The sequence below is a fragment of the Fictibacillus barbaricus genome (genome assembly GCF_014635025.1).
GTDB classification, from domain to species: Bacteria; Bacillota; Bacilli; order Bacillales; family Fictibacillaceae; genus Fictibacillus; species Fictibacillus barbaricus.
The window spans coordinates 230687-288357 of record NZ_BMCE01000001.1; the positions used below are offsets into that span (position 1 = coordinate 230687).

The window sequence follows — 57671 nt, forward strand, 5'->3', positions numbered from 1 at the left end:
ACAATCTTTGGAGCATGTACTCGAAGATTGAACGGATGGGACAAGCAGTTATTCAGCAGAAAAGAGTGAAAACGCTCGGTTCACTTTCTAGACTCCTCTTTGCAGGGTTAGCGGTGCTCATCGCAATGAAATACCCGGAATATTTTCATTTATTAAGTGTGGTAGTGGGATTGATGTCAGTCTACATTATCATGTTAATAGATTCACTAACTAAAAGCTTTAGTACTCCAAAGGAAAAGAGGTGAACATAGGTGGAACATGGTGCAGTTACAGCTGATTTTCTAGGTTTGACTTTTAATCTGTCAAACGTACTAATGATCACAGTTTCATCCGTTATTGTTTTCCTTATTGCGGTACTCGCTACTCGATCCCTGTCAATGCGACCAGGAGGAATGCAAAACTTCCTTGAATGGGTAGTCGATTTCGTAAAAGGAATCATCAACAGCACAATGGACTGGCATACGGGCGGACGTTTTCTTGCTTTAGGTCTTACGCTTATTATGTATATTTTCGTTTCCAACATGCTGGGATTACCTTTTGCAGTAGCAGTCGACCATAATCTATGGTGGAAGTCCCCTACTGCAGACCCAACCATTACATTGACACTTGCTGTTATGGTAGTCGCGCTTTCACACTATTACGGTGTGAGAATGAAAGGGGTCAAAGAATATGGAGCTGAGTTCTTCAAGCCAATGAAGTTCTTGTTCCCGCTAAAGATTATTGAAGAGTTTGCGAACACATTAACGCTTGGTCTTCGTCTTTACGGTAACATCTTTGCAGGTGAGATGCTCTTAGCACTTCTAGTAAGTTTGTCACATTCAGGTATCTTTGCTGGGGTTTTAGGAATCTTCCCGATGATTATATGGCAAGGGTTCTCAGTATTCGTTGGTGCAATCCAAGCGTTTATCTTCACAATGCTGACAATGGTTTACTTGGCACATAAAGTAAGCCACGATCACTAATTTTTGGGAAAAACCAAGCTTCTATTATAGAAGCCCATTTTCATAAAAACTTTAAGGGAATTCAGAAGGGAGAAATTTTATCATGAATCTTATTGCAGCTGCAATCGCGGTAGGTCTAGCGGCACTTGGTGCTGGTATTGGTAACGGTTTAATCGTAGGACGTACAGTTGAGGGGATCGCTCGTCAACCAGAACTACGTGGTACTCTTCAAACAACAATGTTCATCGGGGTTGCGTTAGTTGAGGCACTTCCAATCATCGGTGTTGTTATCGCGTTCATCGCACTTGGCGCTGAATAATCTAACAACCATTGTTTATTACGATTTCTATAATGGCGAAGCAAGTTTCCTTATGGGACTACCCTTCGCCATTCCTTATGTATGATTGATTGAAGGGAGGAAATGGTGTGCAATACTTAATTCTAGGTGCTGCTGCAGGTGGAGGACTGAACACAGGTGATATCTTATACCAGCTGGTTGCATTTTTAATCCTACTAGTATTATTGCGTAAGTTCGCATGGGGCCCATTGATGGGAATCATGAAAGAGCGCCAATCACATATCAACAGCGAAATTGATGCGGCTGAAAAATCCCGTCAAGAAGCTAAAAGCTATCTTGAGACTCAGATTGAAGAGTTGAAGAAAGCGAAAGAAGAAGCAAAAGCTATCATTGATAATGCGAAAAAGCAAGGTGAAGCACAAGGAGAAGCTATCATTAAAGCATCTCGTGACGAAGCTGAGCGTGTGAAAGAAGCTGCATTAGCTGAGATCGCTTCTGAAAAAGAAAAAGCAGTTGCTACACTTCGTCAAGAAGTTGCTGCTCTATCCGTTAAGATCGCTTCTAAAGTTATTGCAAAAGAACTTGACGAAAGCTCTCAGGAGAAGCTCATTAACGAATACCTTCAAGAGGTAGGCGAGTCTCGATGAGCAAAGATCAAGCAATCGTAGCAAAACGTTATGCATTAGCACTATTTGAAGTAGTTGGTGTTACGAAACTTGAAGATACAGTTTCTGAATTGCGTCTTGTGAAGAACGTACTGGAGATCAATAAGGATCTTCAAAAAGTTCTTTCACATCCAAAAGTATCAAAAGATCAAAAGAAAGAACTGATCAAAGAAAGCGTTGGAGCTGACCTTTCTACAGCTGTAATGAACACGATCTATCTTATGGTAGACCGCAACCGTTACACATACATCACAGAGATGGCAGCGCAGTTCATTGAATTAGCAAATGAGGCACAAGGCATTGCCGACGCAAATGTATATTCTGTACGTCCTTTATCAGACTCAGAGATACAGAAGTTGGAGCAAACGTTTGCTGCCCGTGTCGGCAAAAAAGCGTTGCGCATTAATAATATTGTAGATTCTTCTCTCGTTGGAGGAATTAAGATCCGCATCGGCAACCGTATTTTTGACGGAAGCATCAGCGGAAAGTTGAATCGAATGGAACGTCAATTAGCTTCTAACGGAAGCTAGAAGGATAGGGGTGAAATTCATGAGCATTAAAGCTGAAGAAATCAGTGCTTTAATAAAAAAGCAGATTGAAAACTATCAATCTGAGATCGAAGTTAATGATGTGGGTACAGTTATCCAGGTCGGTGACGGTATTGCCCGTGCCCATGGATTAGATAACGTAATGGCTGGTGAGCTTGTAGAATTTTCTAACGGTGTAATGGGTATGGCCCAAAACCTTGAGGAAAACAACGTAGGTATCATCATTCTTGGGCCTTACCAAGAAATTCGTGAAGGTGACGAAGTAAAACGTACAGGCCGCATCATGGAAGTTCCTGTAGGTGAAGAACTTCTTGGCCGTGTAGTTAACCCTCTTGGACAGCCGATCGACGGCAAAGGTCCAGTTGCGACTACAAAAACTCGTCCTATCGAGCAAAAAGCTCCAGGCGTAATGGCTCGTAAATCCGTACATGAGCCGCTTCAAACAGGTATCAAAGCGATTGACGCACTAGTGCCAATCGGACGCGGACAGCGTGAGCTTATCATCGGTGACCGTCAAACAGGTAAAACAGCTGTAGCGATCGATACGATCCTTAACCAAAAAGACCAAGATATGATCTGTATCTATGTAGCGATCGGACAAAAAGAATCAACAGTTGCGGGCGTAGTAGAAACACTTCGTTCACACGGAGCGCTTGATTACACAATCGTTGTATCAGCATCTGCTTCTCAGCCTGCACCAATGTTGTTCCTTGCTCCATATGCTGGGGTATCAATGGCTGAAGAGTTCATGTGGGCTGGCAAGCATGTATTGATCATTTATGATGATCTTTCTAAGCAAGCTGCTGCATACCGTGAACTTTCCTTGCTCCTTCGCCGTCCTCCAGGCCGTGAAGCATATCCAGGGGACGTTTTCTACCTTCACTCTCGCTTGTTAGAGCGTGCAGCGAAGTTGAATGACGATTTAGGTGGCGGATCGATCACAGCGCTTCCGTTCATTGAAACGCAAGCATCTGACGTATCTGCTTATATTCCAACAAACGTTATCTCTATCACAGACGGACAGATCTTCTTACAATCTGACTTGTTCTTCTCCGGTGTTCGTCCGGCGATCAACGCAGGTATCTCCGTATCCCGTGTAGGGGGAGCAGCTCAGATCAAAGCGATGAGTAAAGTATCCGGTACACTTCGTCTGGACCTTGCTTCATACCGTGAACTAGAAGCATTCGCTCAGTTCGGATCTGACCTTGATAAAGCAACTCAAGCGAAACTTAACCGTGGTGCACGTACAGTTGAAGTACTTAAACAAGGACTGCACAAGCCGCTTAAGGTTGAGCATCAAGTTGCGATCCTTTATGCATTGACTCGCGGTTACATCGATGATGTAGCTGTAGAAGATGTAAACCGCTTTGAAGAAGCACTTTACGCACACATGGAAGCTAACTCTAAAGACGTTCTTGATCAAATCAAGACGACTGGAAAACTTCCTGAAGGCGACAGCTTAGACGAAGCGATTAAAGCATTCAAAAAGACATTCGCGTAAGATTTTAAATAGACTTTAAAAGCAGAGGTGCGGCGGTTAGCCGTGCCCTGCAACCAGCTTACTATGTTTAAAATGAGGGTTACCGATTTTTAAACTACCAATAAAGGTGGTGAAAATGAATGGCATTAAGAGATATAAAAGCTAGAATTGATTCTACTAAGAAGACCATGCAGATCACAAAAGCGATGGAGATGGTTTCAGCGGCAAAGCTAAACCGTGCTGAGCAGAATGCAAAATCTTTCGGCCCTTACGTGGAGAAAATCCAAGAAGTGGTAGGAAGCATTGCATCTGGTAGCAGCAACGCGAAACACTCTATGCTTTTAACACGACCAGTGAAGAAGACGGGTTACTTCGTCGTAACCGCTGACCGTGGATTGGCAGGAGCATATAACTCAAATATTTTACGCCACGTTTATCGTACGATTCAAGAGCGTCACAAATCAGCTGATGAGTATGCGCTGATCGTAATCGGTAAAGTGGGTGTGAACTTTTTCAAAAGCCGTAAGATGTCTATCCTAGACAGCATCACAGGTGTGGCAGACCAGCCATCCTTTGCTGAGATTAAGGCGATCGCATCAAAGGCAGTAGGTCTTTATGCGGACGGGACGTTTGATGAGCTTTACATGTATTACAACCATTTTGTAAGTGCCATTCAGAGCGATCTGACGGAGAAGAAGCTTCTTCCTCTAACAGATATCGCTGCAACAAAATCAAACGCTTCTTATGAGTATGAACCTTCAGAGGATGAGATCCTTGAAGTGCTTCTTCCTCAATATGCAGAGAGCTTGATTTATGGTGCTTTACTTGATGCGAAAGCAGCCGAGCACGCTTCTCGTATGACTGCGATGAAGAATGCTACTGATAACGCTAATGAACTGATCGGTCAATTGACACTTTCCTTCAACCGTGAGCGTCAAGCAGCTATCACTCAGGAAATTACGGAAATCGTCGGCGGTGTAGCAGCACTTGAATAGGCTTTTTTAAAAAGCTAGAAAGTGCATCATGTGCAAAGTAAGATAGGAGGGAAACCGATGAATAAAGGCTATATTACTCAGATTCTTGGACCGGTCGTTGACGTAAAGTTTGAAAGCCAGCTTCCAGAATTGCTTAACGCTTTAACTGTTAACGCTGAGGGTGTTGACTTAACACTAGAAGTCGCACTTCACCTTGGTGATAACATGGTTCGTACAATTGCAATGGATTCAACGGATGGTCTTGTTCGTGGAATGGAAATCGTGGACAGCGGAAAACCGATCTCTGTACCAGTAGGTGAAGCAACACTTGGACGTGTATTTAACGTAACAGGTGACCACATCGACCTTGGTGAGGCAGTACCGGCAGATGTTCGCCGTGACCCGATCCACCGTTCAGCACCTTCTTTTGAAGAATTAACAACAAAAACTGAGATTCTTGAAACAGGAATCAAGGTTGTTGACCTTATCGCTCCATACGTAAAAGGTGGAAAAATCGGTCTTTTCGGTGGTGCGGGTGTAGGTAAAACAGTTCTTATCCAGGAGCTGATCAACAACATCGCACAAGAGCACGGTGGTATCTCCGTATTCGCAGGTGTTGGTGAGCGTACTCGTGAAGGAAACGACCTTTACCACGAGATGAGCGACTCTGGTGTTATCAAGAAAACGGCAATGGTATTCGGACAAATGAACGAGCCGCCTGGAGCACGTGCACGTATCGCTCTTTCTGGTTTGACAATGGCTGAATTCTTCCGTGATGAACAAGGACAAGACGTTCTTTTCTTCGTAGATAACATCTTCCGTTTCACGCAAGCAGGTTCTGAAGTATCTGCCCTTCTTGGCCGTATGCCATCAGCGGTAGGTTACCAGCCAACTCTTGCAACTGAGATGGGTCAATTACAAGAGCGTATCACATCTACGAAAAAAGGTTCTGTAACATCTATCCAAGCGATCTATGTACCTGCCGATGACTATACGGATCCGGCTCCAGCTACAGCGTTCGCTCACTTAGATGCAACAACGAACCTTGAGCGTAAACTAACAGCTATGGGTATCTATCCAGCGGTAGATCCACTAGCTTCAACATCACGTGCACTTTCTCCTGAGATCGTTGGAGAAGAACACTACGAAGTAGCTCGTAACGTACAGGCGACGTTACAGCGTTACAAAGAACTTCAAGATATCATCGCGATCCTAGGTATGGACGAGCTTTCTGAAGAAGATAAGCTTGTTGTACACCGTGCGCGTCGTATCCAGTTCTTCTTGTCCCAAAACTTCCACGTTGCAGAACAATTTACAGGACAAAAAGGTTCATACGTTCCTGTTAAAGAAACAGTTCGTGGATTCAAAGAAATCCTTGAAGGAAAATACGACGATCTTCCGGAATCAGCGTTCCATCTCGTAGGCTCTATTGAGGATGCTATTGAAAAAGCAAAAACTTTGGCCTAATGCCTGAAAGGGGTAAGATTGGATGAAAACCATTCAAGTCAGCGTAGTAACCCCTGATGGTCCTGTGTTTGAAGGAAATGCGAAAATGGTCAGCGCGAAAGCAAAAAGCGGGGAGCTTGGAGTTCTTCCAGGCCATATCCCTCTTGTAGCTCCTTTAACGATCAGCGCCGTGCGTGTTCACGACGTTGATGGGAAAACACAATACGTGGCCGTTAGCGGTGGATTTATTGAAGTGCGACCTGAAAAAGTCACAATTTTAGCAGAAGCTGCTGAAGTTGCTGGCGACATCGAAGTGGATCGTGCACGTGCAGCAAAAGAACGTGCCGAGAAGCGTCTTGCAGGCAACAAACAAGACAACCTGGATGCCACTCGTGCGGAGTATGCGCTTAAACGTGCGATCAACCGTATCGATGTAGCAGCGAAGCGTTAATTTTAGAAGAAAGTCCTTCAGCTCTATTTGGGAGTTGAGGGGCTTTTTTGTTTGCTTATTAGTCAGGGGTGCACAACTACACAAGTCGAATTTGGGCATAATTTGTCGATTCGCCAATATATTACCTAAACTCGCCGGATTATAGTTAAAACTCGCCGTATTAACTACCAAATTTGCCGGATTAATATCCAAATTTCTTTAATTACCCGCTTCAGCACCCCAAAGGAATAGGTTATGGGTAGTTTCGGACCCGAAACTGCACCTATTTGTACTCTTAAAGACTAAAATCAACTTCCAAAATTGAAAAAAGCGGCAATTAAGTCGCTTTTTTTCAAATATACGAGCTCATAGAAACGAAACATCCCCTCTGCTCGTCCTAAAACAAGTCCAGAGGGGGATATAACATCATCATCATTCTCGTTTTGGAGGTTGAAAGACATGATGATTGATCTTATCTAGCTTCTTCCAAATACCGACGGAGACCCTGATACCCTTCTTAACCAGTGCTGATCTCCATTTTCATCAGTAATTGCGTTGGTTTCCGTTACTTCCACAGCCTGAGCCACTTCATCACCAAACGGGTTTCGAAAACTGCCGACAGGTGAAAGAACGTGTTTCTTTCTTTTCTTTAACATCCTTAACACAGCCTTTAATATGGGTGTATCGCGCATTATTCTCTTACAAAATCAATCAAATTGGCGATATACATAGTGGAAATTTTCAGGTGTGAAAAATTCTGATCTCGTTCCTAACAATCGTTCTATTGCTTCACGAATTGCTTGCACTTCTGGGATGTCTGCAGCTTCAGCAATTTCATTTCTGATCGGATTTTGAGGACAGCTGATCGGTTTTTTTCGTTTCTTAATTCTAAATCACCTCCTTAAAAAGGAAGGCTTGCTGCTTTAAGAGCATTTTACAAAATGCTATACCTTATTAAATGCTCGTCCATATGTGGAGGTATGTGTTATTATCACTAAATATGTAAAAAAGGCGATGCCCTAAAGTTTTATCAATAAAAAAGGGTTGATGGTTCATGATATGGAAAGATGAGGAGTGTGCAAGATGAGCTTTCACGGTCAAAAAGTTTTACCAGCAGCTCGAAAAATGAAGGACTTTGAGAAGCTGCTGAACAGCAAATATACATATATCGTATGTCTAGATACGCACATCAGTCAGTTGAAGTTCATGATTAATATGGCAAACGAAAGAAATAAAAAGGTTTTAGTTCACCTTGATCTGATCAATGGGTTGAAAGCGAATGAATATGCCGTAGATTTTTTAGCACAAGAAATGAAGCCTGCAGGCATTATATCAACTCGATCTAACTGTATCATCCGAGCAAAAAAGAAGAACATGATTGCCGTTCAGCGGTTATTCTTACTAGATTCATTAGCACTGGAAACAAGTTATAAGGTGATCGAACGCGCACAGCCAGACTATTTAGAGGTCTTACCAGGCATCATGCCGGAGATCATTAAAGAAGTGAGGCAGCAAGCCGGCATACCGATTATTGCTGGCGGCCTGATTCGTACAAAAGTCAACGTGACTGAAGCTCTTCAAGCAGGTGCAGAAGCGGTAACAACTTCAAATCCGGAATTGTGGATATAAAGTTCTATTGAAATATGTTTGACACCGCTTTCATCCTTGTTATAATAGAGACAAGTTCATAACGTGACGGAGAACATGGAGATCCACAAGAGTTTACTTATAGTACAAACTATAAGTATCTTTTGATGGGTCTTTTTTGTTTTTTTCAGTACTTAAAACAGTGCTTGTCACCTTTGTAAAAAAAGGAGGAATTATAATGTCGACATTCATGGCAGAACTAATCGGTACTATGATTTTAATTATTTTTGGAGGTGGAGTTGTTGCGAACGTTTCCTTAAATAAATCGAAAGCTCAAGGCGGCGGATGGATCGTTGTAGCTCTCGCTTGGGGACTAGCTGTTGCAATGGCTGTTTACGCTGTTGGGAGTTTTAGCGGGGCACACCTTAACCCGGCAGTAACGCTTGGACTCGCATCAATCGGGGAATTTGCCTGGGGAGATGTACCAGCTTATATCCTTGCTCAAATGATCGGCGGGATGCTCGGAGGGATGGTTGTCTATTTTCACTTTCTTCCCCACTGGAAAGCTACAGATGATCCTGCGGTAAAACTAGGCGTCTTCTCTACAGACCCAGCTATTCCGCATACATTTTCAAACCTTTTATCAGAATTTATTGGAACAGCCGTTTTACTAGTAGGATTATTGTCAATCGGAGCGAATAAATTTTCTGATGGCTTGAATCCTTTAATCGTCGGATTCTTGATCGTGGCGATCGGGTTGTCACTCGGAGGGCCAACAGGATATGCGATTAACCCTGCGCGTGATCTAGGTCCGAGAATCGCACACTTTATCTTGCCGATCCCCGGGAAAGGAAGCTCCAACTGGACGTATTCATGGATTCCGGTAGCAGGCCCAGTACTAGGCGGTGTGTTCGGCGCATTATTTTATCAAGCAGTCTTTACAGGGAAAGTTACAACCCTATTCTGGATATGGACAGCTTTTTCATTCGGAATATTGGCATTAACGTTTTTCTCAGGAAGCAAAGGGACACATGCATTGCCATATGGAGCAGAGATAGAAAACTAAAGAAGAAAACTATGGGAGGTTTTACGGATGGAAAAAAAATATATCATTGCACTCGACCAAGGAACAACGAGTTCCAGAGCGATTCTTTTTAACAAAGCGGGAGAAGTCGTTGAAATCTCCCAAAAAGAGTTTAAGCAGCATTTTCCTAAGCCAGGATGGGTAGAACATAACGCTCTAGAAATCTGGGGAACGATTCTTGCTGTAGTCGCTGAGGTGCTTTCTAAAACAGATACAGACCCTGGTGAAATTGCTTCGATCGGAATCACAAACCAGCGTGAAACGACCGTTGTCTGGGATAAGAACACAGGGAAGCCTGTTTATAACGCAATCGTATGGCAATCCCGGCAAACGGCAGTAATCTGTGATGAGTTGAAGAATCAAGGACTGAACGACAAGTTCCGTGATAAAACTGGACTCTTGATCGATGCTTATTTCTCCGGGACAAAAGTAAAATGGATTCTTGATAATGTAGAGGGTGCACGAGAAAAAGCAGAAAATGGAGACCTGCTTTTTGGAACGATCGATACATGGCTCGTATGGAAGCTGACTGGCGGCAAGGCACACGTGACTGACTACTCCAACGCCTCACGAACACTTATGTACAACATTTATGACCTAAAGTGGGACGAAGAATTGATCGAGATCCTAGGTGTTCCGAAATCGATGCTTCCTGAAGTGAAATCTTCTTCAGAAGTTTATGGCGAAACGATCGATTATCACTTTTTCGGCAAGAACATTCCGATCGCAGGAATCGCGGGTGACCAGCAAGCGGCACTCTTCGGACAAGCATGCTATGAAAAAGGAATGGCAAAAAATACATACGGTACAGGCTGCTTCATGCTCATGAACACAGGTGAAAAAGCAGTTAAGTCAGAGCATGGCCTCCTAACAACGATCGCTTGGGGCATAGATGGAAAAGTGGAATACGCACTTGAAGGAAGTATTTTTGTAGCTGGTTCAGCTGTTCAGTGGCTGCGTGACGGACTTCGAATGCTAAAGAATGCAGCAGACAGCGAGGAATATGCAGAACGCGTTTCTTCAACAGATGGCGTTTATGTGGTACCTGCCTTCGTCGGACTCGGAACACCATACTGGGATTCAGAAGCACGAGGTGCGATCTTTGGCTTAACACGTGGTACGGAAAAAGAACACTTTATCCGAGCAACGTTAGAATCGCTTGCATATCAAACGAAAGACGTGCTGACAGCGATGGAAGCAGATTCAGGGATCGAACTGAAGAAACTGCGTGTGGATGGCGGAGCGGTTAAGAATAACTTCCTCATGCAGTTCCAGAGCGATATTCTAAATGTTCCGGTCGAGCGGCCTGAGATCAACGAAACAACAGCACTTGGAGCTGCTTATCTAGCAGGGCTTGCAGTAGGTTTCTGGAGCGATCGGAACGAAATTGCAGAAAAGTGGAAAGTGGACAAAGACTTCGGCGTAAACATGAAGGAAGAAGAGCGTAAGAACCTATATGATGGTTGGAAGCAAGCTGTTGAGGCAACAATTGCTTATAAACCGAAAGCATAACCCTTTAAAAGTAAATAAAAGTGCGTTATACTAAAAACAAGTTGATATTGAACCGGTTGGAGATCAGGAGAGACCACAAAACCTCGTACAAACGATGCGGGGTTCTTGTGGTCTTTTTTGCGTGGCTTTAAACACCTTACGATAAAAACCGTGTGTTGCAGTAGCGAATTGCGGGAAAACTACCCGTATCCTAAAATACCAACGGTTCTGTACACAAAAGGAGTGAAAAGAAAATGAAAGCATCATTTTCAACCTATAACAGAGAGGCCATTATTGAAGCGATGAAAAAGCAAAAGTTAGATCTGCTCGTAATCGGAGGCGGTGTAACAGGAGCAGGTATTTTACTAGATGCCCAGACGCGCGGAATGAAAGTTGGCCTATTGGAGATGCAAGACTTTGCAGCGGGGACTTCAAGTCGTTCCACAAAGCTTGTTCACGGTGGTCTTCGTTATTTAAAGCAGTTTGAAGTGAAGCTGGTCGCTGAAGTGGGGAAAGAGAGAGCCATTGTTTATGAGAATGCGCCGCATGTCACCACGCCAGAATGGATGCTTCTGCCTTTTTATAAAGGAGGAACGTTCGGTAAGTTCTCTACTTCGATCGGTTTAAAAGTGTATGATTTCTTAGCAGGTGTTAAGCGAAAAGAACGCAGAAAGATGCTCTCTGCTACAGAAACATTAAGACATGAACCTCTTTTGAAAAAGAATGGACTTCTTGGCGGAGGCTATTATGTTGAGTACAAAACAGATGATGCTCGACTAACCTTAGAAATCATGAAAGAAGCTGTTGACCGTGGTGCATCAGCTGTCAACTATGCGAAGGTTACTAGATTTATCTATAACGGCAAGAGAGCGGTTGGTGTAAAAGTAGAGGATCAGTTGACTGGTGAGGTACACGAGATCTATGCAAAGAAAATCGTGAATGCAACAGGTCCATGGGTAGATGAGCTTCGTGAAGTAGACCGCTCAAAAACAGGTAAAGAAATTCATCATACAAAGGGAATCCACCTTGTTATAGATGGTTCAAAGTTTCCTCTTAAACAAGCAGTGTACTACGACACAAAAGATGGCAGAATGGTGTTTGCGATCCCGAGAGCAGGTAAAACATATGTGGGTACAACAGATACCGATTATAAGGGGGATTTAGCGAATCCAGGCATGACGGAGGAAGATCTTCAGTACGTTCTGAATACTATCCACTTCATGTTCCCAGATGTGAAGATCACTCGTGATGATGTGGAGTCTTCTTGGTCAGGATTGCGTCCATTGATCCACGAGCCGAAAAAAGGGCCTTCTGAAATCTCGCGTAAGGATGAGGTTTTTCGTTCTCCATCTGGCTTGCTGACGATTGCAGGCGGTAAGTTAACAGGTTACCGGAAGATGGCGGAAAAAGTAGTCGATCTTGTCCGCGATCAGCTTAGAGAGGAAGAAGGCTCAAAGTTTCCGGATTGCAGAACACAGCACCTGGAACTATCAGGCGGAAAGATGGGCGGCAGCGAAAACTTCGGTGACTTCCTGCGAACAAAAGTACAGGAAGGCTTGGCATTAGGGCTTGATGAAGAAAAGGCGAAAGAACTCGTTCAGCGTTATGGTACGAACATCGATGTGTTGTATAGCTTTATGAAGGAACGCGGTGGAGAAGCGAAGAGCTACAATTTACCGAAAAGTTTATATGCTTCACTTCTTTATGGCCTGGAGTATGAGATGACATCAACGCCATCCGACTTTTTAATCCGCCGTATCTCTGCTCTGTACTTTGATATTGATACGGTGTACAAGTGGAAAGACAGTGTGATTAACTGCATGGCAGATAAGTTAGGCTGGGATGCTGAGCAAAAACGCGATCATGCGGAAGAGTTTGAAGAGCAATTAAGGTTGTCGGTAGAGGCGATTTAATAGGGTGGATGTCCCTGGGTTACTGGGGATGTCCTTTTTTTCGGAACTTGTCGTGATCAGTCGACTTGCCGATATATGGGTAAAACTCGCTGAATTAAGCCATAAACTCGCCGGAATAACTGTGTTTTTTGCTGGATTAATGTAATTTTTTCTTGAATAAATGTTATGTACCCGACCGAGGTATCATTAAAGATGAGTTTCGTTCACCGAAACTACCCTAATATAACTAAAACAAAAAGGATACTCCCTATGAACTCCGGGAACATCCTCAATTTTTTATAAAAGTGGAACGTGATAAGTAATCTGAAGGGTATTTTTGAAGCAAAAATTGCAAAAATAGACCAATTTCATAGGGAACGTCATTAAAGTACTTTTCATTTGAATCTCTTAACGTTGCTAACAACGAAAAAAAGTGCTGTTTATCTGATTCATCTGCAGACTCTTTAAAGTATCCCCAAACGTGTTCGAGTGTATTGCCAAGTGCTCGACGCTCAAACGGCTTCTCACTAAAATCGGCGATCATCATCATAATCTCTTTGTAATCAGCTTCAAACGCGGCTTCTCTCATTTTTCCCTGAATCTCTTTATAAAAATTATAGCCTTTTGCCATAATCGAATACTTTTCACTTGCCCAAAGTATTTCTGTCTCTTTTTTCAAGTGAAATCCCATCCTTTATATACTGACATTCGATCAAATGTAAATGTACAGAGCAAGGGCAACGAGTGAGATAAGGATAACCACAGCATAAATGCCTGTTAAACGTACAAGATTTTGCTTTGTTGAGCTTTCATATTTTTCATCTTGAGTTCTAGAGATCATGATAGTACCAACTAAGCCAGCAATTGAGATCACAACGATCAAGAAATAAGCAATCCACCAGAAATCCATTCAGCATCTCTCCTTTAACTCTATCATACTGCTAACTTTCTATGACTCTCATGCAAAAAATTTACAGGATTATGAACATTTCTATAGAAAAATAAGAATAGAACAATACTATAGTGCTTAAGGGATATGTGAAGAATCACATCGACACAAAATATGGAATTTGCTATAATTAAAGCGGTTACATAATTTAAAAAATTCTGAAGATTAGGAGGTAGTCAGAATGGATTTTTATCACCTATATCAAAACAATTACCTCATTGTGGCAGTATTTTTATTTTTAGGGATCCTGTTGCCGGTAGTCGCTTTAACTGCAGGCCGTGTGCTGCGTCCTTATAAGCCTTCAGCTGAAAAATACACCACTTACGAAAGCGGAATCGAGCCATTTCATCAAAGCTGGGTTCAATATAATGTCCGCTATTATTTGTTTGCGCTTATGTTTGTTATTTTTGATGTTGAAACTGTATTTCTATATCCTTGGGCCGTTGCCTATGAAGAGTTAGGTGTGTTTGCCCTTATTGAGATGGGAATTTTCGTTGTTCTTTTAACGTTAGGTCTTGTATACGCTTGGAAAAAGAAGGTGCTTAAATGGACATAAAGTGGGAGCTTACGGCTGAAGAACGCGCCGAATTAGATCGTAACGTATTCATGGTGACACTTGAGCAAGTGAAAGCCTGGGCCCGCAGCAATTCCTTATGGCCTTTAACGTTTGGCCTTGCTTGCTGTGCGATTGAAATGATGGGTACAGGGTCTTCTCATTACGACCTAGACCGTTTTGGAAGTATCTTTCGAACGTCACCGCGTCAATCCGATGTGATGATCGTTTCAGGGACGGTAACAAAAAAGATGGCTCCTGTTTTAAAACGCTTGTATGAGCAAATGCCTGAACCAAAATGGGTAATTGCTATGGGCTCATGTGCAACAGCGGGTGGACCATACATCAAGTCGTATGCGGTTGTAAAAGGGGTTGATCAAATCGTGCCCGTGGATGTCTATATACCAGGATGTCCACCAAACCCGGCTGCACTCATATATGGCATCAACAAGCTTCAAGAAAAGATCCGTTTTGAAGCGAAGACCGGCAAGAAGGTGATGAGCGAATGACAAAAGAGCATGATGGACAAAATCCTGAGTCAAACGAAGGATTATCGATAGAAGAACAAAAGAAGAAAGCTGCTGCAGAAGCGAAGGCTAAAGCACTAGAACTTGCCAAACAGCGTCAGGCTGAGAAAGCGAAGGCAGTGGAAACGCCAGAACCAGCTCCAGAGCCAGAATTAACAAAAGAAGAACTAAAAAAGAAAGCTGCTGCAGAAGCAAAGGCTAAAGCACTAGAACTTGCCAAACAGCGTCAGGCTGAGAAAGCGAAGGCAGTGGAAACGCCAGAACCAGCTCCAGAGCCAGAATTAACAAAAGAAGAACTAAAAAAGAAAGCTGCTGCAGAAGCGAAGGACAAAGCGCTTGAACTTGCGAAACAGCGTCAGGCTGAGAAAGCGAAGGCAGTGGAAACGCCAGAATCAGCTTCAGAACCAGAGTTAACAAAAGAAGAACTAAAAAAGAAAGCTGCTGCAGAAGCGAAGGCTAAAGCACTAGAACTTGCCAAACAGCGTCAGGCTGAAAGAGAGAAAACTACTGAAACGCTAGAGTCGACCGACGAAACTTCAGATGATCTTGCTAAACAAAAAGCATTAGCAGCTGCTAAAGCAAAGGCCGCTGCAGCAGCCAAGGCAAAAGCTGCCGCTGCCGCTAAAGCAAAATTGGCAAGAGAGTCGGGCGGCGATGCACCAGCCGAAAAAGCTTCAGATGACGAGAAAGCAAAAGCAGCTGCCAAAGCGAAAGCCGCAGCCGCAGCCAAGGCAAAGGCAGCCGCTGCTGCTAAAGCAAAAGCGCTCCGAGAAGCAGGCAGCGACACACCACCATCCCAAACAGGTGGTGATGACGAGAAAGCAAAGGCGATAGCAGCCGCAAAGGCAAAGGCCGCAGCCGCTGCAAAAGCACGTGCTGCTGCAAACGCAAAAGGTGCCGCAGCAGAACCGGTGGTAGAAGAAAAACCATCACAGAACCAACCTATCCTCGATACCTACATAAAAGTCATCAAAGAACATCTAGGAGAAGATGTGCTAGAAGATTCCTATATCAACAGATTGTCCAAAGACGTGCCTACCTTAGTTGCTAAACCCAATGCCTATTATAAAATCGCTGAGTTTTTAAAGCATAATGACCAGCTTCGTTTTGACTATCTGTCCGAAATGCATGGTACAGACTTTGAAACGCATTTTGAAGTGTATAACCACCTTTATTCGTACGTAAATCGCCAGTCTGTTGCTCTCAAAGTAAAAATAGACAGGGAAAGTGCTGTTACCCACTCTATTACCCCGTTATGGGAGGGCGCAAACTGGCCTGAGCGTGAAACATATGATCTTTTAGGGATACAGTTTGAAGGTCATCCGAACTTAACACGCATCATGCTTCCGGATGATTGGGTGGGGCATCCGCTTAGAAAAGATTACGAACCGCATGACGTGGAGGTGTAGATATTGATCAGAACAGAAGAGATGCTCCTCAACGTTGGACCACAGCATCCGAGTACACACGGCGTTTTTCGGATCGTGCTAAAAATCGACGGAGAAACCATCATTGAAGCGACGCCTGTTATCGGCTACCTGCATAGAGGGACTGAAAAGCTCGCAGAAAACCTTCAGTACACACAGATCATCCCGTATACAGATCGAATGGATTATCTTGCGGCCATGACAAATAATTATGTGATCTGCCATGCGGTTGAAACGATGATGAGTCTTGAGATTCCAGAACGTGCGGAGTATTTGCGCGTAATCGTGATGGAGTTAGGCCGAATCGCGAGTCACCTCGTTTGGTTCGGTACGTATCTGCTTGATATCGGGGCGATGAGCCCGTTTTTATACGCGTTTCGTGAACGAGAAGCTATTATAAATATGCTGAACGAAATTTGCGGTGCTCGCCTCACGTTCAACTATATGCGTGTTGGAGGTGTGAAGTGGGATGCACCAGAAGGCTGGATCGAGAAGGTCCGAGAATTTGTACCGTATATGAGAGAAGAGCTTGCGGGCTATCACGATCTTGTTACAGGAAACGAAATATTCCTAAATCGAGTAAAAGGAATCGGCTATTACACGAAAGAAGAAGCGCTGAATTTTAGTTTAAGCGGTGCTAACCTAAGATGTACGGGTACGAATTGGGATCTGAGAAAAGATGAGCCGTATTCGATCTATGAACGCTTTGATTTTGATGTACCGGTCTTTCATACCGGTGATGCATGGGCGCGTTATCAGTGCCGCATGCAGGAGATCGAAGAATCACTGAAAATACTGGAGCAAGCGGTGGAACAGTTCCCGGAAGATGGTCCAGTCATGGCGAAAGTGCCAAGGATCATCAAGCCTCCAAAAGGTGAAGCGTTCGTTCGCATCGAGTCACCACGCGGTGAAATCGGATGTTACATAGCTTCAGAAGGAAAGAAAGAACCGTACCGTCTGAAGTTCCGCAGACCATCGTTTTATAATCTTCAGATCCTGCCGAAACTTTTAGTCGGTGAAAACATCTCCAACTTGATTACGATTTTAGGCGGAATCGATATCGTTCTAGGGGAGGTTGATGGCTGATGATGGAGGATCTTTTATACGCAGAGCCTGGCTGGACGCACGTAGCGATTTTCTTTGCTCTAGGAGCTGCGTTACTCGCAACTGTATTGGGCTTCGTAACGTATGCGATCTTAGCGGAACGAAAAGTGCTTGGATTCATGCAGATGCGTACTGGACCGAACCGTGTTGGTGGACGTTTTGGTCTCCTTCAGACCGTAGCAGACGTTTTTAAACTATTACTAAAAGAAGACACCATACCAAAACTTGCTGATCGTCCGCTTTTTATATTGGCTCCTGTTATCGCGTTTGCACCAGCGTTCATGGTGCTTGCTACCATTCCATTTTCGGAGAACATGCAGTTTGCGAACCTTGGTGTCGGTTTACTATACTATGTGGCCGTTTCCGGAATCTCAACGATCGGTATCTTAATGGGAGGCTGGGCATCTAACAATAAATACTCCCTGTTGGGCGGTATGCGTGCTGCGGCGCAGATGATTTCCTATGAGATTCCGCTTGTAATCTCCGTAATCGGAGTGATCCTTTTCGCTGGAAGCATGAATTTAAACGAGATCGTAAGAGGACAAGAGAACATCGCTTACATCTTTTTAACACCGATCGGTTTCATCGTATTCTTGGTTTCCTCGATCGCAGAGCTGAACCGTACGCCGTTCGACTTGCCTGAAGCTGAGTCTGAGCTGGTTGCCGGTTATCACGTCGAGTATTCAGGATTCCGCTGGGCGTTCTTCATGCTGACAGAGTACGTCTATCTGTTTGCCATGGCGTCACTGACAACGGTTTTGTTCCTCGGCGGCTGGAACCCGATTCCATTTTTAGATTTCATACCGGGTGTAATATGGTTTGGGATTAAATTTAGCTTAGTTGTATTCTTCATGATCTGGATTCGCGGTACACTTCCTCGTCTCCGTGCTGATCAGCTTATGGGCTTTGCGTGGAAAGTTCTTCTGCCGCTTGCGCTGCTTAACATTTTTGTAAGTGCGGCAGTAAAGGAACTATTTTTATAAAAGGCTGTTTTCGGATAAACATCAGATGTATTAGAGGGGTTGATTTCCGTTCCAGGATGCTCGCTTTCCGCGGGGCGGGCGGTGAGCATCCAAGGCGCTTTGCGCTTGCGGAGTCTCACCTGTCCCGCTGCTCCCGCAGGAGTCTCGCACCTTGCGCTCCAATCAACTTGTCAACGAAGGGACTTTACGAAAGCGATCCAAAAACAACAATCTTTTAAAAGAGCCCTTTAAAATCAGCTCAAGACCATCGTTGTTGGTTGTAAGGAAACTGCGACACTCAGGCTAGAAAAACGGACTGCCGAGACCCTGCAGAGAGGTACGAGGCTTGGTGGTTCGTCCGCGGAAAGCGAGTGGATTTCCTGTCTTCTATGGAAAATCAACACCATAAGCCCAACAGAGCTAATTGAAAATTGATTTCCAACAAAACAAAGCTCAGACAGACCAAAGCATAAGGAGCGTGATCTCAGGATGAAAGGTCTTGTGAAAGGTTTAAGCTATACGGTCAAAAACTTGACGAAGCAAAACGTAACGACAAGTTATCCGGACGTGCCGATCCAGATGCCTGACCGATTTCGCGGTATTCAAAAGTTTTATCCGGAAAAATGCATCGTCTGTAATCAATGCGCGCAGATCTGCCCGACAGACTGTATACAGTTAACGGGTAAGCCGCATCCGGATCCTGCGAAAAAAGGAAAGATTATTGATACGTACGATATAAATTTTGAAATCTGTATTCTGTGTGATCTATGTACAGAAGTTTGTCCGACTGAAGCCATCGTCATGACGAATCAGTTTGAACTTGCGGAATACAGCCGTGATGAACTGTTTAAAAACTTAGAGTGGCTTGATGAAAACGATGAGAATGTCAGAAAGGAGAACAAAGCATGACCGGTGAAATGATCGCTTTTTTCTTTCTCGCACTAACAGCCATTGCCGGCGGTGTTCTTCTGATCAACCTGACAAATGTTGTACACATGGTTGTCGCTTTAATCTTTACTTTTATTGCGATTGCCGGGATCTATATTACGCTCTCAGCTGAATTCGTAGCTGTTGTTCAAGTGCTGATCTATTCTGGTGCAATTACCATTATCATGCTGTTTGGAATCATGCTTACACGGCATCAGGAAAAAGATAGACGTGCACCGCGGCTGAAGGTGATTCTTACAGGACTAGCTATCGGTCTATTCTTTCTCATTATGTACGGGAAGATCAAGGACCTTGATTTTGGACAGCAGAACGCCGAACTTCATATCGATAACACGAAAAAGATTGGGATCGAACTGTATTCCCATTATTTGATTCCGTTTGAGTTAACATCTGTTCTGCTGCTCGTCGCACTGATCGGCTCCATTATCCTTGCAAAACGGGATGATGATGAAAAGGAGGCAAAAAAATGAGCTCTGTTCCTTTAGCCGCTTACTTGTTGCTTGCCTTAATTCTATTCTGCATCGGTTTGTTTGGTGCTCTAACGAAACGTAACGCCGTCATTGTTTTAATTTCTATAGAGTTGATGCTCAATGCTGTAAATATTAATCTAGTTGCATTTGCTAAATACTCGATCAACCCAGGATTGACTGGGCAGATCTTCTCTCTGTTTACCATAACGGTTGCAGCGGCAGAAGCGGCAGTTGGACTTGCGATTCTCATTGCACTATACCGCAACAGACAAACGGTAAACGTGGATGAGATGGACATGATGAAGCGATAAGGAAGGAGATGGACGATCTATGTTGCAGATAAGTTGGCTTATACCGTTGTTCCCCCTATTATCCTTCATTTTGTTGCTGATTTTCAGAAAATCCCGCAGTGAGGGCACCGCTTGGATCGGGGTGCTCTTAACAGGAATATCTCTCGTTCTATCCGTTGGGATTTGGCTGGCCGTATGGCAAGGTGATGAGATTAAAACAGAGGGCACATGGTTTCACATCGGAGAGCGCGCGATCACGATGGGCTTTGAAGTGAATCCGCTTAATGCACTCATGCTCGTAATCGTATCTTTAGTAAGTTTTTTGGTACATCTTTATTCAAAAGGTTACATGCACGGTGATGAACGTTTCCCGGTATTTTTTGCGTATTTAGGATTATTCTCTTTTGCGATGCTAGGACTCGTGCTTTCTCCAAATCTATTACAGCTCTATATGTTTTGGGAGCTTGTAGGGCTAGGCTCTTTTCTATTAATCGGGTTTTACTATTATAAACCAGAAGCGAAAAAAGCCGCGAAAAAAGCCTTCATTATGACCCGTATCGGAGACGTTGGTCTTTTTATCGGTATGGTTTTGTTGTTTTGGCAGGTTGGAAGTTTTGAATATGATGATATTTTTGCATCTGTTCAAAATGGTGAAATATCGTCCGGGATGCTGACTCTCACAGCGTTATGTATCTTTGTAGGAGCGATCGGAAAGTCTGGCCAGCTGCCTCTTCATACGTGGCTGCCGGATGCGATGGAAGGTCCTACACCTGTTTCAGCACTCATCCACGCTGCAACGATGGTAGCGGCAGGAGTGTATTTAGTTGCAGCCATGTATCCGCTCTTCCAGGCTTCTGAAACTGCCTTAACGGTAGTTGCTGTTGTAGGTGGCGTGACAGCCATCTTTGCCGCTTCAATCGGATTAATGCAAAAAGATATTAAACGTGTTTTAGCGTATTCAACGGTCAGTCAGCTTGGGTATATGATGCTTGCTCTTGGTGCATCCGGTTATGTGGCAGGGATCTTCCACTTAACAACACATGCTTTCTTTAAAGCTTTATTGTTCTTGGCTGCAGGAAGTGTTATTCATGCTGTACATACACAAAACATCGAAGAAATGGGCGGGCTTTGGAAAAAGCTTCGATTGACGGGACTGCTCTTTTTGATCGGTGCACTAGCAATTTCAGGTTTCCCACTTTTATCAGGATTTTTCTCAAAAGATGAAATCTTGGCAAGTACCTATGCAGATGGTCGATATGGACTGTTCTGGCTAGCTGTTGTGGCCGCTTTCATGACCGCTTTTTATATGTTCCGTTTGTTTTTCCTCGTGTTTACAGGAAAACCACGCGGTAATCAGAGTAAAGTGCATGAGTCGCCAAGCGTGATGACACTCCCGATGATCGTTCTAGGCGTGCTGGCAGTTGTAGCGGGTTACTTGAACACAACATGGTTTGGTACGTTCCTTTCAGATTATCTGGCAAAAGGTCCGGTTGAACTGCCGCATGGCGACCATCACGGGCCAGGATGGATTCCGATCGTTGCAACCGCCGCTTCACTTTTAGGAATAGGTCTAGCTTATCTGATCTATCAAAAAGAAACACTTTCTAGAAGCTGGCTGTCACGAATGTTTCCTGGACTTAGCCATATCATCTACAACAAGTGGTACGTTGATGAAGGATATGACGCAACGTTTGTAAAAGGAACGAAGGGGTTAAGCAAATTAGGTGTTTTATTCGATAGATATGTAGTAGATGGTCTGGTTGCAAGTGTTACCGCAGGAGTTCAAGGGCTGGCAAAGGCCGGATCGCGATTGCAAAACGGCCAGGTCCAATCGTATGGAACAGCTGCAATCTTTGGCCTCGTTATTTTATTGCTCATTGTCGCATTAACAGGGGGGTACTTCTCATGAATACGTGGCTTCTATCCATCTTGATCTTTTCCCCGCTGCTAGGTGTACTTGTCCTTATTTTCACCCCTTCTCATGATGAGAGATCCATTAAGTGGATTGGGATCTTAGGAACACTTTTCCCGCTAGGTACAGCGATTGTTACCCTGTCAGCTTTTAATATGTCAGGTGGAGGCCTTCAGTTAACGGAAAGATTTCAGTGGGTCTCCTACGAAGTGTTTCAGTCAAAAGGTGAAGTAAGCTATCCGATCCTTTATGAAGTGGGTGTGAACGGCTTATCGATGGTTTTGATCCTCTTAACGGCAGTTGTAAGTGTGCTCGCTGCGATTGCTTCATTTTCAATTAAGCAGAACTGGAAAAGTTATTTTATTCTTTTCTTTTTGCTTGAGATGGGAATGCTCGGTGTGTTCGCTGCACAAAATTTGTTTCTGTTCTTCATTTTCTTTGAGATCACACTGATTCCTATGTTCTTCCTGATCGGTCGGTGGGGCTACTTGGAAAAAGAAAAAGCAGCTTACAGTTTTTTGATCTATAACGGTGTCGGTTCAGCGATACTGCTCATCGCATTTGTAGCGATGTTTATGAAGACGGGGACGATGAACTTCGAGCAGTTAGCTTACACGTTCGCGCTTCCTCAGTCTGAGTTGAACCAGATGTTAATTACTAAGAATTTTAAAATGGGTATGCTGATTGCACTCTTAGTGGCATTTGCCGTTAAGCTGCCGGTAGCCCCGCTGCATTCGTGGATGGTTCGCGTGCACGTTCAAGCACCGCCGCCGGTTGTTATGATCCACTCCGGCATTCTATTGAAAATTGGAGCGTACGGTTTAATCGTTTTTGGTGCAGGATTGTTTCCCGATCAGTTTCGTTCGCTTGCTTTCATCGTCGGATTGTTTGGTGTCATCAACTTGCTTTATGGAGCATTTTTAGCGATTACTCAGACAGATGTTAAGCGTGTCCTTGCATACTCATCCGTTTCACACATGGGAATCGTATTGATAGGACTTGCGGCAGTGAACGAAGCCGGGATGACAGGGGCTGTTTTTCAAGTAGTGTCTCATGGATTGATTTCAGCTCTGCTGTTTTTCTTAGTGGGCGTTCTCTATGAACGAGCAGGTTCTTCTGAGTTAAGAACATTTGGTGGAGTGGCAAAAAGAATGCCTATCTTTGCGGGTGTAATGCTGGCTGGAGGTCTCGCATCACTAGGGCTTCCGGGAATGTCAGGCTTTATCAGCGAATTCATGGCGTTTTTAGGATTGTTCGAGGAGATGCCGATTCTAGCGGCAGTTGGAACGTTAGGTCTCATTCTAACAGCGGTCTATGTATTGAGGGCTGTACTCTCTATCACGTTTGGAGCTGAAAAAGAACTGCCGAATGCATATGATCTGTCTCCAACAGAACGGATTCCGGCGTTTGCTTTGCTTGCCGCCATCCTGTTTATCGGAATCTATCCTGCTTGGTTAAGTGATATGCTCCGTCCAACATTAGATGCCATTCTGCTAGGGTTAGGGGGCTAAATCATGGATCTAGATACATTATTATCTTTTGAATGGGGCGTAATGGCTCCAGAGTTTATCATACTTGGTGTAGCGACACTGCTTTCTATCATCGATCTTTTTATGAAGAGGGAATCGAGCAGAAAACCGCTGGCATGGATGGCTGGAGCAGGTGTGCTGGCTGCGCTGGTTTCAATCTTTTTGCAGCTGGATCATGAAGTCACGTCTATATTATACGATACGTATAGACTGGACTCGTTTTCAAAAGCCTTTAAGATCTTGCTTTTATTAGGAACGTTGCTTGTCCTTGTTCTAGCATCAAATTATAAAAAAGAAGACCTGGAAGAAAATCGGGGGGAATTCTATTATTTACTGCTCGCTGCCTTGTTAGGTGCCATGATGATGGCTTCAAGCGCTGACCTTATCACATTGTTCGTTGGACTCGAACTTCTTTCGCTCGCTTCTTATATTATGGCCGGACTGGAGAGAAAGAATAAACGAAGCAATGAATCAGCTTTTAAGTATGTGGTGTCAGGCGGGATCGCAACAGCGATCACATTATTTGGTATGAGCTATGTATTCGGCTTGACTGGGGAAACGAATCTGTTTAAGATCGCTGAAAACATGGGGGAAGTAGAGCTGCTGAAGCACGGCTTTTTGTTAGTATTTGCGTTCATTATCACGTTTGCTGGTCTTACGTTTAAGATCGCTGCGGCCCCGCTTCATATGTGGGCACCAGATGTGTACGAAGGGGCGCCTGTCCCGGTTACAGCTTTCCTGAGCGTTGTATCCAAAATAGCAGGCTTTGTGATCATGCTTCGTTTTATTATCATAACGTTCATCGCAGCAGCTGGAATTGATGGAGATCCACTTTTGTTGCAGGTGCAGCCTTACATCATGGCACTTGCTGCAGCTACGATGATTATCGGCAACGTTACGGCGCTCCGGCAGAGAAACATCAAGCGGATGTTTGCATACTCTTCTATCGCGCAAGCGGGTTACATTTTAGTCCCGTTCGTTTCAAACTCGTCATTATTGTTTGAACTGATCTGGTTCTATCTGTTGGCTTATTTATTTATGAATATTGGTGCATTTACCGTGATTCAGCTGTTAACGAGTCAGGAAAGATCCAATGACGTCAGCGTGTTCCGTGGTCTGTATCGCCGTTCACCATGGCTCGCAGTTCCGATGACGTTCTTCCTTTTATCTCTCGCCGGAATCCCAGTTACGGCTGGTTTTATAGGGAAGTTCGGAATCTTTATGGGGGCCCTTGGCCTACAACCTGCACATTACTGGCTAGCAGCTGTGATGATGGCAACAACGCTTGTTTCCTATGTATACTACTTTAATATTATTGCGATCATGTTTTTCCGAGATGAAGAGGAAGCGAAGGTTTCCGTTCCGCCTGGTATGGCAGCCGTGTTAGCATTTTGTACAGCTTCCATTCTGATTCTGGGTGTGATGCCAGATCTGGCACTTGATTTCTTTTACGGAAATTTTGATGTGAACGAATTTTTTATGCGGATAGAAGATGAAGTTCATACACATACGCATTGATCTGTATATATTTTTTAGCTGGCTCATTAGGGTTTCCGTTCGCAGGGAATTTTAATGGGCTTTTTTAGGGTGAAATGCTAATAGGCTTTGTCGAAACTTCGATAAACTCTAAAATTGCGTGGATATAGTAGTGTTTTCCGTGGATATATTTATATGTTCCGTGGATAATCGATAGGGTACCGTGGATTTAATCCTGAACTTATACATATGGCAGCCGCCATGTCCATTTCAGCCGTAACATGTAGCGATTTTCTACCTGAAAAGGACACCATCCCCCCATTTAAATTTTCAGCAAAAATTCTTCCTGAAAAATGAGCCTAAATTACCGTAACTTCTTCCATTTTCATACGTCTAAATAAGTTGAAACGACAGTTTAAATACTTTTACATTTTCTAGTCGTTACAACTTTTTGAACACTTTGAAAGAAAGGGCTTTCAAAACACATAACTAGGGATAAAGTATCTTTATAAAATAACATGAAAGATTTATGCTTAAGATGTCGAAATATGTAATGAGGAGGTCAGACTTTTAATGATTCCAATCGGACAACAAGCTTTGTTACATATAATCGTACATTTATTGTTTCTAGTTATTTCGTGGTGGGCATTACAAGCGGTCCATTTTGACAAATGGATCAAAAAAGGAAAAGTCATGCAGGCGAGAGTGCTATACATATTGTTAGTCATCAGCCTTGCAAGTTTAGCAAGTGATTTTTTTCTAAAGTATCTGCAGTATTCCACCAATCTCAGTCAGTTATTTGGATAATTCCAAACAGTACTTTCAATTACGGAATTGTCGGAATATGACTACAAGTTCCACGGATATCCTCTGTCTCTTTGGCAACAATGAGAAATAGAGAGGATGTGCTGGGGAATGAAAAAATGGACAATGACGATTACAGCGATTTTGCTTTTAGTTATGATTACATCCGGATATGCCAAAACAGACGAAAAAACGAATGAAGTATCACATATAATAAACGTTTTAACGGAGAATGGTGCGAAACCTGATAAATGGACGATGTATTTTCGTGGCCAAATAGGTTTTACATCTAAAGGACTAGGGTATTTAAAACAAGCAGAAGAGCTTAAGAGTGATTATCCTGCATTTAGCTGGGCGGTAGGAAAAGATGAAGCCGGACATTACAAAATGACCGGACTGTTTGAACGTAATGATATTGGCATTACTGAGAAAATCACCATCGTTACATACCCCCAAAAAGAGCAAACTGCATCGTATTTTATTTATGCGGTTGAAGGACTTGTAAATACAAATCAAAACTGGAAAGAAATCCAGGACTTGATCGATAACCGTATTCAAGAGTCGGTAGGCGGAAATCCCAAAATTTTCTCTTGTGTTACCGGTACATACGGTGATAAAATGGTGCTTGATTTGTATTCGCAAGCAAATGAATTGGTAAATGCCTTTTCTGGTGTTTCTGTAGAGGAACTAAAAGAAGAGACGTTTGTGTCGCTTTCTGCATATACTGAGCAGTGGGAACAAGCGATTTATACCGGTCATCAACATAAAATGAATCTTCAGGTTGCATTGCGAACTGAAGGATTGGGCAGTGAAACTACTGTTACAATTGGCACACCAATAATTACGTCTGAATATTAATATACAAATTGGACGCGGAGGGGAATATCGTTGGAAAAAATCATTGTCCGTGGTGGTAGGCGGTTAGAAGGCTCTGTTCGAGTTGAAGGAGCTAAAAATGCCGTACTTCCTGTCATCGCAGCATCCATTTTAGCCAGTAAGGGAGCGAGCACGATTAAAGACGTGCCGAGTCTCGCTGATGTGTTTACGATAAACGAAGTATTACGTTATTTAAATATTGAGGTAGCATTTGAAAACGGCCAGATTCATGTAGATGCTACGAATGAATTAAAAACAGAAGCACCATTTGAATATGTTCGTAAGATGAGAGCATCCTTCCTTGTAATGGGACCATTGCTTGCTCGTGTTGGACTATCTCGTATTGCTCTTCCTGGAGGATGTGCAATCGGATCACGTCCGATCGACCAGCATCTAAAAGGATTTGAAGCAATGGGAGCATCAGTTAAAATCGGCAACGGTTTTATTGAAGCTAAGATTGATGGCCGCCTGCAAGGTGCCAAGATCTATTTGGACTTCCCAAGTGTAGGTGCTACTGAGAACATCATGATGGCTGCAACACTTGCTGAAGGTACAACAATCATTGAGAATGCTGCAAAAGAACCTGAAATCGTATGTCTAGCTAACTACTTGAATGCAATGGGTGCTACGGTAATCGGTGCTGGAACAGGCACGATTCGTATTGTCGGTGTCGAAGAACTTGCTGGGGCTGAGCACACAGTAATTGCTGACCGTATTGAAGCAGGAACGTACATGGTAGCAGCTGCTATCACAGAAGGCGACGTATTGATCGAAAATGCAATCGCTGAACACCTGCGTCCTTTGATCGCAAAAATGGAAGAGATGGGTGTACACATTCAAGAAGAAAGTAACGGGCTGCGTGTTCGTGGACCTCGTGAGTTAAAGCCTGTTGATATTAAAACAATGCCTCACCCAGGATTCCCGACTGATCTTCAGTCACAGATGATGGCATTATTGCTTCGTGCAAACGGAACTTCTGTAATTACAGAAACTGTATTCGAAAACCGCTTTATGCATGTAGAAGAATTCCGCCGCATGAATGGTGATATTAAAATTGAAGGCCGTTCTTCTGTAATCAACGGACCTGTAAATCTGCAAGGTGCTGAGGTTGCTTCAACTGACCTTCGCGCAGGCGCAGCTTTGGTACTTGCTGGGCTTGTTGCCGAAGGGTATACACGTGTAACCGAACTAAAACATATCGATCGTGGATACGTTGATTTTACTGGAAAACTAGCCGCTTTAGGTGCTGACATCGAGCGTGTAAATGAAGATGTGAAAACAACACCTGCCAATGAGCAATCATTAAAAAGTAATTTAGCATAATTAATACCGAAGAACCCTCGAATAGAGGGTTCTTTTTATGTTAATAGCAAAAATGGTTTATGCAGCATGACGTTCGGGAATTCTATAACTAAGTAATTATATTTATTTTCTTTGAAAGGGTGTCGAACTCATGCTTTGGACGATTATCGTCATTTTATTAGCATTATGGCTCTTAGGTTTCCTTTTTGACGTTGCAGGCGGAATCATCCACATCCTATTGATCATCGCTGCAGTCGTTTTTGTTTTAAACTTCATTCGAGGCAGAAAAGGAAAATAGCTGAAGAAAAAAGCTGGCTGATTAGCCGGCTTTTTTTTTTGCTTTTTTACGTGTAAATGTGTACGAGTGGCTTTGTCGAAAATTGTGATTTTCAGGATAAGCAATTGGTTTAAATTCCGAATACTTTTGTGGTATATAATCAAAAATTTTGTAGAAATTTTGGTGCAAAACACCCATTTTTTTGAAAATATGTTTTCATTTAGTACATTATAATCAAAATTTTTAAAATAGTTTGAAAATAAAATGAAAGGTGCTATTATAAATCCACTGGCTTAAAATTCATGAAGTAAAGGGGATTTGAAAAGGGATGAAAAAACAGTTATCAGTATGGGGATTAGCACTTGGACTTGCAGTTAGTCCACTAGCAGGAGGACAAGCTTCTGCGGAAGGACCGGTTAATGTTCTATCAACAAAGCAGTTCAATAGCTTAACAGGTACACCATCTTTTGTATCAGGTAAATTATCGGAGGCTTCCTCAAGATCAGCTAAAGAGATCGTAATGTCTTATCTTCAAAAAGAATCAAAAACATTTAAACTTGGAAGCCAGAAAGCGGAAGAAGCTTTCACGGTTAAATCCGTGACAAAAGACGAGTTAGGCAGACAGATGGTTCGCCTTCAGCAAACATATAAAGGAGTTCCTGTTTGGGGGTCCACACAAGTAGCTCACGTTAACGACAAAGGCGAATTAGTGGTGTTCTCCGGAACAGTTATTCCGAACCTGCAGGACAAGCCAGGATTAGGCTTCGGTAAGAAGATCCCTGCTTCAAAAGCGGTAGCGGTTGCTGTTAAAGACCTAGGTTTTACTCCAGAGTACGAAGCTGATCCAACTTCTGACTTGGTTGTTTATACAGAAGGAAACCAAGCTACATATGCTTACTTGGTAAACTTAAACTTCTTATCACCTGAACCAGGAAACTACAATTATTTTGTAGATGCGGTAACAGGTAAGATCCTGAACTCTTACAATGATTTGGATGAGGCTCATGGCGATCACAAAGCACCTCCAACTGGCGGGGGCGGATCATTAGTGGGAACAAATACTGTTGGATCTGGAACAGGTGTACTGGGTGATGCTAAAACATTAAATACACTATTATCAAACGGAACGTACTACCTTCAGGATAATACGAGAGGTGGCGGCGTATTTACATACGATGCTCAAAATCGTCAGCAATTGCCAGGAAAACTTTGGGCAGATGCGGATAATCAGTTTAATGCGGCATACGACCGAGCGGCTGTAGATGCCCACGTTTATGCAGGGGCAACATACGATTATTATAAAGCAGTCTTTAACCGCAACTCTTATGACAACAAAGGAGCAGCATTGAAATCAACGGTTCACTACGGCCGAAGCTACAACAACGCGTTCTGGAATGGTCAGCAGATGGTGTATGGTGATGGGGACGGAACGACTTTCGTTTCTCTATCCGGCGGTCTGGACGTTGTGGCGCACGAATTAACACACGCAGTAACAGATTTCTCGTCAGACCTAATCTACCAGAACGAATCTGGTGCGTTAAATGAAGCGATGTCAGATATTTTCGGTACACTTGTTGAGCATCATGAGAATAACAACCCAGATTATGAAATCGGTGAAGACATCTATACACCAGGAACACCAAATGATGCGCTGCGTTCCATGAGCGATCCAACAAAATACAATGATCCTGACCACTATTCTGTTCGCTACACTGGAACAGGCGATAACGGCGGTGTCCATATCAACAGCGGTATTATCAACAAGGCAGCATACTTGCTCGCAGTTGGCGGAACACATTACGGTGTAACGGTTCCTGCGATCGGAAACGATAAAGTTGGAGCGATCTATTACAGAGCGAACACGGTTTACTTAACGGCTTCTTCTAACTTCAGCCAGGCAAGAGCAGCACTTGTTCAAGCAGCATCTGATCTTTATGGTGCAACATCGGTGGAAGTTGCAGCAGTTAATAAATCTTATGACGCGATCGGCGTGAACTAAATCAACAGGAGAAACCCCTGACCTTTTAAAAAGGAGATCAGGGGTTTTGTTGTATGAATACAAATTTATTGAAATGATTTTATCATTAGCCGATTATCCTTCATTTTTAATAAAAAGTTTTTCAGGCTTAAACCAGTTCTTTTTCCTTCTTAAAACATCCCCCCTACAATCCATTCACAGCCATCTTTCCAAGCGGACCATTCTCATCAATAATATCTTGCAGTTCAAAGACCGAGACTGGAAACATCGGAAAACCATAGGCATAAGCCGTAAGTTCATATAGCTGAAAATAGATGACCAGTGCTTTATCAGCAACGTAGAAGTCCTGATTGGGCTGGATGGTTTTAAACGGCTCAAGCGTAACAATCTGCAATGCTTTTATCTGTGCATTGATGATACGGTTCAAAACTTCTACATAATTGCTTCCTGGCTTGAATAAATCTTTTAACTGATACCTTCTGCCTGTCGAGAGGTCCCATGTCAGAGATTTAATATAAGTCATCCCGTGTGCAGCCATCGGCGTGTACGCATAATTTAAGAAGCCGATGCTTAAGATGTTTTGTTCATTCGTTTTTACGGCAAACTCCCCATACATGCTCGGCCGAGCCTCTGGATTCTGCATTTGTTGGAGCTGCTGATTGATCTGGATAATTTGCTGATTTACTTGCTGCTGAATTCTAGGGTTGATCTGGCCTTCTATCTGAGGATAATGAATCTTTATGTTGCCTGGGGCATACGTGAGTGTCCGCACCAAAACAGGCGGCTGAAAACTGTCCATGCTGTTCACCCTTTCGCGCGATGATAATCTTTTACAATCTATGCGGATAACAGCATGTATCAGTCATTCCATATAAACTTGTAAACCAGCACATTCAAGAACGCATTTCAATTGTAAAAATGCTAGTTTTCGAGTTCTAAATCCTCGTTTTTTTGTATAAGTTGTATAGTAGAAAACAAAATAGGAGGGCATTGGAACGTGAATGTAAATATTAAGCCGCTGATCTGGATTCTAGCTATTTTTGTCGCTATCATCGTCCTGCTTCCCACGATACTCGTACTACCATTTTCGTCAGCACCTCCTGATTGGAAAGAAGAGAAAGCAGCACGGCCATCTGAGAGAATGCTAGCTTTGGAAATCCCTCACTCCGATATCGTCGTTCCTGTTTTCCGAAAGTCCATGGATACGGTCGAAAACATCCCTTTAGAAGAGTATGTGGCTGGTGTGGTCGCCTCTGAAATGCCCGCAGACTTTGAACTTGAAGCCTTGAAGGCTCAGGCATTAACTGCGAGAACGTTCATTGTAAAAGCTCTATTGAACCGCGGGAAAGATGATAGTTTACCAGAAGGTGCTGTTGTGTCAGACACCGTTATGCATCAAGTGTATAAAGGGAACGAAGAGCTTGAAACCCTTTGGGGAGACGATTTTAATAAAAAGATAGAAAAGGTCGTGAAGGCAGTTTCTGAAACCAAGGGTCAGATCTTAACATACGAAGGTGATCCTATTCAAGCGAGCTTCTTCTCCACGAGCAATGGGTTTACTGTAAACTCTGAAGACTATTGGAAAAACAAGTATCCTTATTTAAGAAGTGTGGAAAGTCCATGGGATAAAAAAGAATCTCCAAAATACATGGAAACCGTTCAGTTGCCGGTCAGTACAGTAGAACAAAAGTTAGGTGTATCTATTACGAAGGACGGCAAGGTTGGTAAAGTCGTTGAAACGACGAGCGGGAAACGGATCGGTACGTTCAAGATCGGGAAAAAAGAGTTTACCGGAAAAGAGATACGCGAAAAGTTGGAGCTGCGTTCAACAGATTTTCAGATGGAGAAGAAGGGAAAACAGATCACAATCACAACAAAAGGCTACGGACATGGAGTAGGGCTAAGCCAGTACGGAGCGAACGGAATGGCGAAAGAAGGCAAGTCCTATAAGGAGATCGTAAACCATTATTACAAAGGAATTGAAATCACAGATTACAAGCCGATCGCTGATAAAGGGCTGGCATATCAGCCTAAATAATATTGTAGGGGGTCTGTCCCGGGACAGACCCCCTGCAATTTAGTTCAACCGCATTATGCCATAAGGCATGGTGCGGTTTTTAGCATTGTCGAAAAAAACTTCTTAAAAAATTTTGCACTAAAGTATATATTTTCAGAATTCTGTTCAAACTTGTTGCTGAGGTGATAAAAAATGAAAGAAGAAGAAAAACAATCCAAAAAAACAGTACCGATGAAAGGTAAGAGTGCTATGAAAAAACGTTGGGTATATCCTGCAGTTTATCTTAGTTTTGCAGCAGTCATTTTAACATCTGTTCTATGGTATCAAAACGATGCGAAAAACACGGAGAATAATAATACTCCAGATAGCGCGTTAGAAGACGATGGAGCAGCAGTACCAGTATCACTGTCAAAAGAAGTATTCCAAATGCCAGTCGCTGACCCTGAAGCCATTGAAGTTGTAAAAGATTACTTTAGTTCTGATGCAACAGCTCAAGAGCAAGAAGCAGCACTTGTATTCTATAACAATATCTACTACCAAAATCGTGGAATCGATCTAGCAACGAATGATAACAAATCATTTGATGTAACAGCAGCATTAAGCGGAAACGTTGTAAAAGTTGCAAAAGACCCTGCACTTGGATTTGTAGTAGAAGTTGAGCATGACAAAGGTGTTGTAACACACTATTCTTCATTAGCCTCAGTATCTGTAAAGCAAGGTGACCAAGTGAAACAGGGCGCCGTTCTTGGACAAGCTGGTGAAAATGCATACGATAAGGATGCGAAAATTCACGCACACTTTGAAGTCCGTAAAGACGGTGAAGCAGTAGACCCAGTTATGGCTTGGGATCAATCAGTCGCACAGCTTGCATCATCCGTTGAAGATTCTCGTAAAGAGATGAAGAAAGCGGAAGAGAAAAAAGCAGCTGAAGAAAAGAAGGCAGCAGAAGAGCAAAAACCTGGTAAAGAAGAACAGCCGGCAGCTCCAAAGTCTGACGATAAAGGCGGCAAGGATACAAAAGGTACGAAAGACACCAAAGATGGAAGAGACCAGAATGGTGAACAAGAATCATCCACTGAATCTGCAGAAGACACAAATGCTCCAGCAGAATCTGATGAAACATCAACAGATGATTCTGGTGCTAACGAATAATTTTATACAGGAAGCTGTCTCAATACTTGAGGCAGTTTTTTTTCGTATGGTCGATGCTAACTGCGTGAAAATCGATGCTTCGTGCGTGGAAATGGTCCCCGAGTGCGCGGAAATAGTTAGCAGCTGTGCGGAAAAGATGTTTAACTGCGTGAAAACAAATGAAAAGTGCGCGAACACGTAATAAATATAAAAACACGTACCGTAAAATCAATAAATAGAACGTTCAGTGGTTTAATTTTCCATGCGTTTATGCAGGGTTTTTCACAAATATGGACATTTCCCCTTGTCCCAGTTGAGATTTAGGCATATAACGAAAACTTGGTTAATAAGATGTTACAAAACCTACAATAATTCAATTGAGGGTGAGCGGTGAGAAATCGTACTATGGCTGCGGTGGAAAAAGGGGAATGGAAGCAATACTTATAAGCCGAAGATGACAACAAAACTTGTCACGTAGCTTGTTCATAGAAGTCTCTATCGCATCTCTCACATCCATTTTAGGGAGGCGAGTGGTGTGCACGATTACATCAAAGAGCGAACCATCAAGATAGGACGGTATATCGTGGAGACAAGAAAAACAGTCCGCATGATCGCAAAAGAATTCGGGGTTTCCAAAAGCACGGTGCATAAAGACCTCACCGAGCGGCTGCCTGAAATTAATCCGGATCTTGCAAATAACGTAAAAGAAATCCTCGAATACCATAAGTCCATCCGCCACTTGAGAGGTGGAGAAGCGACGCGCGTAAAGTATAAAAAGGGCACAGAGGAAGTTGTTCAATAAGTCTGCGATTAATAGGGATGGAACCTGACACTTAAAAGACATGATGTACCGCATCGATTTAACGTCCAATAATTATTTTTTGACAATATTTAGCCTTGTTCGACAAACTTGTGATATAATGATAAATTGGATAGAACTTCGATTTTTTACTTAAAATGTCATTGTATCGTATGGATGTTAACAGGGAGGATATAACATGTTTTCAAGGGACGTTGGAATTGACCTTGGTACCGCTAATGTACTGATTTATGTAAAAGGAAAAGGAATTGTGCTCGATGAGCCATCAGTTGTTGCCATCGACACGAATACCGGAAAAGCACTCGCTGTAGGAGAAGAAGCCCGCCGTATGGTAGGCCGTACACCTGGAAACATTGTGGCGATCCGTCCGCTTAAAGATGGCGTTATCGCTGACTTTGAAGTAACAGAACAAATGCTTAAACACTTTATAAATAAAATAAAAGTGAAAGGCATTTTTGCAAAGCCCAGAATTTTGATCTGTACCCCAACGAACATTACGTCCGTTGAACAAAAGGCCATTAAAGAAGCGGCGCAAAAGTGCGGTGCGAAGCAAATTTTTCTCGAAGAAGAGCCGAAAGTGGCTGCAATTGGGGCGGGGATGGATATCTTCCAGCCAAGCGGCAATATGGTTGTTGACATCGGTGGTGGAACAACCGACATTGCAGTCTTGAGCATGGGTGATATCGTCACCTCCTCTTCTATTAAAATGGCAGGGGACAAGTTTGATTCAGAGATCCTTCAATATATAAAGAAAGAGTATAAGCTGTTGATCGGGGAACGTACCGCTGAAAACATTAAATTGAACGTTGCGACAGTCTACGAGCGTAACGAAGAATTAGAGATCCGCGGCCGTGACATGGTATCAGGACTTCCTCGTACGATTACGGTTGGCTCTAAAGAGATTCAAAAAGCATTGATGGAGCCAGTTATGGTAATCGTTCAGGCTGCGAAAAGCGTGTTGGAGAAGACACCTCCTGAATTGTCTGCTGATATCATCGACCGCGGGATCATGCTGACAGGTGGAGGAGCCCTTCTTCACGGGATCGACCAGCTGTTTGCGGAGGAATTAAAAGTTCCTGTATTGATCGCTGAAGAACCGATGCGAGCTGTTGCTCAAGGAACAGGCTTGATGCTTGAGCATATGGATAAGATCGCTAAAAGAAAAATCTTTTAATGAGAAAATGCCGCCCGGATGGGTGGCATTTTTTGTTTTGGGCAGCGATTCAGTAACTGCTATCAACAATGATGTGATGTTGGTCTGTTTTTATGTGATGCTAGTGATTTTTTATGTGATAAACAGTCTTTTTTATGTGATGAGTCCTGATTTTTATGTGATTGATAGGTTCTACAGTGATGCTTCCCTTTTAAACGCTTACGGCCAACGGATTTGTAACCTAAACAAGAAGAAATCTGGTACAAATTCCTCATTTTATAAAGGAATCCAGCAATTTTTCTGGAATTATATTAAGAAATGTAAAAAACTGTCGATAGTACGGATGAGACATTTTGTGTCCAGATTATATGTACTGGAGGAATACTCCGTGTTAAGAGGCTTTTATAATGCTGCAGCCGGTATGCTTGCACAGCAACGCAAACAAGAAATTTTAACGAATAATATGGCCAATGCCAATACACCTGGATATAAAGCAGACAACGCGAGTCTGCGCACGTTTCCGACGATGCTTCTGCAGCATATGGGGGAGACCGAAATGAATGGCAATAAAGTTCCGAACAACCACCCGATAGGAATTCTTTCAACAGGGGTTTATGTTCAAGAAACTACTCCGAACTTCTTGCAAGGTGATCTCCGAGAGACGGGTATCAAAACAGATGTAGCGTTATTGCAAGGACAAGTGCCAGTTGACCCGCAAACAGGAGCTCCCGGCGGACTCTTTTTCCGATTAAACGTGAATGGCGAAGAGCGTTTTACCCGAAACGGACATTTTTCTGTTGATGCAGAGGGTAATTTAGTAACACCGGAAGGCTTCTACGTTCTTGGAACAGACGGTAGCCCAATCACCGTAACAAGCGATAATTTTACCGTTAATAAAGACGGTTCCGTTATCGATAATGGAACAGTAGCAGGCCAGATTGATGTTGCTTACATCGATAACCCTAACAATCTTGTAAAAGAAGGCTCTGGACTTTTTCGGTTAGAAGGTGGAGGGCAAGCGAATAGTGCGATTGGAAACCCAAATATTAGTTACAATCTGCAGCAAGGTTTTGTTGAGCGCTCAAACGTGAATACCGAACAGACGATGACGGAGATGCTGACGGCATACCGTGCGTTTGAAGCGAATCAAAAAGTACTTCAAGCATACGACCGTACGATGGAAAAAGCAGCAAATGAAATTGGCCGGATCGGCTAGGGGGACCCGATATGAACCAGTCTATGATTTCAGCAGCAGTAACGATGGGGCAGCTTCAGCACAAGCTTGATACCATCTCGAATAATATGGCGAACAGCACGACGAACGGCTACAAGCGTAGGGAAGCCCAGTTTTCTGATCTCCTTTTTCAGCAGATTGAAAGTGCTGCACTCGAACCCACTGAAGATGGCCGGTTAACACCAAATGGCATCAGGCTCGGAAGCGGTGCACGTATTTCTTCCACTGCGATCAGTATTGAAGCGGGGACGCTGCAGCAGACTGGCCGCTTGCTTGATGTAGCACTTACACAGCCTGGCCATTATTTTCAGATTCAATCTGTAGGTAATAACGGTGGAGAAAATGTACAATATACACGCAATGGTGCTTTTTATTTGTCGCCGTCTGAAGGTAACCCAAATGTGATGGAACTCGTGACATCAGAAGGAAACAGAGTGATGGGTAAGAACGGTCCGGTCACCATTCCATCTGACCATAGCAAAATTACCATTGGACAAAACGGTCAAGTTTCGGTAACGTTAAATAATGGAGAAGTTGTTGAATCAGGACAGCTTGCGCTCGTAAATATCGTTCGACCGCAGCTGATGCTGTCAATCGGGGGAAATTTACAAGCGCCAGAAGGTATTCCGTTAAATCAAGTATTAGAGGAAGTTAACGCAGGAACAGGCAGCTTCGTTCAGCAAGGTGCGCTCGAATCCTCAAATGTGAACATCTCCAATGAGATGACGGAACTGATTCAAACGCAACGTTCTTATCAATTTAATGCGCGTTCTCTTACAATTGCTGACCAAATGATGGGGTTGGTAAACGGGCTTCGCTAAATGAGGTAGGTTTGTATGACGACGAATGAGATGCAAGAGTTGAATAAAAACGAAAAACAAAAAACACAGCGTTACAAAGGGCGAGAGGAATCTTCTAAAGTAGAGAAGAAAAAGCTGATCCACCGAGGAACGAAAAGAAGCTTTCCGATCTGGCTTCGACTTCTGCTGCTCGTATGCGGGATCATCGTGTGCTTTGCTGTTGGTACAATGATTGGTTATGGTGTCCTCGGTGATGGTAAACCGATGAACGTTTTTGAAAAGGAAACGTGGACGCATATTATCGACCTTGTAGAAAAGGAAAAGTAAATATATAATGATAAAGCAATGGCAGGTTCTTGAGGTCATTGTTTTTCTTTAAAATAAAATTAGTACCAGGTAACAATACCAAGTATAATAAAAATAGAAATAATCCTAATGATGGGAAAGGTGATGTTCGCATATGTTAACGATTGAAGAAATTAAAGAAATTATTCCGCACCGCTATCCGTTTTTGTTGATTGACCGTATTCTAGAAGTAGAAGAAGGTCAGCGTGCTGTCGGAATAAAGAACGTAACAGCAAACGAAGAGTTCTTTAACGGCCACTTCCCTGAATATCCGGTAATGCCGGGCGTATTAATCGTGGAAGCACTTGCTCAAGTTGGAGCAGTAGCAATGCTGAAAAAAGAAGAAAACCGAGGACGTCTTGCATTCTTTGCAGGGATCGATAACTGCCGCTTCAAAAAACAAGTCGTACCAGGCGACCAGCTTCGCCTTGAAGTCGAGATGACACGTGTACGTGGATCTATCGGTAAAGGAAAAGGGATTGCAACGGTTGATGGCGAGGTAGCCTGCGAAGTTGAAATCACCTTTGCTCTAGGCAAGTAATAGGGGACTGTCCCCATACAATTATCATAAAAGCTTGAAATGGAGCATTTCACTAAGTGATCTGCTCCATTTCAAGCTTTTGTTTATGTTATTTTAGATTTAGTGCGTAAGAAATGAGGGAGTGGAGGAGATTGAAAATGGAACTGAACTACAAATTTATTCTTTTTGACTTAGACGGAACACTGTCCAATCCTAAAATAGGTATTACGAGATCGGTACAATTTGCTTTATCTAAAATGGGAATAACAGAAGAAAATCTGGATAACTTGGACCATTTTATTGGACCGCCTCTTCAACAATCTTTTTCAGATTATTACTCCTTTAATGAGGCACAAACTCAAACAGCCATTACTTTTTATCGTGAAAGATTCAGTGAAGTGGGAATGTACGAGAACACACTCTACGATCATATTCCAGCTCTATTACGAGAACTTAAAGACAATGGACACACTCTGGTCGTTGCAACTTCAAAACCTACCGTGTTTGCGGAAGAAATCTTAAACTATTTTGCTATCCATCACCATTTTGACCTGATTGTTGGAAGTAATCTCGATGGAACGAGATCAGCGAAAACTGAGATCATTCAGTACATACTAGATCACTTTAGCCAGCACCCATGTGAAGATTTTATTATGATAGGCGATAGAAAACACGATATCATCGGGGCGCATAACACAGGAATGGATTCAGTGGGCGTTCTTTACGGATATGGATCAGAAGGAGAAATGAATGAAATTAAACCGACGTATCTAGCCGAAACTGTCCTAGAACTAAAGAAACTTTTACTTAGCAAAAATAGCCCAACCCTCATCTAACTTGGACAAAATAACCCGTAAATGCCTAGGATTAGAACATTCTCTTGTAGCAGGAAGAGCTGATACAAAAGTGTTTGCATAAAAGGCATTATAGACCCATCAAAGCAATAAGAAAACGCTCGGTGCGATTACCGAGCGTTTCAGTTTATTTTCAAACTTTTACATATTTGAAGCAGCCTGAAAATCTGTTTTATAAATATTATAATAAAGACTGGTGACTTCTTTACCGTCTAACCGCTCCAATACCACTTTTTTATCAAATCTGTATTTGAATCCACATTTTTCATTAACCCTTTTAGAATTATGATTAAAATCATAATGTCCGCACCAAATTAAATCTAAGTTTAATTCTTCAAAACCAAATTTAAGCACGCCATTTACCGCTTCAGGAACAAATCCGTTTCCCCAATATTTTGGATTTAAAACATAGCCAATTTCTTTTTGTCTTAAGTGTGATATGGTTTCATCTGGTTTTCTGTCATGAAGTCCTATTCCGCCGATAACCTTATTTTCAGAACATAGTTCTATTGCATATGTGTCTTTGCTTTCATTTTCATCCTGATGTGGTTTCCAACCGGCATTTGGTCCAACCAGATCACTTTTTGCATATTCATATAAATCTTTAAAGTCAGTCTCCTTCCATTCTCTTAATACTAATCTCTCGGTATAGATCCTTTGCATGTTATATCCCCTTTTCTCTTTTTACAATTATAGGATAATCATCTATAAATCACTAAGGATTTTCTAATCGATCTCACTTCGCCTTCGCTACAATACCATTATGCACTTTTATATAACCATGCTTTAAGATATCCAGCCCGTTTTCATGCAAATAAAGCCCCATCTGCTCTAATGTCATGAGCTCTCGATACGTATGGTTCATCACATCAGCCATGATTTCGTAATACAACTTGGAACGCAGCTGAGCACGCGGTGTCGTCATCACAATATAGCCACTCGGTTTTAGAAATTTACGATGCCACTCTACCACTTCTGCTTTCATAGAATCCGGAAAGTGCTCAAGCAAACCAACGCTCAGCACAATATCAAACTCTGCACCGTAAGGAAGGTTTCTAATATCATCCACCACATATGAAATAGTAAAAGCATCTTTATAATAAACCTTATCTCCGCCAGTCCGTGGATTCTTCCCAAGAAACGGATAGGCCGCAGGAAACTCCGCAAACCTTGCATCACGACAGAACGGATCGTAATCGACCATCACCACTTCACCGCCAGGATACATTGCAGAAAGCTGCATCGCTTCATAGCCTTCTGCTGCACCTAAAAAAAGAATACGCGGCTTCTTTACATCAAGCCCTTCAAACAATGCCCTTTTCCCCCGAGGATCCCAGATGCCATCCTGAATCCGGTGTACGTAATTCCATAAATGAATACGTAAATAATCTCCTAGAGCTGTTTTCACTTCAGAAGGGTTAAAGCTTTTTAAACTATGAAAAAAAGCATCTTTCTTCTCAGAAATATCAGCGGGTACATCTTTTGAAAACCATTGGTGAAAAGACTGGTTAAACATCGTCCAAGACGTATGTACCGGCAGGATTTCACCATGCTTCTCCTCCCATTCCGTTTTCTCCTTCGAAAAAGAAGTCACTTCATACGGCTTTCCTATGTCTTTCCAAGTGACTTGAGACCAGTCGTTCACTGTATTTACTTTTACAAACTTGTCGTACTCTTTTTGTGTATACTGACGCAGATCCATGCGATAAGAGGGTTTCATTTCCGTTTTGCCTAACGCTACCGGCCGATGAACAGCAGTTTGGAGCATGGTGGTCCTCCTTAGAAAAGGATTTTTTATAAGTATTCAAAGAAACGGTCTTAAAATCCTCTAAAACCTAAATTTTTCCCCAGCATGATAAAATATAAAAAAGCAAATGGAGAGGGGAATTAGTTTGAAAGTTATCTTTATCGGTGACAGCATCACAGCCTCTGGAAAAAACTCAGATCCCGAAAGACTAGGTAACGGGTATGTCCGGATGATAAAAGAAGAGATCCCGGACAACGTAAGGATTATTAATAAAGGAGTTAATGGCCATCGGGTAACGGACCTTGCTTTTAGATGGAAACGGGACGTCATCGACTTAGAGCCTGATCTTTTATCCATCTCTATCGGAATCAATGACGTTTGGAGACAGCTCGACAGCCCAGCCCTTGATCAGGTTGACGTTCAACAATTTGAAGAGGTCTACCGCGACCTTTTATCACAGCTGAAATCCTCTGTAAAAGTGGTCCTTATGGAGCCGACTATAATCGATGAAGACCTGCAGTCTAGTGGCAATCAGCTGCTCGTTCCATATGTTGAGGTGGTGAGAAAGTTAGCAAAAGAATTTGAGGCTGTACTTGTACCGACGCATACCGTTTTTATTAGCCATCTACAAAAACATCCAGAAATTGCATTAACAACAGACGGCGTACATATGAGAAGAAAAGGAAACGAACTTATGGCCAAAAGCTGGCTGCAAGAAGCCAAGGCATTCATCTAAATTTATAAGGAACCGAGGTTACGGATATGACGAGCATTACACTCACCTTTTTTGAAGAGAAACATAGAGAGACTCTGTATGGTTTTTATCTGCCGGAAGATCAGGAAAAGTTTACTGCCATGCCGAACGATGCATTAAAAAAATGCGAAGAGGACCCAGGCCGTAAGCCGGTCGTAATTACAGCATCAGATCAAACAGTCGGCTTTTTTGTCTTACATACGGGTGAACATATTAAAGATTTTACTCCTAATCCAAATGCTATGGTCATCCGTGCCCTTTCTATCAATCATTCCGAGCAGGGGAAAGGGTATGCTAAGGAAGCGATGATGCAGCTGCCAACATTCGTCTCCTCAAACTATCGAAGAATCAACGAGCTCATCTTAGCCGTTAACTTTAAGAACACTCCAGCCAAACAGCTTTACGAAAAAGCAGGATTTGTAGATCGAGGTCAGATCAAACATGGACCGGTCGGACCTCAGTATGTGCTTCATTACGATCTGTAAACCTTAAATTATTAAGCTAATATAAAGAGGATTTATGGTTTGTAAAGTATTGGTTATGACTCGGTAAATTGCGTCTTTTCAAGGTTTTTTCATGATATATTCTGAACAGGGACAAAGAAATCCCATACTCATGCAAAAAATCATAATGAATATCCGAAGGGAGCAATTTTAAAATGAGCAAAACGTTTGCGGCGAAAATCGGAGCATCTCTTTTGGCAATTATGTTAATCACTGCATGTAACAACGCGGAAGAAACGAACACGGAAGAAGAAACAAACACAGAAGAAACGGAGACTCAAGACGAAGAATCATCAACTGAAGAAGAAGGTTCTACTGAAGAAACTTCTACAGATGAGGAATCTACAGAAGAGTCAGCTAAATAAAATAAAATAGGACCGGGCCTCTACCTACCAGAGAGGACCCGGTTTTTTTAGGCTGTTATTCGGAATGTGTTTCTGTATTGATAACGCGTTCGTGCACGTTATAGATGTTTGTGCGCAGTTTAAGTAGGTTTTCATGCAAATGCAAGGGAGTTTCGCGCAATTTACTACCACATTCATGCAACTTTGTTCTATTTCCACGCGACATACATTACAAACAAAAAAAGTTATCTGAAATATAAGAATATATACCTATTTATTTGCAGTTTTATCAGACGAATGGCACATTTTCCAACAAAAGAAAACATGACATAATAAAGGAAATGAAAGCGTTAACATAAAACCATTTGTGCAAACGCTTTCGCAAACTTGCACAACAAATTAAAAGGGGGAAACGAAGTGAGGAAAACGAAATCACGCTATGCTGTTTCATGGCTATTATTAATCACCATGATTTTGCAAACGTTTGCAACGGCACTCTTCATACAACCAGCTTCAACAAAAGCGCAAGAGCGCACCGTTACACTTGTTGGAGATCTGCAATCTGAACTGGGGGGCTCTGGCGACTGGAACCCTGCAGACGAAGCTACAAAAATGGAACTGCAGGCAAACGGTAAGTACAAGCTGACAGGTAAGCTTCCTGCTGGTAATTATGAGTATAAGATTGCGATTAATGGCTCATGGGACGAGAACTATGGAGTGAATGGCGAAGCAGGCGGGCCGAATTATAAGATTACTGTGGACGGTGAAAAAGAAGTGACGTTTGTATATGACGATACTACACACAAAGTAACAATTCCAGAACCACTACCTGCAGAACAAACACCGCGGATCGTAGGTGATATTCAGCCTGAGCTTGGAGCAGGGGGAGAGTGGGCGCCCGGTGAGTCAACTGCCCTGTTACAAGATGAAGACGGTGACAGCATCTACACGTATACTGCACAAGTGCCAAAAGGAAAGCACCAGTTTAAGATCGTGCTCGGAAACGACTGGAATGCACCTGCATACCCAGGCGATAACTTTACACTAAACGTTTTAAAAGACGCTGAAATCACCATTTTTTACAACCACGACACAAAAGAAGTATACACGAACTATGATCCAGGATTGCCAGATGGCAGCGTGAACACGGGCAAACTGTTCCATGACACGTGGAACGAAGCATTTCGTGCACCATTTGGAGCAATTAAAGCGGGACAAGATGTGACTCTGCGCCTTCAAACGAAAAAGGGTGACCTGACTGGCGCTAAGCTTTATCTTCGTAACTACAACACCGGCAGCACGACCGTGAAAGACATGGAGAATACAGGCTGGACAACCGTTAACGGTGAAGAGATCGAGCTTTGGGAAGCAACGGTAACACCAGAAGAAAAAGGAGTATATGGCTATAAATTTACGGCACGTGATGGAGATGCGGTAAAAGAGTACGGTGAAGATACGGGTGAAGGCGGAAAAGGAACAGCAGCTGATACAAACGCTGGTCTTTTCCAGATGACGGTCTACGATCCATCTTACAAAACACCTGACTGGATGAAAGAATCTGTTGTCTATCAAATTTTCCCTGATCGTTTTTATAACGGCAACAAGAAGAACGATACAGCAAAAACAACTGCTCGCGGTACAGAACCGGTCGAGCACCAGGACTGGAGCGAGCTTCCAGACAACCCTCGTCAAGCTGAGACAGAGGGATATGACGGAGACAAGATCTGGTCGAACGATTTCTTTGGCGGCGATATTGCCGGTATTCAAAAGAAACTTGACTACATCCAATCCCTTGGTGTAAATACGCTTTATCTGAACCCGATCGCACATGCTGCATCCAACCACAAGTATGATGCAACAGACTACAAAGCGATCGATCCGATGTTTGGAACACCAGAAGAATTTAAGGCTTTTACAAAAGAACTCAAAAAACGCAAGATGCACCTGATCCTCGATGGTGTGTTCAACCACGTTGGAGACGACTCGATCTATTTTGACCGTTATGGAAAATATGACACGGTCGGTGCTTACGAATATTGGGCAAGCATCTATGATCTTATGAGCGAAAAAGGCTTATCAGAAGAAGAAGCGAAGAAACAAACAGAAGAGAAGCTGACAGCGGAAGGCCAGAATTTCAGTTCATACGGCTTCCACAATTGGTTTAATATCGAGAACGAAAAAGTGAACGGCATTTATAAATACCAAGCATGGTGGGGCTTTGACTCACTTCCTGAGATCAAATCAATCCCGGGTGAAGCAGTCGACTATGATTCAGAACTAAATAACAAGCCGTTCGCAGATTACATCATGTATGATGAAGATTCTGCTGCGAAATCGTGGCTCGACCGCGGTGCATCAGGCTGGCGTCTGGATGTAGCGAATGAAGTAGATACAGAGTTTTGGAGAGAGTTCCGTGAGGAGTTAAAAGAAGGAAAGAAAGAGGACCCGCTGATCTTAGGAGAGATCTGGGATGATGCTTCTGAATACTTCCTTGGCGACCTTTACGACTCTGTTATGAACTACCGTTTCCGTGGTGCGATGATCGACTACTTGAAGAACGGTAATGCAGAAGGTGCTGAAAACCAGCTGAATGCTGTGTTTGAAGATTACCCGCAAGAAGCGTTCTACGCGCTGATGAACTTGATGGGATCACATGATACGCCTCGTGCGGCATTTATCCTTGGAAACGGAACAGACTCGTATGAGCGCGCTGAACTCGATCCAAAGTATGACCACGAATTAGGTGTAAAACGTTTGAAGCTTGCGGCGATCTTACAGATGGGTTATGCTGGCGCACCGACCGTTTATTACGGAGATGAAGCGGGCGTAACAGGCTCTAAGGATCCGGATGACCGAAGAACGTATCCGTGGGGTTCAGAAGATAAGGACCTTGTGAAGCATTATCAAGCAATCGGAAAAGTACGTGCTGACTATCATGATCTGTTCAGCTATGGCGAATTAAATCACTTATATGCCGAGAAAGATGTGCTCGCGTATACGCGTACAGATAAAAAGAACGCAGCTCTTGTTATCACCAACCGAGGCAATGAAGAGAAAACCGTTGAACTTGATGTGAAGAAGCTGATCGTGAACAACGTGAAGCTGACAGATCAACTGAACAAAACTTACAAGACAACTGTAAAAGATGGAAAACTATCAATAACTATTCCGGCGATGGCGGGACGAATGCTCGTTTCTGAAAAAGGACAAAACTTAAAGCGTCCAGAAGCGGTAACGAACGTAAAGGCTGCTGAAGGAAGCCACTCTGTATCCCTCTCATGGGAAGGTGACGCGAGAAGTTATGCAGTCTATCAAACGACGATCTCAGGTGCTTTTTATGAAAAGGTAGCCGAAACAAAAGGAAACGCTATTAAGATTGACGATTTAGATAACGGACGCAAATACTATTACGCGGTAGTAGCGCTTGATAAAGATAACAACGAATCTGTGAAAACAGAATCAAAAGCAGCAATTCCGCACGTTGCATTAAAAGATGGAAACTATGAAATCGCAGGTGTAACAGAATTAGAAAACGGTGTAATTTACCTTTCAAAGTCACAAAATGTTTCAGCTGATATCTTTATTCAAGGTGAAACAGAAAGTGATGTTGCAGAAGGTCTGCAAGCAGAACTTCAAGTAAAGGAGCCAGGCAAAAACAGCTGGACATCTCACAGAGCAACGTATACAGCACAAAATGGAGAGTTCAACACATTCAGCTCCTCATTCTTGCCGTTTAATGAAGGTACGTATGAATACCGCTATGCGTTCTCTACAGACCTAGGCAGAACATGGGTAACAAGTGAAACGAAATCGGTAACGTTTACAAAAGGTGACGACACAACCGCACCAGCTGATTCTGTTACACTAGAAGAGCCAGCCCAAGAATCAGGACAAGTGAACCTAAAGTGGTCTGTTGAAGCAGCGAACGAGCCATACCTGTTCACGATCGTTCGTGACGGGGAAGTGATCGACCAACTGTTGGATACAAACGCAACGACGTACAAAGACATGAACGTGACCAATGGAAAAGCGTATTCCTATGAAGTGCACATATACGACAAAGCAGGTAACAGCGTGAAGTCGAACGCTGTTAGTGTAACTCCTGACCTTGTTATGGTAAAAGTAACCCTAAAAGTAAACGCACCAGAGTATACGCCACAAGGGGTGGATCTTACAGTTCCAGGCACGAAGAACGGATGGAACACAGGAGCATGGAAAATGACACGCGGTGGTGCCGTAACAAATGATTACGAGTACACGTTTGAAGCCCAAGAAGGCGAAGTCATCACGTACAAATACGTGAAGAACAGCTCGTGGGATCAAGAAGGTCTTGCTGACCACACACCAGGCAATCCTAATGATGATGACGTGAGCTACTATGGATATGGCGCAACAGGAACGGACTTAAGCTTTGTTGTAACAAATCAAGGCGGAAATAAGATGACCGTTCAAGATAAGATCGTGCGTTGGATCGACATGCCAGTGGTTATCACTTCACACACAGATGGTCAGACTGTATCATCTGACAGCATTACGCTAAAAGGAACGGCTATTAAAGAGGGTGTGATGACGATCAACGGTCAGCCTGTAGCGATCAATGATGACATGACGTTCTCGCATACAGTGAATCTGGCTGCAGGAGAGAACAAGCTGAACATCCATATCGAACCGTCTGAAGAGAACAAATCCACGATCTTTAAAAACGACGGCGGCGCAATTGGAAAGAACACGAAAGATATTGTGATGACGATTAATAAAAACTGATAGAAGAAGGGATGCTTCCTGAGGGAGCATCTTTTTTTGATACATCAGGAAAAATGTGATTTTATCAGGAAAAATATGATTTTATCAGGAAAAATAAAAATATATCAGGAAAAACAAGATTTTATCCCTTACTTCTTATATTTTTCTAAAATCCTCTCCGTCACACCCATCATATCTCCCTTACTCCTTTTCGCCTCAGCATACTGCTCATAATCCTCAGCAGAAACCTCCAGCAAGAAGCTTTTAGGAAAGATATAAGGCTTTCCTTTGTCCTGTTCATCTAAGTTGTTCATCACTTCAAGCTCGTCTTCATTTTCTTCATTCTTCTTAGGATCGAAGCTAAACAGTTTTCCATACTCCTCTTCCACACTTTTATTCACGTTCATAAAGTAGCGCATCGAAACACTCCTATTACAGTAGTTATGTGAATGGTATTCCCTACAAACGTGAAAATCAGACATGTTTTTTAGAATTTATCCTGAGAGTATAACTCGATATAGGTGCGCGGAAAAAGTCATTACTTGCGTGGAAGTCGTTCGATTTGCGTGGAAAAGAAGCTAAAGTGCGTGGAAAACTAGATAGACTGCGCGAACGCGTAATAAGCAAAAGAACACGTACCGTAAAACATGAGGATCACGTCGCTTCAATAAAGATGAAACACCGGTTGTTATGAAAGCCCTTTAGCGATAAAATAGATTTATAGAACAAACAGAATAGTCATTTACCACTAGGGGTGCCTTTGTAAGGCTGAGATTAAAGTGTACTTTAAGACCCTTGGAACCTGATTTGGTTAGAACCAGCGTAGGGAAGTGGTGTGTTGAACGGAATCTGCTAAACGACTGCTGAATCTTGTAAAACCACCTCTTTTCTAAACAAAGGAGGTGGTTTTTTGTTGTGAAAAAAGAACTCCATGTGATTTCTACAGGTAAGCAATCAGAAGAGGAGCTTATTGATATTCTTTATAGCATCTACCCGTACATCACAGCTTTTCATATCCGTGAAAAAGAAAAAACAGCAAGGGAGCTTTCGGCTCTGATCACTAATCTTCTGGAGATCGGCGTGCCGCAATCCAAACTAGTCGTCAATGATCGAGTGGATGTCGCGGAATGTTTCGGTACAAGAGGTGTTCAACTTCCTTATCATGGATTAGACGTGAAGCACGTTAAACGTTCATTTCCCAAACTCACCATCGGCTGTTCGGTACATTCGATGGAAGAGGCACACTATGCTGAGAAAACCGGTGCTCACTATCTGTTGTATGGCCATGTTTTTCCTACAACATCCAAGGAAGGAAAAATACCGCAGGGACTGACAGGATTAAAAAAAATAACGAGAAGCATCTCTCTTCCCGTCATCGCTATAGGTGGCATCCAGCCAAAAAACGTGCGAGATGTTATTCAAGCAGGTGCAGCTGGTATCGCCGTGATGTCTGGCATCTTAGAATCAGATTCACCGCTAGAAGCTGTTAAAGAATATCAACAACATTTGGAGGTGTGCCAATGAGCTCAACATATGATGCGGTGATTATCGGAGGCGGGGTCATCGGCTGTTCCATCGCCTACCAGCTTTCCAGAAGAAAAAAGAAAGTTCTTCTGCTAGAAAAAGAGAGAGTGGGAGAAAAAGCGTCCTCTGCAGCAGCTGGCATGCTTGGAGCACAGATGGAGTTTGAAGTCGGCCATCCTCTCTATCCGCTTGCCAAAACCAGCCGTGAGATGTTTCGGTCCCTATCTCAAGAGCTGTACGAGGTAAGCGGCATTGATATTGAACTGATCGAAAAAGGAATCTACGAACTGGCCTTTACGGAGGAGGAGACCTTTCAACTTCAAAGAAGGGGAGAAAAGGACTTCTTTTATGGGGAAAAAATTAGTTGGCTATCTTCTGCAGAACTGCAAGAAAGAGAACCAGCTTTATCAACTTCTGCACGTGGAGCACTTTATTTTCCAAATGACGGTCAAGTTTCGCCTATCAAACTTACAAAAGCATATTTGGAAGCGGCCAAGACTTTTGATGCAGAAGTAAAAGAGCATACTGAAGTCACAAGGCTTGTCCAAAACGGAAACCGAATTACAGGCGTTCAGACGAAATCAGAAACGATTCTAGCTGAGCATGTTATTTTAGCTGGCGGAGTATGGAGTTCAGAACTGGTTCCAGCACTTCAGATGGTACCGGTAAAAGGAGAATGTGTTTCTTTTATAACGGATAAGCCCCTTCTGACCGGGACCGTTAAATATAAAGGATGTTATCTTGTACCGAAACGACACAATCGGATTGTGATCGGTGCGACAAGTATACCGGATACGTTCGATGAAAAGGTGACGTTCACTGGTATGTTTGAGCTGATGGAGAGAGCGAAGAAGATTGTACCCAGCCTTCAAGAAGCTATTTTTGAGAGAGCATGGACAGGTATCCGTCCTCAAACAAAATCCGGGAGGCCCTATATCGGTCCTCACCCAGTAGTGGAGGGGATGTTTCTGGCTGCTGGACATTACCGCAATGGTATCCTACTATCTCCTTTAACAGGAAAGATGATAGCTGACCAAATTGAAAGCGAGGTGCGTATTAATGAAGCTTATGATCAACGGAGAAGAGGTACAGGTACCGGATTCGCTGCGGTCGATAACTGAACTGCTGGAACACTTGAAACTGGACGACCAAATCGTGATAGCTGAAGTGAATCAAGATATTATCTCAAATGAAAAACAAAGTGTGACTCAAATAAAGGAAAACGACAGAATCGAACTTGTGCGTTTTGTCGGTGGAGGATGATTTCATGTTAAACATTGGACCTTATTCATTTTCATCAAGACTTCTTTTAGGAACAGGCAAATACCCGGATTTTGAAACACAGAAAAAAGCGGTAGACGCGTCCGGATCTGAAATCTTAACGTTTGCTGTTAGAAGGATGAACATCTTTGAAGCTAGCCAGCCTAACTTTTTAGAAATGCTGGATCTTAAAAAATATACACTGTTACCTAATACGGCCGGAGCAAAAACGGCAGAGGAAGCCGTACGAATCGCAAAACTAGCAAAAGCATCCGGATTATGTGATATGGTAAAGGTAGAAGTCATCGGCTGCGACAAAACGCTGCTGCCAGACCCAGTAGAAACGTTAAAAGCGACAGAAGAGCTGTTAAAAGAAGGCTTCATCGTCCTGCCATATACGTCAGATGATGTGGTTTTGGCAAGGAGATTAGAGGAACTTGGTGCACATGCCATCATGCCAGCAGCCTCTCCGATCGGTTCGGGTCAAGGGATCATTAACCCGCTTTATTTAAAATTCATTATCGAGCAAACAATTGTACCGGTCATCGTAGATGCTGGAATCGGCTCGCCGAGTGATGCTATTGAAGCCATGGAGTTAGGCGCAGATGGTGTGTTGTTGAACACAGCTGTAGCAGGTGCAAAAGATCCCGTGAAGATGGCACTGGCGATGAAGATGGCTGTAGAAGCTGGACAGTTAGGGTTTGAAGCAGGCAGGATCCCAAGAAAAGAAACGGCAACAGCCAGCAGTCCTTTAGAAGGGTTGAGTGTGAAGTGAATGAACGATATTCAAGACAGGAATTATTTAGCCCGATCGGTAAAGAAGGGCAAGCGAAAATAAGCGAAAAAAGTGTACTCATCGTTGGAGCGGGAGCGCTCGGTGCGGCGAGTTCAGAAGCGCTGACACGTGCTGGTGTGAAACGAATCGTCTTAGTCGACAGAGATTATGTGGACTGGACAAACCTGCAGCGTCAGCAGCTTTACTCAGAAGAAGATGCGAAAAATCAGCTGCCAAAAGTTATTGCAGCTAAGAATAGATTAGAGAAAATTAATTCTGAAGTAGAGATCCAGGCACATGTAATGGATATGGGCATTGAGGAAGCGGAAGAACTGATCTCAGGCATCGATCTCATCATGGATGCGACCGACAATTTTGAGACGCGGTTACTGATCAACGACTTAGCCCAAAAATATCAGGTGCCATGGATATACGGTGCATGTGTGGGAAGCTACGGAATCAGCTACACCATCATTCCAGGACAAGGGCCCTGTCTGAATTGTCTTTTAGATAAAATTCCTGCGAACGGTCAGACGTGTGACACGGCTGGCATTATCTCGCCAGCGGTACAGATGGTGACTGCTTATCAGACAGCTGAGGCGCTTAAGATATTGGTCGAGGATTTTGAGGCTGTCAGGAATAAGATTATTACGTTCGATCTTTGGACCAATCAGCAAGTCCAATTAGGGATGGAAAAGGCCAAGAAGATGGATTGTCCGTCTTGTGGAACAGAGCCGATTTTCCCTTACTTGAAAAAAGAGTCTGAATTAAAGACAGCGGTTTTATGCGGCAGGGATACTGTGCAGATCCGTCCATCTTTCAATCGGGAGATCAACTTGGAGCAGATGGAGAAAAGTCTTGTGTCACATGGCAGGGTAAGACGAAATCCGTACCTGCTTGAGGTTCAAAACGAGACGCATCGCCTGGTCCTTTTTAAAGACGGACGTGCACTCGTACATGGAACAAAAAACACGGCAGAAGCAAAGTCTATCTACCACAAATTCATAGGATAAAGAAAAAAGATGCCGGCTGGATCTAAGCCGCATCTTTTTTGCGCAGTCTTCTGTTTCGAATCTCCTCAACGGCACCGGATCCTAGGAGAACACCTGTAATGATCAGCAGGAAGCCTAGAATATGCTGGAACAGTATCTGTTCATCTAAAAATAGATTTGCACCAACTAATGCAAAAAAGGGATTCAAGTTAATGAAGATGGATGCTTCAGAAGCACCAATTTTACCGATCGCCTCGTTATAGAGCATGTGGCCGACAGCTGTAGCAATACAGGCCGAAGCAAAATAGATCAGCCAAAGCGAAACCGTTGAGTTCTCGATGACACCCGCAAATCCTTCAGGCTCTTCAAACAACCCAATCACGATTAAAAACAGCGAACCGATCACCATCATGTAGCCTGTCATCAAACGCGGATCCAACGTATGAGCAACCCGTTTGATCAGAATAAAACTTACGGCCTGAGTGAGCACTGATAATAAAATGTATCCATCACCAAATGAGATCCCGGCCACTTGGCTGCCTTCAAGGACGATGAATGCTACACCAGAGAACCCTAGGAGAAGGCCGACTGTTTTTAGCAGTGTCAGCGGTGTACCCAAGAACGAGATAGCAAGGATCGTTGTGAGGAGCGGTGACATCCCCATAATTAGGCCGCCATTTGTCGCAGTTGTTCCCGTTAAGCCGATCGAAAGAAAGTAATGGTGTGCCACAACATTAAAAATGGAGGCCAGAAAAACATACCAAAATTCTTTTTTGGTAAGTATTCGAACCTTTTTTATAAGCGAGAGAAGCAGAAATACCGTTAATCCAGCGGTTAAAACACGAATTCCTGTGATCGTAACAGGCATGAAGTTTGTAACGAGAATTTTCGTCGCGGTTACGTTCAGCCCCCATACGACCATCACAAAGAATAAAATTAAATATGTTCGATACGGTTTCATCACGTCATCTTCTTTCTTCTGCTTTTACTTAATGAAGTAAAGTATTAAAATGATTTTACCATTGTACTACCAATCGAAAGGTTTTTACAGATAAAAAGCTTTCATTTTTTCAGATTAAGGCGAAAAGACTAATTAGGTTAAGTGGTGACAAAAACATTTCTCCAAAGTGTAGAAATTGCTATAGTAAGAGAAATGATTATACGGATATGGAGAACTTTGTCGAATGACCTATATTTTTGGATTTAGGCTTAATCTATGGTGAGTTAGACTTAATTTTTTCAATGAAGACTTAATTGACCATCAGTAAGACCCAATTGCACATCAAACAGACTTAATTAGAGAAAGAAGCGGTGATGTTGGATGAAAAAAGTGAACCCTTATGTACTTCTGGTCGTCGCTACCTTGATCTGGGGTGGTAATTTCGTGATTGGACGTGCCATCGCGAGCAGTTTGCCTCCAATTACACTGTCTTTTTTACGCTGGTGTACAGCATTCGTGATCTTCCTTCCGTTTGCTTGGCCTTTTCTGCGTAAAGAGTGGGGTTTATTGAAAAAACAGTGGCCTATCGTACTTTTCATGGCTGTAACGGGAATTGCTGGTTTTAACACATTGCTCTACATAGCTCTTCATTACACCACTTCCATCAACGCGTCACTCGTAAACTCATCTACTCCGATAATCATCTTTATGTTGTCATTCATTTTTATGGGTGAGAGATTGAACGCCCAGCAAGCTGCAGGAGCGATCCTCTCTTTCTTAGGACTTCTTTTTATTATTTCAAAAGGCTCACTGGAAGTGCTGCTGAAGTTTTCTTTTAACGTTGGAGATCTTATCGTTATTGCTGCGGTCATCTGCTGGAGCATCTATTCTATACTCATCAAACAGTTTTCCGGAAGATTGCCTGCTTATAGCACATTCACTGTATCAATGGTCCTTGGAATCCTTATTTTGTTTCCCTTTTTTGTTCGAGAGGCACTGACAACCGAGATCGCCTGGTCAACAGGATCGATCCTTACCATTTTTTACACGGGTATTTTCGCATCCATAGTTGCTTTTATGTCATGGAACATTGCGGTAGAACGGATTGGAGCGAATAAAGCAGGGGTATTTCTGAACTTAATCCCGGTATTTGCTGCTCTTTTTGCGGTGCTGTTTATTGATGAAACGCTAGCTTGGTATCAAGCAGCAGGCGGTGTGCTCGTCATCTTAGGCGTTTTTATCTCCACACGCTTAACTAAAAGAGAAAAACAGAGTATGAAACAGGAGATAAGCTTTTAGGGTAAAAGTAAAATATTTACAAAAAGTTGAAACTTATTTCAGCTATAAATCGTATTTATAGTTGAAAAAAGAGAGAGTTGGATAGGAGGATTTGGGGATTTCATGACAACACATACGTTAGAATTGAAGAACTTATCGAAAAAGATCAAGAACAAAACCATTGTGGATGACCTGTCGTTTTCTGTCAGAGAAGGAGAAATCTTTGGCTTGCTCGGTCCGAATGGTGCCGGAAAAACGACGACAATCCGCATGATTGTGGGGCTGATCTCCATCACGGATGGTGATGTTTTTATCAACGGTGACAACATTCGCGGGAACTATGAAAAAGCGATGGAACGAGTTGGTGCGATCGTTGAGAACCCGCAGCTGTATGATTATATGTCAGGTTATAAAAATCTGATGCAATACGCTCGAATTATGCCAGGTGTTACACAGGAAAGAATTGATGAGGTCATTCAACTCGTTGATCTAGAGTATGCCATCCATGATAAGGTTAAAACCTACTCGCTTGGGATGAGACAGCGATTAGGGGTAGCACAGGCGCTATTACATAAGCCGAATGTATTAATTCTGGACGAGCCGACAAACGGACTGGATCCACAAGGGATCTATGACTTGAGGAACTATCTGCGGCTCTTAGCAAATAACGGAACATCTGTCGTTGTGTCTTCTCACATGCTTGCCGAGATGCAATTGATGTGTGACCGTGTGGCCATTATTCAGCACGGAAAACTAGTACGTATTGATGAGATTTCAAACCAAGAAGAAGAAGCCGATGTAAAAGTTCATTTTCAGGTCGAGGGTGATCTTTTGCAGGCGAAGAAAATTCTAGCTGAGCTGAATCCTGAACTTGTGATTGAAGATTTTGGCAAAGAAATTATTGTTCAAACGGCAGACATGAAGACGATCGCAGAGCTGAATAAGCAGCTTGTTTTGGCGGGTATCCTTGTAGTGGGCATTCAGCGCAAAACGAAGACGTTAGAAGAACGATTCTTGGAGATGACGAAGAAAGGGGGAGATGTGAGTGAAGTGGCTGTCCCTGTTAACGAATGAGTGGATTAAGATCTTTAGCCGTGTACGTACGTGGATCTTCCTCGCACTTCCAATCATCATTATCATTGGTGTTGCCGTCTATGATAAAGTGACGACGGATGAAGCAGAAAATAATAATTGGAAACAACAGCTGACACAAAACATCAATGATGATAAAAAGGCTCTAGAAGAAGCAAGAAAGAACAACGATGATGATTTCTATATCGAGATGCTAGAGTCAAACATCAAGCAGAACGAATATGCAATTGCCAATGACATCTCTCCATATGAAACAACCGCCTGGCAGTTCATGAAAGACATGGCACCCATCTCATCCTTGATTGGATTGTTCGTGATCGTGGTAGCCAGTGATATCGTATCAAGTGAGTTTTCGAAAGGTACGATTAAAATGCTGCTCATTCGTCCTTACAGCAGGTGGAAGATCCTTTTATCCAAATTCCTTGCAACGCTCGGCTTTGCCTTTGTTATGTGGCTGGCTGTCATCGTTGCTTCATGGTTAGTGGGTGGCCTAGCATATGGCTTTGGCGGTATGGACCAGGTTTATCTAACGTTTACCGAAGATCAGCAAGTTAAAGAACGACTGATCGTGGAGTATGTATTCTTAAATATTGGGCTGGAGTTTATTGAATTAACAGTACTTGTGGTGCTTGCATTTATGATTTCTACGCTCTTCATGAGTAACTCGATAGCGATTGGGGTCGCCATGTTTACAATGTTTGCCGGAAACATCATTGTTACGCTACTTGCGACAAAAGACTGGGTCATCTACACCTTGTTTGCCAACATGGATCTCAGTGTATTAATTGATGGGCAAAACCAGCTCATCAAAGATTTAACGCTGCCGTTCTCTATCAGTGTACTCGCGGTGTATACAGCCTTAATGCTTGCTCTCACGTTCATAGTCTTCCAAAAGCGCGACGTGAAAGCTTAATAGTAAAATAGTAGGGGACAGATCCGGGTCTGTCCCCATCCATGGACAAATCCTAGATTTGTCCACCTGAAAAGGACAGGAGCTGAGCTCCTGTCCTTTCTTTATGAAACTCCTATCCTCATACTCTATCTCTATGCTTGCTGTGACTGAAATTGATCTTCTTCTGTCGATCCTTTTAAAGCTGTTGTAGAAGCTGTACCACCGGAAACTAGCTGTGTTACTTCGTCAAAGTAGCCTGTTCCTACTTCACGCTGGTGGCGTGTAGCCGTATAGCCATCAATCTCACTATCAAACTCTTTTTGCTGAAGCTCAGAATAAGCGCCCATACCTCTTGCTTTGTAGCCTTTTGCGAGTTCGAACATGCTATGGTTAAGGGCATGGAAGCCAGCTAGTGTAACGAACTGGAACTTGTAGCCCATTGCCGCTAGCTGCTGCTGGAACGTCTCAATCGTCGCGTCATCCAGTTTCTTTTTCCAGTTAAAAGAAGGTGAGCAGTTGTAGGCTAATAGTTTACCAGGGTACTGCTCGTGGATCGCATCGGCAAAACGCTGCGCTTGCTCCAGATTTGGCTCAGACGTTTCACACCAGATGAGATCAGCATATGGCGCATAAGCAAGGCCGCGCGCGATGGCTTGATCCAGTCCAGCATTTGTACGATAGAAACCTTCTGCCGTTCGTTCGCCTGTAATAAACGCACGGTCAACCGGGTCGATGTCACTCGTGATCAAGTCAGCAGCATCTGCGTCCGTACGTGCGATCAATACAGTTGGAACACCCATAACGTCAGCAGCCAATCGCGCTGAGATCAGGTTGCGCACTGCTGTTTGAGTCGGCAGCAATACTTTTCCGCCAAGATGACCGCACTTTTTCTCAGAAGATAACTGATCTTCAAAGTGAACTGCAGAAGCACCGGACTCAATCATGCCTTTCATGAGCTCAAATACGTTAAGCTGTCCGCCAAAACCAGCTTCGGCATCCGCAACAATCGGCAAGAAGTAATCGACTTCATTTCCGCCTTCCATGTGCTGAATCTGATCGGCGCGCTGAAGAGCAGAGTTAATGCGTTTTACCACGTGTGGAACCGAGTTTGCCGGGTACAAGCTTTGGTCTGGATACATGTTTCCTGATAGGTTGGCATCTGCAGCGACCTGCCAACCGCTTAAGTATACGGCTTTCAGACCTGCCTTTGCTTGCTGGACCGCCTGATTGCCCGTTAAAGCTCCTAAAGCGTTTACATATGTCTCGTTTTGAAGCAGGTCCCAGAACTTTTCTGCTCCCCGTTTTGCCAAAGTGTGTTCAACATCGATCGAACCGCGTAAACGGATAACCTCTTCCGCTGTATAAGGACGCGTAACCCCTTGCCAGCGCTCTTCGTTCTGCCACATTTCCTTTAACTTCTCCACACGTGATTGATTCATTCATCTCGCTCCTTAAGTTTTTTAGTTTTTTGTAAAAAGCTGATTTTAAGTTATTAAAAAAGAGGGGTGGGTGGTTGATTTCCGCTCCAAGATACTCGCTTTCCGCGGGGCGTGCGTTGAGCCACCTTGGCGCTTTGCGCCTTCTGTGTCTCACCTGTCCCGCTGCTCCCGCAGGAGTCTCGCATCCTCCGCTCCAATCGTTAACTGTTTGCTTTTTTTAAAACCTACAACACTTCATAGCCTCGGTTGGTTAAGAAATCCTGAAACTCATCATCACGAATCAGTTCGTCAAAC

Annotated in this window: 60 protein-coding genes and 1 riboswitch (2 of these 61 running past the window's edge); of the genes, 50 read left to right on the top strand and 10 right to left on the bottom strand. The window is 43.1% G+C overall.

Translation table 11 applies throughout. The features are described from left to right. The 9 genes from IEV52_RS01150 to IEV52_RS01190 all read left to right on the top strand — a co-directional run. Positions 1–245, top strand: the 3' portion of a protein-coding gene (locus IEV52_RS01150) for an ATP synthase subunit I (protein ID WP_188400710.1). It extends 139 nt beyond the left edge of the window; 245 of the gene's 384 nt are visible here — the last part of the coding sequence; the start codon falls outside the window, past its left edge; it ends in the stop codon at positions 243–245. 6 nt (positions 246–251) lie between these two features. Next, complete coding sequence (gene atpB / locus IEV52_RS01155; RefSeq protein ID WP_188400711.1) at positions 252–962, top strand: F0F1 ATP synthase subunit A; 711 nt, start codon at positions 252–254, stop codon at positions 960–962. Between the two features lie 82 nt (positions 963–1044). Next, positions 1045–1260, top strand: coding sequence for a F0F1 ATP synthase subunit C (gene atpE, locus IEV52_RS01160; protein WP_130293109.1), 216 nt, complete (start codon positions 1045–1047; stop codon positions 1258–1260). Positions 1261–1367: 107 nt separating this feature from the next. Then, positions 1368–1886 (top strand): F0F1 ATP synthase subunit B, encoded by a 519-nt coding sequence (gene atpF, locus IEV52_RS01165; protein WP_188400712.1) that lies wholly within the window; start codon positions 1368–1370, stop codon positions 1884–1886. Next, on the top strand, positions 1883–2434 hold the full coding sequence (locus tag IEV52_RS01170) for a F0F1 ATP synthase subunit delta (protein WP_188400713.1): 552 nt from the start codon (positions 1883–1885) through the stop codon (positions 2432–2434). Before atpF ends, IEV52_RS01170 begins: the two co-directional genes overlap by 4 nt. A 19-nt stretch (positions 2435–2453) precedes the next feature. Next, complete coding sequence (atpA, locus tag IEV52_RS01175) at positions 2454–3953, top strand: F0F1 ATP synthase subunit alpha (protein WP_188400714.1); 1500 nt, start codon at positions 2454–2456, stop codon at positions 3951–3953. 119 nt (positions 3954–4072) lie between these two features. Then, complete coding sequence (gene atpG, locus IEV52_RS01180; RefSeq protein ID WP_188400715.1) at positions 4073–4927, top strand: ATP synthase F1 subunit gamma; 855 nt, start codon at positions 4073–4075, stop codon at positions 4925–4927. Positions 4928–4984: 57 nt separating this feature from the next. Further along, positions 4985–6373, top strand: a complete 1389-nt coding sequence (gene atpD / locus IEV52_RS01185) for a F0F1 ATP synthase subunit beta (RefSeq protein ID WP_188400716.1) — start codon at positions 4985–4987, stop codon at positions 6371–6373. Positions 6374–6395: 22 nt separating this feature from the next. Continuing rightward, complete coding sequence (locus IEV52_RS01190) at positions 6396–6803, top strand: F0F1 ATP synthase subunit epsilon (RefSeq protein ID WP_188400717.1); 408 nt, start codon at positions 6396–6398, stop codon at positions 6801–6803. A 455-nt stretch (positions 6804–7258) separates the two neighbouring features. Here the strand turns inward: IEV52_RS01190 and IEV52_RS01195 are convergent, their stop codons facing one another. Next, positions 7259–7438: a hypothetical protein gene (locus IEV52_RS01195; protein WP_188400718.1), complete on the bottom strand. Its 180-nt coding sequence runs from the start codon at positions 7436–7438 to the stop codon at positions 7259–7261. A gap of 427 nt (positions 7439–7865) precedes the next feature. Between IEV52_RS01195 and IEV52_RS01200 the strand changes: the two genes are divergently transcribed. From IEV52_RS01200 to IEV52_RS01215, 4 genes are all read left to right on the top strand, one after another. After that, on the top strand, positions 7866–8411 hold the full coding sequence (locus IEV52_RS01200; protein WP_188400719.1) for a glycerol-3-phosphate responsive antiterminator: 546 nt from the start codon (positions 7866–7868) through the stop codon (positions 8409–8411). A 196-nt stretch (positions 8412–8607) separates the two neighbouring features. After that, a complete protein-coding gene (locus tag IEV52_RS01205) occupies positions 8608–9435 on the top strand; it encodes an MIP/aquaporin family protein (RefSeq protein ID WP_188400720.1) in 828 nt (275 codons plus the stop codon). Between the two features lie 27 nt (positions 9436–9462). Continuing rightward, positions 9463–10965: a glycerol kinase GlpK gene (gene glpK, locus IEV52_RS01210; RefSeq protein WP_188400721.1), complete on the top strand. Its 1503-nt coding sequence runs from the start codon at positions 9463–9465 to the stop codon at positions 10963–10965. Between the two features lie 233 nt (positions 10966–11198). Beyond that, positions 11199–12857 carry a glycerol-3-phosphate dehydrogenase/oxidase gene (locus IEV52_RS01215; RefSeq protein ID WP_188400722.1) on the top strand — a complete coding sequence of 553 codons (1659 nt, stop codon included), beginning with the start codon at positions 11199–11201 and terminating at the stop codon, positions 12855–12857. Positions 12858–13125: 268 nt separating this feature from the next. On the opposite strand, the gene IEV52_RS01220 is transcribed toward IEV52_RS01215, so the two are convergent. Continuing rightward, on the bottom strand, positions 13126–13515 hold the full coding sequence (locus IEV52_RS01220) for a DUF1722 domain-containing protein (protein ID WP_188400723.1): 390 nt from the start codon (positions 13513–13515) through the stop codon (positions 13126–13128). A gap of 33 nt (positions 13516–13548) precedes the next feature. Beyond that, the gene (locus IEV52_RS01225; protein WP_188400724.1) at positions 13549–13746 is read right to left on the bottom strand and encodes a hypothetical protein; all 198 of its coding nucleotides are present in this window, start codon (positions 13744–13746) and stop codon (positions 13549–13551) included. A gap of 220 nt (positions 13747–13966) precedes the next feature. On the opposite strand from IEV52_RS01225, the gene IEV52_RS01230 reads away from it, so the two are divergent. From IEV52_RS01230 to IEV52_RS01305, 16 genes are all read left to right on the top strand, one after another. Further along, positions 13967–14341, top strand: a complete 375-nt coding sequence (locus IEV52_RS01230; protein WP_188400725.1) for an NADH-quinone oxidoreductase subunit A — start codon at positions 13967–13969, stop codon at positions 14339–14341. After that, a complete protein-coding gene (locus tag IEV52_RS01235; RefSeq protein WP_066244801.1) occupies positions 14332–14847 on the top strand; it encodes a NuoB/complex I 20 kDa subunit family protein in 516 nt (171 codons plus the stop codon). The genes IEV52_RS01230 and IEV52_RS01235 overlap by 10 nt, the downstream gene beginning before the upstream one ends. Beyond that, complete coding sequence (locus IEV52_RS01240; protein ID WP_188400726.1) at positions 14844–16274, top strand: NADH-quinone oxidoreductase subunit C; 1431 nt, start codon at positions 14844–14846, stop codon at positions 16272–16274. Before IEV52_RS01235 ends, IEV52_RS01240 begins: the two co-directional genes overlap by 4 nt. Positions 16275–16277: 3 nt before the next feature. Continuing rightward, on the top strand, positions 16278–17378 hold the full coding sequence (locus IEV52_RS01245) for an NADH-quinone oxidoreductase subunit D (protein ID WP_188400727.1): 1101 nt from the start codon (positions 16278–16280) through the stop codon (positions 17376–17378). Continuing rightward, positions 17378–18379 carry an NADH-quinone oxidoreductase subunit NuoH gene (nuoH, locus tag IEV52_RS01250; protein WP_188400728.1) on the top strand — a complete coding sequence of 334 codons (1002 nt, stop codon included), beginning with the start codon at positions 17378–17380 and terminating at the stop codon, positions 18377–18379. The genes IEV52_RS01245 and nuoH overlap by 1 nt, the downstream gene beginning before the upstream one ends. Before the next feature lie 468 nt (positions 18380–18847). Continuing rightward, positions 18848–19267, top strand: coding sequence for an NADH-quinone oxidoreductase subunit NuoI (gene nuoI / locus IEV52_RS01255; RefSeq protein WP_066244809.1), 420 nt, complete (start codon positions 18848–18850; stop codon positions 19265–19267). Further along, on the top strand, positions 19264–19776 hold the full coding sequence (locus IEV52_RS01260) for an NADH-quinone oxidoreductase subunit J (protein ID WP_188400729.1): 513 nt from the start codon (positions 19264–19266) through the stop codon (positions 19774–19776). The genes nuoI and IEV52_RS01260 overlap by 4 nt, the downstream gene beginning before the upstream one ends. After that, the gene (gene nuoK, locus IEV52_RS01265) at positions 19773–20087 is read left to right on the top strand and encodes an NADH-quinone oxidoreductase subunit NuoK (RefSeq protein ID WP_188400730.1); all 315 of its coding nucleotides are present in this window, start codon (positions 19773–19775) and stop codon (positions 20085–20087) included. Before IEV52_RS01260 ends, nuoK begins: the two co-directional genes overlap by 4 nt. A 19-nt stretch (positions 20088–20106) precedes the next feature. Next, positions 20107–21975 (top strand): NADH-quinone oxidoreductase subunit L, encoded by a 1869-nt coding sequence (gene nuoL, locus IEV52_RS01270; RefSeq protein WP_188400731.1) that lies wholly within the window; start codon positions 20107–20109, stop codon positions 21973–21975. Beyond that, positions 21972–23489, top strand: a complete 1518-nt coding sequence (locus IEV52_RS01275; RefSeq protein WP_188400732.1) for a complex I subunit 4 family protein — start codon at positions 21972–21974, stop codon at positions 23487–23489. The genes nuoL and IEV52_RS01275 overlap by 4 nt, the downstream gene beginning before the upstream one ends. A gap of 3 nt (positions 23490–23492) precedes the next feature. Then, the gene (gene nuoN, locus IEV52_RS01280) at positions 23493–25025 is read left to right on the top strand and encodes an NADH-quinone oxidoreductase subunit NuoN (RefSeq protein WP_188400733.1); all 1533 of its coding nucleotides are present in this window, start codon (positions 23493–23495) and stop codon (positions 25023–25025) included. A 531-nt stretch (positions 25026–25556) separates the two neighbouring features. Further along, the gene (locus tag IEV52_RS01285) at positions 25557–25790 is read left to right on the top strand and encodes a DUF1146 family protein (protein WP_188400734.1); all 234 of its coding nucleotides are present in this window, start codon (positions 25557–25559) and stop codon (positions 25788–25790) included. A gap of 108 nt (positions 25791–25898) precedes the next feature. Further along, on the top strand, positions 25899–26645 hold the full coding sequence (locus IEV52_RS01290; protein WP_188400735.1) for a YwmB family TATA-box binding protein: 747 nt from the start codon (positions 25899–25901) through the stop codon (positions 26643–26645). A gap of 30 nt (positions 26646–26675) precedes the next feature. Beyond that, positions 26676–27986, top strand: coding sequence for a UDP-N-acetylglucosamine 1-carboxyvinyltransferase (gene murA, locus IEV52_RS01295; RefSeq protein WP_188400736.1), 1311 nt, complete (start codon positions 26676–26678; stop codon positions 27984–27986). A gap of 130 nt (positions 27987–28116) precedes the next feature. Continuing rightward, on the top strand, positions 28117–28263 hold the full coding sequence (locus IEV52_RS01300; protein WP_188400737.1) for a lmo0937 family membrane protein: 147 nt from the start codon (positions 28117–28119) through the stop codon (positions 28261–28263). A gap of 307 nt (positions 28264–28570) precedes the next feature. Further along, positions 28571–30241, top strand: a complete 1671-nt coding sequence (locus tag IEV52_RS01305; RefSeq protein WP_188400738.1) for a M4 family metallopeptidase — start codon at positions 28571–28573, stop codon at positions 30239–30241. Between the two features lie 163 nt (positions 30242–30404). Here IEV52_RS01305 and IEV52_RS01310 read toward each other — a convergent pair whose 3' ends face one another. After that, on the bottom strand, positions 30405–31019 hold the full coding sequence (locus tag IEV52_RS01310) for an RsiV family protein (protein WP_188400739.1): 615 nt from the start codon (positions 31017–31019) through the stop codon (positions 30405–30407). 198 nt (positions 31020–31217) lie between these two features. Between IEV52_RS01310 and spoIID the strand changes: the two genes are divergently transcribed. The 9 genes from spoIID (at position 31218) to IEV52_RS01355 (ending at position 39076) form a co-directional block, all read left to right on the top strand. Then, on the top strand, positions 31218–32258 hold the full coding sequence (gene spoIID, locus IEV52_RS01315; RefSeq protein ID WP_229754145.1) for a stage II sporulation protein D: 1041 nt from the start codon (positions 31218–31220) through the stop codon (positions 32256–32258). Positions 32259–32429: 171 nt separating this feature from the next. Continuing rightward, on the top strand, positions 32430–33389 hold the full coding sequence (spoIIQ, locus tag IEV52_RS01320; protein WP_188400740.1) for a stage II sporulation protein SpoIIQ: 960 nt from the start codon (positions 32430–32432) through the stop codon (positions 33387–33389). A gap of 514 nt (positions 33390–33903) precedes the next feature. After that, complete coding sequence (gene spoIIID, locus IEV52_RS01325; protein ID WP_007203593.1) at positions 33904–34170, top strand: sporulation transcriptional regulator SpoIIID; 267 nt, start codon at positions 33904–33906, stop codon at positions 34168–34170. A 196-nt stretch (positions 34171–34366) separates the two neighbouring features. After that, entirely contained in the window at positions 34367–35362 is a 996-nt protein-coding gene (gene mreB / locus IEV52_RS01330) for a rod shape-determining protein (RefSeq protein WP_188400741.1), read from the top strand. Positions 35363–35399: 37 nt separating this feature from the next. Further along, positions 35400–36557 (top strand): flagellar hook-basal body protein, encoded by a 1158-nt coding sequence (locus IEV52_RS01335; RefSeq protein WP_308464556.1) that lies wholly within the window; start codon positions 35400–35402, stop codon positions 36555–36557. 11 nt (positions 36558–36568) lie between these two features. After that, on the top strand, positions 36569–37396 hold the full coding sequence (locus tag IEV52_RS01340; RefSeq protein ID WP_188400742.1) for a flagellar hook-basal body protein: 828 nt from the start codon (positions 36569–36571) through the stop codon (positions 37394–37396). 15 nt (positions 37397–37411) lie between these two features. Continuing rightward, complete coding sequence (locus IEV52_RS01345; RefSeq protein ID WP_229754146.1) at positions 37412–37702, top strand: DNA-directed RNA polymerase subunit beta; 291 nt, start codon at positions 37412–37414, stop codon at positions 37700–37702. Between the two features lie 133 nt (positions 37703–37835). After that, entirely contained in the window at positions 37836–38261 is a 426-nt protein-coding gene (gene fabZ / locus IEV52_RS01350; RefSeq protein WP_188400743.1) for a 3-hydroxyacyl-ACP dehydratase FabZ, read from the top strand. 137 nt (positions 38262–38398) lie between these two features. Then, positions 38399–39076: an HAD family hydrolase gene (locus tag IEV52_RS01355; RefSeq protein WP_188400744.1), complete on the top strand. Its 678-nt coding sequence runs from the start codon at positions 38399–38401 to the stop codon at positions 39074–39076. A 159-nt stretch (positions 39077–39235) separates the two neighbouring features. Here the strand turns inward: IEV52_RS01355 and IEV52_RS01360 are convergent, their stop codons facing one another. Beyond that, positions 39236–39757 (bottom strand): GNAT family N-acetyltransferase, encoded by a 522-nt coding sequence (locus IEV52_RS01360; protein ID WP_188400745.1) that lies wholly within the window; start codon positions 39755–39757, stop codon positions 39236–39238. 73 nt (positions 39758–39830) lie between these two features. Further along, positions 39831–40862 (bottom strand): class I SAM-dependent methyltransferase, encoded by a 1032-nt coding sequence (locus IEV52_RS01365; protein ID WP_188400746.1) that lies wholly within the window; start codon positions 40860–40862, stop codon positions 39831–39833. A gap of 124 nt (positions 40863–40986) precedes the next feature. Between IEV52_RS01365 and IEV52_RS01370 the strand changes: the two genes are divergently transcribed. From IEV52_RS01370 to IEV52_RS01385, 4 genes are all read left to right on the top strand, one after another. Next, complete coding sequence (locus tag IEV52_RS01370) at positions 40987–41577, top strand: SGNH/GDSL hydrolase family protein (RefSeq protein ID WP_308464557.1); 591 nt, start codon at positions 40987–40989, stop codon at positions 41575–41577. A 26-nt stretch (positions 41578–41603) separates the two neighbouring features. Beyond that, entirely contained in the window at positions 41604–42080 is a 477-nt protein-coding gene (locus IEV52_RS01375) for a GNAT family N-acetyltransferase (protein WP_188400748.1), read from the top strand. 173 nt (positions 42081–42253) lie between these two features. After that, a complete protein-coding gene (locus tag IEV52_RS01380) occupies positions 42254–42463 on the top strand; it encodes a hypothetical protein (RefSeq protein WP_188400749.1) in 210 nt (69 codons plus the stop codon). Positions 42464–42859: 396 nt separating this feature from the next. Beyond that, complete coding sequence (locus tag IEV52_RS01385) at positions 42860–47206, top strand: alpha-amylase family glycosyl hydrolase (protein ID WP_229754147.1); 4347 nt, start codon at positions 42860–42862, stop codon at positions 47204–47206. Between the two features lie 128 nt (positions 47207–47334). Here IEV52_RS01385 and IEV52_RS01390 read toward each other — a convergent pair whose 3' ends face one another. After that, complete coding sequence (locus IEV52_RS01390) at positions 47335–47604, bottom strand: hypothetical protein (protein ID WP_188400750.1); 270 nt, start codon at positions 47602–47604, stop codon at positions 47335–47337. A 321-nt stretch (positions 47605–47925) separates the two neighbouring features. Further along, a riboswitch (TPP riboswitch) is annotated at positions 47926–48031 on the top strand. A gap of 69 nt (positions 48032–48100) precedes the next feature. Here IEV52_RS01390 and tenI point away from each other — a divergent pair. Genes tenI through IEV52_RS01415 form a run of 5 tightly spaced genes read left to right on the top strand, consistent with a single transcriptional unit; the run spans position 48101 to position 51757 of the window. Then, complete coding sequence (gene tenI, locus IEV52_RS01395) at positions 48101–48709, top strand: thiazole tautomerase TenI (protein ID WP_188400751.1); 609 nt, start codon at positions 48101–48103, stop codon at positions 48707–48709. Continuing rightward, positions 48706–49830: a glycine oxidase ThiO gene (thiO, locus tag IEV52_RS01400; RefSeq protein ID WP_188400752.1), complete on the top strand. Its 1125-nt coding sequence runs from the start codon at positions 48706–48708 to the stop codon at positions 49828–49830. The genes tenI and thiO overlap by 4 nt, the downstream gene beginning before the upstream one ends. Beyond that, the gene (gene thiS, locus IEV52_RS01405; RefSeq protein ID WP_188400753.1) at positions 49769–49972 is read left to right on the top strand and encodes a sulfur carrier protein ThiS; all 204 of its coding nucleotides are present in this window, start codon (positions 49769–49771) and stop codon (positions 49970–49972) included. The genes thiO and thiS overlap by 62 nt, the downstream gene beginning before the upstream one ends. A gap of 4 nt (positions 49973–49976) precedes the next feature. After that, a complete protein-coding gene (locus tag IEV52_RS01410) occupies positions 49977–50744 on the top strand; it encodes a thiazole synthase (protein ID WP_188400754.1) in 768 nt (255 codons plus the stop codon). Continuing rightward, positions 50741–51757, top strand: coding sequence for a thiazole biosynthesis adenylyltransferase ThiF (locus tag IEV52_RS01415; RefSeq protein ID WP_188400755.1), 1017 nt, complete (start codon positions 50741–50743; stop codon positions 51755–51757). Before IEV52_RS01410 ends, IEV52_RS01415 begins: the two co-directional genes overlap by 4 nt. 22 nt (positions 51758–51779) lie before the next feature. Here the strand turns inward: IEV52_RS01415 and IEV52_RS01420 are convergent, their stop codons facing one another. Then, positions 51780–52697, bottom strand: coding sequence for a DMT family transporter (locus IEV52_RS01420; RefSeq protein WP_188400756.1), 918 nt, complete (start codon positions 52695–52697; stop codon positions 51780–51782). A 360-nt stretch (positions 52698–53057) separates the two neighbouring features. On the opposite strand from IEV52_RS01420, the gene IEV52_RS01425 reads away from it, so the two are divergent. The 3 genes from IEV52_RS01425 (at position 53058) to IEV52_RS01435 (ending at position 55959) form a co-directional block, all read left to right on the top strand. Further along, on the top strand, positions 53058–53975 hold the full coding sequence (locus tag IEV52_RS01425) for a DMT family transporter (protein WP_188400757.1): 918 nt from the start codon (positions 53058–53060) through the stop codon (positions 53973–53975). Positions 53976–54077: 102 nt separating this feature from the next. Then, positions 54078–55028 carry an ABC transporter ATP-binding protein gene (locus IEV52_RS01430; protein WP_188400758.1) on the top strand — a complete coding sequence of 317 codons (951 nt, stop codon included), beginning with the start codon at positions 54078–54080 and terminating at the stop codon, positions 55026–55028. Further along, positions 55000–55959, top strand: a complete 960-nt coding sequence (locus tag IEV52_RS01435; RefSeq protein ID WP_188400759.1) for an ABC transporter permease — start codon at positions 55000–55002, stop codon at positions 55957–55959. The genes IEV52_RS01430 and IEV52_RS01435 overlap by 29 nt, the downstream gene beginning before the upstream one ends. Positions 55960–56090: 131 nt before the next feature. On the opposite strand, the gene aceA is transcribed toward IEV52_RS01435, so the two are convergent. Together aceA and aceB are read right to left on the bottom strand one after the other, a co-directional pair. Then, positions 56091–57377, bottom strand: a complete 1287-nt coding sequence (aceA, locus tag IEV52_RS01440) for an isocitrate lyase (RefSeq protein WP_188400760.1) — start codon at positions 57375–57377, stop codon at positions 56091–56093. 224 nt (positions 57378–57601) lie between these two features. Then, a protein-coding gene (gene aceB, locus IEV52_RS01445) for a malate synthase A (RefSeq protein ID WP_188400761.1) crosses the window boundary here: on the bottom strand, positions 57602–57671 show its end. Its footprint extends 1520 nt past the window's final position; only the last 70 of its 1590 coding nucleotides appear in the window; the start codon falls outside the window, past its right edge; its stop codon occupies positions 57602–57604.

What these genes read in the sequence shown, in the direction of transcription:
- IEV52_RS01425 (WP_188400757.1), top strand. Translation starts at nt 53,058, where the DNA reads ATGAAAAAAGTGAACCCTTATGTACTTCTGGTCGTCGCTACCTTGATC.
- IEV52_RS01380 (WP_188400749.1), top strand. Translation starts at nt 42,254, where the DNA reads ATGAGCAAAACGTTTGCGGCGAAAATCGGAGCATCTCTTTTGGCAATT.
- aceA (WP_188400760.1), bottom strand. Translation starts at nt 57,377, where the DNA reads ATGAATCAATCACGTGTGGAGAAGTTAAAGGAAATGTGGCAGAACGAA.
- IEV52_RS01215 (WP_188400722.1), top strand. Translation starts at nt 11,199, where the DNA reads ATGAAAGCATCATTTTCAACCTATAACAGAGAGGCCATTATTGAAGCG.
- nuoN (WP_188400733.1), top strand. Translation starts at nt 23,493, where the DNA reads ATGGATCTAGATACATTATTATCTTTTGAATGGGGCGTAATGGCTCCA.
- nuoK (WP_188400730.1), top strand. Translation starts at nt 19,773, where the DNA reads ATGAGCTCTGTTCCTTTAGCCGCTTACTTGTTGCTTGCCTTAATTCTA.
- IEV52_RS01410 (WP_188400754.1), top strand. Translation starts at nt 49,977, where the DNA reads ATGTTAAACATTGGACCTTATTCATTTTCATCAAGACTTCTTTTAGGA.
- atpA (WP_188400714.1), top strand. Translation starts at nt 2,454, where the DNA reads ATGAGCATTAAAGCTGAAGAAATCAGTGCTTTAATAAAAAAGCAGATT.
- IEV52_RS01240 (WP_188400726.1), top strand. Translation starts at nt 14,844, where the DNA reads ATGACAAAAGAGCATGATGGACAAAATCCTGAGTCAAACGAAGGATTA.
- atpE (WP_130293109.1), top strand. Translation starts at nt 1,045, where the DNA reads ATGAATCTTATTGCAGCTGCAATCGCGGTAGGTCTAGCGGCACTTGGT.
- fabZ (WP_188400743.1), top strand. Translation starts at nt 37,836, where the DNA reads ATGTTAACGATTGAAGAAATTAAAGAAATTATTCCGCACCGCTATCCG.
- glpK (WP_188400721.1), top strand. Translation starts at nt 9,463, where the DNA reads ATGGAAAAAAAATATATCATTGCACTCGACCAAGGAACAACGAGTTCC.
- IEV52_RS01230 (WP_188400725.1), top strand. Translation starts at nt 13,967, where the DNA reads ATGGATTTTTATCACCTATATCAAAACAATTACCTCATTGTGGCAGTA.
- IEV52_RS01310 (WP_188400739.1), bottom strand. Translation starts at nt 31,019, where the DNA reads ATGGACAGTTTTCAGCCGCCTGTTTTGGTGCGGACACTCACGTATGCC.
- atpG (WP_188400715.1), top strand. Translation starts at nt 4,073, where the DNA reads ATGGCATTAAGAGATATAAAAGCTAGAATTGATTCTACTAAGAAGACC.
- IEV52_RS01345 (WP_229754146.1), top strand. Translation starts at nt 37,412, where the DNA reads ATGACGACGAATGAGATGCAAGAGTTGAATAAAAACGAAAAACAAAAA.
- nuoH (WP_188400728.1), top strand. Translation starts at nt 17,378, where the DNA reads ATGATGGAGGATCTTTTATACGCAGAGCCTGGCTGGACGCACGTAGCG.
- thiO (WP_188400752.1), top strand. Translation starts at nt 48,706, where the DNA reads ATGAGCTCAACATATGATGCGGTGATTATCGGAGGCGGGGTCATCGGC.
- IEV52_RS01205 (WP_188400720.1), top strand. Translation starts at nt 8,608, where the DNA reads ATGTCGACATTCATGGCAGAACTAATCGGTACTATGATTTTAATTATT.
- IEV52_RS01430 (WP_188400758.1), top strand. Translation starts at nt 54,078, where the DNA reads ATGACAACACATACGTTAGAATTGAAGAACTTATCGAAAAAGATCAAG.
- IEV52_RS01375 (WP_188400748.1), top strand. Translation starts at nt 41,604, where the DNA reads ATGACGAGCATTACACTCACCTTTTTTGAAGAGAAACATAGAGAGACT.
- mreB (WP_188400741.1), top strand. Translation starts at nt 34,367, where the DNA reads ATGTTTTCAAGGGACGTTGGAATTGACCTTGGTACCGCTAATGTACTG.
- IEV52_RS01355 (WP_188400744.1), top strand. Translation starts at nt 38,399, where the DNA reads ATGGAACTGAACTACAAATTTATTCTTTTTGACTTAGACGGAACACTG.
- nuoI (WP_066244809.1), top strand. Translation starts at nt 18,848, where the DNA reads ATGAAAGGTCTTGTGAAAGGTTTAAGCTATACGGTCAAAAACTTGACG.
- IEV52_RS01360 (WP_188400745.1), bottom strand. Translation starts at nt 39,757, where the DNA reads ATGCAAAGGATCTATACCGAGAGATTAGTATTAAGAGAATGGAAGGAG.
- IEV52_RS01225 (WP_188400724.1), bottom strand. Translation starts at nt 13,746, where the DNA reads ATGGATTTCTGGTGGATTGCTTATTTCTTGATCGTTGTGATCTCAATT.
- IEV52_RS01340 (WP_188400742.1), top strand. Translation starts at nt 36,569, where the DNA reads ATGAACCAGTCTATGATTTCAGCAGCAGTAACGATGGGGCAGCTTCAG.
- IEV52_RS01365 (WP_188400746.1), bottom strand. Translation starts at nt 40,862, where the DNA reads ATGCTCCAAACTGCTGTTCATCGGCCGGTAGCGTTAGGCAAAACGGAA.
- atpD (WP_188400716.1), top strand. Translation starts at nt 4,985, where the DNA reads ATGAATAAAGGCTATATTACTCAGATTCTTGGACCGGTCGTTGACGTA.
- IEV52_RS01300 (WP_188400737.1), top strand. Translation starts at nt 28,117, where the DNA reads ATGCTTTGGACGATTATCGTCATTTTATTAGCATTATGGCTCTTAGGT.
- nuoL (WP_188400731.1), top strand. Translation starts at nt 20,107, where the DNA reads ATGTTGCAGATAAGTTGGCTTATACCGTTGTTCCCCCTATTATCCTTC.
- IEV52_RS01195 (WP_188400718.1), bottom strand. Translation starts at nt 7,438, where the DNA reads ATGTTAAAGAAAAGAAAGAAACACGTTCTTTCACCTGTCGGCAGTTTT.
- IEV52_RS01285 (WP_188400734.1), top strand. Translation starts at nt 25,557, where the DNA reads ATGATTCCAATCGGACAACAAGCTTTGTTACATATAATCGTACATTTA.
- spoIIQ (WP_188400740.1), top strand. Translation starts at nt 32,430, where the DNA reads ATGAAAGAAGAAGAAAAACAATCCAAAAAAACAGTACCGATGAAAGGT.
- IEV52_RS01170 (WP_188400713.1), top strand. Translation starts at nt 1,883, where the DNA reads ATGAGCAAAGATCAAGCAATCGTAGCAAAACGTTATGCATTAGCACTA.
- IEV52_RS01200 (WP_188400719.1), top strand. Translation starts at nt 7,866, where the DNA reads ATGAGCTTTCACGGTCAAAAAGTTTTACCAGCAGCTCGAAAAATGAAG.
- IEV52_RS01260 (WP_188400729.1), top strand. Translation starts at nt 19,264, where the DNA reads ATGACCGGTGAAATGATCGCTTTTTTCTTTCTCGCACTAACAGCCATT.
- IEV52_RS01290 (WP_188400735.1), top strand. Translation starts at nt 25,899, where the DNA reads ATGAAAAAATGGACAATGACGATTACAGCGATTTTGCTTTTAGTTATG.
- IEV52_RS01305 (WP_188400738.1), top strand. Translation starts at nt 28,571, where the DNA reads ATGAAAAAACAGTTATCAGTATGGGGATTAGCACTTGGACTTGCAGTT.
- IEV52_RS01235 (WP_066244801.1), top strand. Translation starts at nt 14,332, where the DNA reads ATGGACATAAAGTGGGAGCTTACGGCTGAAGAACGCGCCGAATTAGAT.
- IEV52_RS01190 (WP_188400717.1), top strand. Translation starts at nt 6,396, where the DNA reads ATGAAAACCATTCAAGTCAGCGTAGTAACCCCTGATGGTCCTGTGTTT.
- IEV52_RS01420 (WP_188400756.1), bottom strand. Translation starts at nt 52,697, where the DNA reads ATGAAACCGTATCGAACATATTTAATTTTATTCTTTGTGATGGTCGTA.
- IEV52_RS01275 (WP_188400732.1), top strand. Translation starts at nt 21,972, where the DNA reads ATGAATACGTGGCTTCTATCCATCTTGATCTTTTCCCCGCTGCTAGGT.
- IEV52_RS01390 (WP_188400750.1), bottom strand. Translation starts at nt 47,604, where the DNA reads ATGCGCTACTTTATGAACGTGAATAAAAGTGTGGAAGAGGAGTATGGA.
- thiS (WP_188400753.1), top strand. Translation starts at nt 49,769, where the DNA reads ATGAAGCTTATGATCAACGGAGAAGAGGTACAGGTACCGGATTCGCTG.